The sequence below is a fragment of the Jannaschia marina genome (assembly GCF_013404595.1).
GTDB classification, from domain to species: Bacteria; Pseudomonadota; Alphaproteobacteria; order Rhodobacterales; family Rhodobacteraceae; genus Jannaschia; species Jannaschia marina.
Genome location: NZ_JABVAX010000015.1, coordinates 1 through 53920, shown reverse-complemented (window position 1 = coordinate 53920; position 53920 = coordinate 1). Strand labels below are relative to the sequence as shown.

68 protein-coding genes and 1 pseudogene (1 of these 69 cut by a window edge) are annotated in these 53920 nt (G+C 58.0%); 32 read left to right on the top strand and 37 right to left on the bottom strand.

From position 1 onward, the window contains the following. From HSX43_RS17055 to HSX43_RS16975, 17 genes are all read right to left on the bottom strand, one after another. Positions 1 to 243, bottom strand: partial view of an RcgR family putative quorum lactone hydrolase gene (locus tag HSX43_RS17055; protein WP_179381345.1) — the 5' portion only. It extends 762 nt beyond the left edge of the window; only the first 243 of its 1005 coding nucleotides appear in the window; it begins with the start codon at positions 241 to 243; its stop codon lies beyond the left edge, outside the window. Beyond that, on the bottom strand, positions 233 to 1804 hold the full coding sequence (locus HSX43_RS17050; protein WP_179381344.1) for an RcgA family putative transporter: 1572 nt from the start codon (positions 1802 to 1804) through the stop codon (positions 233 to 235). Before HSX43_RS17050 ends, HSX43_RS17055 begins: the two co-directional genes overlap by 11 nt. A gap of 355 nt (positions 1805 to 2159) precedes the next feature. Continuing rightward, complete coding sequence (locus tag HSX43_RS17045) at positions 2160 to 3263, bottom strand: type IV secretion system protein (protein ID WP_179381343.1); 1104 nt, start codon at positions 3261 to 3263, stop codon at positions 2160 to 2162. A gap of 9 nt (positions 3264 to 3272) precedes the next feature. Continuing rightward, complete coding sequence (locus HSX43_RS17040; protein ID WP_179381342.1) at positions 3273 to 3674, bottom strand: hypothetical protein; 402 nt, start codon at positions 3672 to 3674, stop codon at positions 3273 to 3275. Beyond that, entirely contained in the window at positions 3671 to 3883 is a 213-nt protein-coding gene (locus HSX43_RS17035) for a hypothetical protein (RefSeq protein WP_179381341.1), read from the bottom strand. The genes HSX43_RS17040 and HSX43_RS17035 overlap by 4 nt, the downstream gene beginning before the upstream one ends. Next, entirely contained in the window at positions 3864 to 4862 is a 999-nt protein-coding gene (locus HSX43_RS17030) for an ATPase, T2SS/T4P/T4SS family (RefSeq protein WP_179381340.1), read from the bottom strand. The genes HSX43_RS17035 and HSX43_RS17030 overlap by 20 nt, the downstream gene beginning before the upstream one ends. Then, positions 4862 to 6271, bottom strand: a complete 1410-nt coding sequence (locus HSX43_RS17025) for a TrbI/VirB10 family protein (protein WP_179381339.1) — start codon at positions 6269 to 6271, stop codon at positions 4862 to 4864. The genes HSX43_RS17030 and HSX43_RS17025 overlap by 1 nt, the downstream gene beginning before the upstream one ends. After that, positions 6268 to 6966, bottom strand: coding sequence for a TrbG/VirB9 family P-type conjugative transfer protein (locus tag HSX43_RS17020; protein WP_179381338.1), 699 nt, complete (start codon positions 6964 to 6966; stop codon positions 6268 to 6270). The genes HSX43_RS17025 and HSX43_RS17020 overlap by 4 nt, the downstream gene beginning before the upstream one ends. A 2-nt stretch (positions 6967 to 6968) precedes the next feature. Continuing rightward, positions 6969 to 7622: a virB8 family protein gene (locus tag HSX43_RS17015; RefSeq protein ID WP_179381337.1), complete on the bottom strand. Its 654-nt coding sequence runs from the start codon at positions 7620 to 7622 to the stop codon at positions 6969 to 6971. A gap of 14 nt (positions 7623 to 7636) precedes the next feature. After that, complete coding sequence (locus tag HSX43_RS17010) at positions 7637 to 8476, bottom strand: type IV secretion system protein (protein WP_407929389.1); 840 nt, start codon at positions 8474 to 8476, stop codon at positions 7637 to 7639. Next, positions 8476 to 9621 carry a lytic transglycosylase domain-containing protein gene (locus tag HSX43_RS17005; protein WP_179381336.1) on the bottom strand — a complete coding sequence of 382 codons (1146 nt, stop codon included), beginning with the start codon at positions 9619 to 9621 and terminating at the stop codon, positions 8476 to 8478. The genes HSX43_RS17010 and HSX43_RS17005 overlap by 1 nt, the downstream gene beginning before the upstream one ends. Beyond that, the gene (locus HSX43_RS17000; protein WP_179381335.1) at positions 9614 to 9799 is read right to left on the bottom strand and encodes a hypothetical protein; all 186 of its coding nucleotides are present in this window, start codon (positions 9797 to 9799) and stop codon (positions 9614 to 9616) included. Before HSX43_RS17000 ends, HSX43_RS17005 begins: the two co-directional genes overlap by 8 nt. Beyond that, positions 9796 to 12159: a VirB4 family type IV secretion/conjugal transfer ATPase gene (locus tag HSX43_RS16995; protein ID WP_179381334.1), complete on the bottom strand. Its 2364-nt coding sequence runs from the start codon at positions 12157 to 12159 to the stop codon at positions 9796 to 9798. Before HSX43_RS16995 ends, HSX43_RS17000 begins: the two co-directional genes overlap by 4 nt. Next, entirely contained in the window at positions 12149 to 12427 is a 279-nt protein-coding gene (locus HSX43_RS16990; RefSeq protein ID WP_179381333.1) for a type IV secretion system protein VirB3, read from the bottom strand. Before HSX43_RS16990 ends, HSX43_RS16995 begins: the two co-directional genes overlap by 11 nt. Positions 12428 to 12456: 29 nt before the next feature. Next, on the bottom strand, positions 12457 to 12753 hold the full coding sequence (locus HSX43_RS16985) for a TrbC/VirB2 family protein (RefSeq protein ID WP_179381332.1): 297 nt from the start codon (positions 12751 to 12753) through the stop codon (positions 12457 to 12459). Continuing rightward, a complete protein-coding gene (locus HSX43_RS16980; protein ID WP_179381331.1) occupies positions 12750 to 13379 on the bottom strand; it encodes a lytic transglycosylase domain-containing protein in 630 nt (209 codons plus the stop codon). Before HSX43_RS16980 ends, HSX43_RS16985 begins: the two co-directional genes overlap by 4 nt. Before the next feature lie 46 nt (positions 13380 to 13425). Then, positions 13426 to 13779, bottom strand: coding sequence for a hypothetical protein (locus tag HSX43_RS16975; protein ID WP_179381330.1), 354 nt, complete (start codon positions 13777 to 13779; stop codon positions 13426 to 13428). A 207-nt stretch (positions 13780 to 13986) separates the two neighbouring features. On the opposite strand from HSX43_RS16975, the gene HSX43_RS16970 reads away from it, so the two are divergent. Further along, on the top strand, positions 13987 to 14271 hold the full coding sequence (locus HSX43_RS16970) for a hypothetical protein (protein WP_235962712.1): 285 nt from the start codon (positions 13987 to 13989) through the stop codon (positions 14269 to 14271). A gap of 287 nt (positions 14272 to 14558) precedes the next feature. Here HSX43_RS16970 and HSX43_RS16965 read toward each other — a convergent pair whose 3' ends face one another. After that, entirely contained in the window at positions 14559 to 15281 is a 723-nt protein-coding gene (locus HSX43_RS16965) for a Glu/Leu/Phe/Val family dehydrogenase (protein ID WP_179381329.1), read from the bottom strand. Here HSX43_RS16965 and HSX43_RS20050 point away from each other — a divergent pair. Next, the gene (locus HSX43_RS20050) at positions 15220 to 15456 is read left to right on the top strand and encodes a (2Fe-2S)-binding protein (protein ID WP_179381328.1); all 237 of its coding nucleotides are present in this window, start codon (positions 15220 to 15222) and stop codon (positions 15454 to 15456) included. The genes HSX43_RS16965 and HSX43_RS20050 overlap by 62 nt on opposite strands. 697 nt (positions 15457 to 16153) lie before the next feature. Here the strand turns inward: HSX43_RS20050 and HSX43_RS16955 are convergent. From HSX43_RS16955 to HSX43_RS16925, 7 genes and pseudogenes are all read right to left on the bottom strand, one after another. After that, on the bottom strand, positions 16154 to 16876 hold the full coding sequence (locus HSX43_RS16955; RefSeq protein ID WP_179381327.1) for an SDR family NAD(P)-dependent oxidoreductase: 723 nt from the start codon (positions 16874 to 16876) through the stop codon (positions 16154 to 16156). A gap of 12 nt (positions 16877 to 16888) precedes the next feature. Then, positions 16889 to 18652: pseudogene (locus HSX43_RS20045) on the bottom strand (ABC transporter ATP-binding protein). Then, positions 18649 to 19542 carry an ABC transporter permease gene (locus HSX43_RS16945; RefSeq protein ID WP_179381326.1) on the bottom strand — a complete coding sequence of 298 codons (894 nt, stop codon included), beginning with the start codon at positions 19540 to 19542 and terminating at the stop codon, positions 18649 to 18651. Before HSX43_RS16945 ends, HSX43_RS20045 begins: the two are co-directional and overlap by 4 nt. Continuing rightward, positions 19539 to 20522: an ABC transporter permease gene (locus tag HSX43_RS16940; RefSeq protein ID WP_179381325.1), complete on the bottom strand. Its 984-nt coding sequence runs from the start codon at positions 20520 to 20522 to the stop codon at positions 19539 to 19541. The genes HSX43_RS16945 and HSX43_RS16940 overlap by 4 nt, the downstream gene beginning before the upstream one ends. Before the next feature lie 74 nt (positions 20523 to 20596). After that, the gene (locus HSX43_RS16935) at positions 20597 to 22216 is read right to left on the bottom strand and encodes an ABC transporter substrate-binding protein (RefSeq protein WP_179381324.1); all 1620 of its coding nucleotides are present in this window, start codon (positions 22214 to 22216) and stop codon (positions 20597 to 20599) included. Positions 22217 to 22255: 39 nt separating this feature from the next. Beyond that, on the bottom strand, positions 22256 to 23098 hold the full coding sequence (locus HSX43_RS16930) for a PfkB family carbohydrate kinase (protein WP_179381323.1): 843 nt from the start codon (positions 23096 to 23098) through the stop codon (positions 22256 to 22258). 2 nt (positions 23099 to 23100) lie between these two features. Continuing rightward, positions 23101 to 24129 (bottom strand): SIS domain-containing protein, encoded by a 1029-nt coding sequence (locus tag HSX43_RS16925; RefSeq protein ID WP_179381322.1) that lies wholly within the window; start codon positions 24127 to 24129, stop codon positions 23101 to 23103. A 215-nt stretch (positions 24130 to 24344) separates the two neighbouring features. Here HSX43_RS16925 and HSX43_RS16920 point away from each other — a divergent pair, with 215 nt between their 5' ends. The 4 genes from HSX43_RS16920 (at position 24345) to HSX43_RS16905 (ending at position 28311) form a co-directional block, all read left to right on the top strand. Continuing rightward, positions 24345 to 25073: a GntR family transcriptional regulator gene (locus HSX43_RS16920; protein WP_179381321.1), complete on the top strand. Its 729-nt coding sequence runs from the start codon at positions 24345 to 24347 to the stop codon at positions 25071 to 25073. Between the two features lie 488 nt (positions 25074 to 25561). After that, complete coding sequence (locus HSX43_RS16915) at positions 25562 to 26641, top strand: LysM peptidoglycan-binding domain-containing protein (RefSeq protein ID WP_179381320.1); 1080 nt, start codon at positions 25562 to 25564, stop codon at positions 26639 to 26641. Positions 26642 to 26717: 76 nt separating this feature from the next. Beyond that, the gene (locus tag HSX43_RS16910) at positions 26718 to 27377 is read left to right on the top strand and encodes a hypothetical protein (protein ID WP_179381319.1); all 660 of its coding nucleotides are present in this window, start codon (positions 26718 to 26720) and stop codon (positions 27375 to 27377) included. A 310-nt stretch (positions 27378 to 27687) separates the two neighbouring features. Further along, positions 27688 to 28311: a LysE family translocator gene (locus HSX43_RS16905; protein WP_179381318.1), complete on the top strand. Its 624-nt coding sequence runs from the start codon at positions 27688 to 27690 to the stop codon at positions 28309 to 28311. Positions 28312 to 28341: 30 nt separating this feature from the next. Here the strand turns inward: HSX43_RS16905 and HSX43_RS16900 are convergent, their stop codons facing one another. Together HSX43_RS16900 and HSX43_RS16895 are read right to left on the bottom strand one after the other, a co-directional pair. Beyond that, positions 28342 to 28929 (bottom strand): LysE family translocator, encoded by a 588-nt coding sequence (locus tag HSX43_RS16900; RefSeq protein WP_235962713.1) that lies wholly within the window; start codon positions 28927 to 28929, stop codon positions 28342 to 28344. Between the two features lie 259 nt (positions 28930 to 29188). Next, complete coding sequence (locus tag HSX43_RS16895; protein WP_179381316.1) at positions 29189 to 29497, bottom strand: hypothetical protein; 309 nt, start codon at positions 29495 to 29497, stop codon at positions 29189 to 29191. Between the two features lie 174 nt (positions 29498 to 29671). Between HSX43_RS16895 and HSX43_RS16890 the strand changes: the two genes are divergently transcribed. The 7 genes from HSX43_RS16890 (at position 29672) to repC (ending at position 36659) form a co-directional block, all read left to right on the top strand. Next, positions 29672 to 30202: a GrpB family protein gene (locus HSX43_RS16890; RefSeq protein WP_179381315.1), complete on the top strand. Its 531-nt coding sequence runs from the start codon at positions 29672 to 29674 to the stop codon at positions 30200 to 30202. Positions 30203 to 30362: 160 nt separating this feature from the next. Further along, complete coding sequence (locus HSX43_RS16885) at positions 30363 to 30926, top strand: recombinase family protein (protein WP_179381314.1); 564 nt, start codon at positions 30363 to 30365, stop codon at positions 30924 to 30926. Beyond that, positions 30926 to 31837, top strand: a complete 912-nt coding sequence (locus tag HSX43_RS16880; RefSeq protein WP_179381313.1) for an ABC-three component system protein — start codon at positions 30926 to 30928, stop codon at positions 31835 to 31837. The genes HSX43_RS16885 and HSX43_RS16880 overlap by 1 nt, the downstream gene beginning before the upstream one ends. Then, the gene (locus tag HSX43_RS16875) at positions 31834 to 32079 is read left to right on the top strand and encodes an ABC-three component system middle component 6 (protein WP_179381312.1); all 246 of its coding nucleotides are present in this window, start codon (positions 31834 to 31836) and stop codon (positions 32077 to 32079) included. The genes HSX43_RS16880 and HSX43_RS16875 overlap by 4 nt, the downstream gene beginning before the upstream one ends. Then, positions 32076 to 33833 carry an ABC-three component system protein gene (locus HSX43_RS16870; RefSeq protein ID WP_179381311.1) on the top strand — a complete coding sequence of 586 codons (1758 nt, stop codon included), beginning with the start codon at positions 32076 to 32078 and terminating at the stop codon, positions 33831 to 33833. The genes HSX43_RS16875 and HSX43_RS16870 overlap by 4 nt, the downstream gene beginning before the upstream one ends. 531 nt (positions 33834 to 34364) lie before the next feature. Beyond that, positions 34365 to 35138 carry a hypothetical protein gene (locus HSX43_RS16865; RefSeq protein ID WP_179381310.1) on the top strand — a complete coding sequence of 258 codons (774 nt, stop codon included), beginning with the start codon at positions 34365 to 34367 and terminating at the stop codon, positions 35136 to 35138. Between the two features lie 327 nt (positions 35139 to 35465). Then, positions 35466 to 36659 carry a replication initiation protein RepC gene (gene repC, locus HSX43_RS16860; protein WP_179381309.1) on the top strand — a complete coding sequence of 398 codons (1194 nt, stop codon included), beginning with the start codon at positions 35466 to 35468 and terminating at the stop codon, positions 36657 to 36659. Between the two features lie 69 nt (positions 36660 to 36728). Here the strand turns inward: repC and HSX43_RS16855 are convergent, their stop codons facing one another. The 6 genes from HSX43_RS16855 to HSX43_RS16830 all read right to left on the bottom strand — a co-directional run bounded on the left by HSX43_RS16855 (position 36729) and on the right by HSX43_RS16830 (position 38496). Next, positions 36729 to 37001 carry a hypothetical protein gene (locus HSX43_RS16855; protein ID WP_179381308.1) on the bottom strand — a complete coding sequence of 91 codons (273 nt, stop codon included), beginning with the start codon at positions 36999 to 37001 and terminating at the stop codon, positions 36729 to 36731. A 115-nt stretch (positions 37002 to 37116) separates the two neighbouring features. Beyond that, a complete protein-coding gene (locus tag HSX43_RS16850) occupies positions 37117 to 37380 on the bottom strand; it encodes a hypothetical protein (RefSeq protein WP_179381307.1) in 264 nt (87 codons plus the stop codon). Then, positions 37370 to 37666, bottom strand: a complete 297-nt coding sequence (locus HSX43_RS16845) for a hypothetical protein (protein ID WP_179381306.1) — start codon at positions 37664 to 37666, stop codon at positions 37370 to 37372. The genes HSX43_RS16850 and HSX43_RS16845 overlap by 11 nt, the downstream gene beginning before the upstream one ends. Beyond that, entirely contained in the window at positions 37663 to 37956 is a 294-nt protein-coding gene (locus HSX43_RS16840; protein WP_179381305.1) for a hypothetical protein, read from the bottom strand. The genes HSX43_RS16845 and HSX43_RS16840 overlap by 4 nt, the downstream gene beginning before the upstream one ends. A 2-nt stretch (positions 37957 to 37958) precedes the next feature. Beyond that, positions 37959 to 38234: a hypothetical protein gene (locus HSX43_RS16835; RefSeq protein WP_179381304.1), complete on the bottom strand. Its 276-nt coding sequence runs from the start codon at positions 38232 to 38234 to the stop codon at positions 37959 to 37961. Positions 38235 to 38238: 4 nt separating this feature from the next. Then, complete coding sequence (locus HSX43_RS16830) at positions 38239 to 38496, bottom strand: hypothetical protein (RefSeq protein ID WP_179381303.1); 258 nt, start codon at positions 38494 to 38496, stop codon at positions 38239 to 38241. A gap of 625 nt (positions 38497 to 39121) precedes the next feature. Between HSX43_RS16830 and HSX43_RS16825 the strand changes: the two genes are divergently transcribed. The 11 genes from HSX43_RS16825 (at position 39122) to HSX43_RS16775 (ending at position 45383) form a co-directional block, all read left to right on the top strand. Then, positions 39122 to 39460 (top strand): DUF1419 domain-containing protein, encoded by a 339-nt coding sequence (locus tag HSX43_RS16825; protein ID WP_179381302.1) that lies wholly within the window; start codon positions 39122 to 39124, stop codon positions 39458 to 39460. Positions 39461 to 39637: 177 nt separating this feature from the next. Then, complete coding sequence (locus tag HSX43_RS16820; protein WP_179381301.1) at positions 39638 to 41488, top strand: ParB/RepB/Spo0J family partition protein; 1851 nt, start codon at positions 39638 to 39640, stop codon at positions 41486 to 41488. Between the two features lie 48 nt (positions 41489 to 41536). Beyond that, a complete protein-coding gene (locus HSX43_RS16815; RefSeq protein WP_179381300.1) occupies positions 41537 to 41824 on the top strand; it encodes a hypothetical protein in 288 nt (95 codons plus the stop codon). A 14-nt stretch (positions 41825 to 41838) separates the two neighbouring features. Next, complete coding sequence (locus tag HSX43_RS16810) at positions 41839 to 42204, top strand: hypothetical protein (protein WP_179381299.1); 366 nt, start codon at positions 41839 to 41841, stop codon at positions 42202 to 42204. A 1-nt stretch (position 42205) separates the two neighbouring features. Next, on the top strand, positions 42206 to 42838 hold the full coding sequence (locus HSX43_RS16805; protein ID WP_179381298.1) for a hypothetical protein: 633 nt from the start codon (positions 42206 to 42208) through the stop codon (positions 42836 to 42838). Next, positions 42831 to 43094, top strand: a complete 264-nt coding sequence (locus HSX43_RS16800) for a zinc finger domain-containing protein (protein ID WP_179381297.1) — start codon at positions 42831 to 42833, stop codon at positions 43092 to 43094. The genes HSX43_RS16805 and HSX43_RS16800 overlap by 8 nt, the downstream gene beginning before the upstream one ends. Positions 43095 to 43591: 497 nt before the next feature. After that, positions 43592 to 43837: a type II toxin-antitoxin system Phd/YefM family antitoxin gene (locus tag HSX43_RS16795; protein ID WP_179381296.1), complete on the top strand. Its 246-nt coding sequence runs from the start codon at positions 43592 to 43594 to the stop codon at positions 43835 to 43837. Continuing rightward, positions 43834 to 44250, top strand: a complete 417-nt coding sequence (locus HSX43_RS16790) for a hypothetical protein (RefSeq protein ID WP_179381295.1) — start codon at positions 43834 to 43836, stop codon at positions 44248 to 44250. Before HSX43_RS16795 ends, HSX43_RS16790 begins: the two co-directional genes overlap by 4 nt. Before the next feature lie 42 nt (positions 44251 to 44292). Next, on the top strand, positions 44293 to 44550 hold the full coding sequence (locus HSX43_RS16785) for a hypothetical protein (protein ID WP_179381294.1): 258 nt from the start codon (positions 44293 to 44295) through the stop codon (positions 44548 to 44550). Continuing rightward, a complete protein-coding gene (locus HSX43_RS16780; RefSeq protein ID WP_179381293.1) occupies positions 44547 to 44798 on the top strand; it encodes a hypothetical protein in 252 nt (83 codons plus the stop codon). Before HSX43_RS16785 ends, HSX43_RS16780 begins: the two co-directional genes overlap by 4 nt. Positions 44799 to 45167: 369 nt before the next feature. Then, positions 45168 to 45383, top strand: a complete 216-nt coding sequence (locus HSX43_RS16775; protein WP_179381292.1) for a hypothetical protein — start codon at positions 45168 to 45170, stop codon at positions 45381 to 45383. Positions 45384 to 45419: 36 nt separating this feature from the next. On the opposite strand, the gene HSX43_RS16770 is transcribed toward HSX43_RS16775, so the two are convergent. Then, a complete protein-coding gene (locus tag HSX43_RS16770) occupies positions 45420 to 45785 on the bottom strand; it encodes a thermonuclease family protein (protein ID WP_179381291.1) in 366 nt (121 codons plus the stop codon). A gap of 565 nt (positions 45786 to 46350) precedes the next feature. On the opposite strand from HSX43_RS16770, the gene HSX43_RS16765 reads away from it, so the two are divergent. The 7 genes from HSX43_RS16765 to HSX43_RS16735 all read left to right on the top strand — a co-directional run bounded on the left by HSX43_RS16765 (position 46351) and on the right by HSX43_RS16735 (position 50562). Next, positions 46351 to 46698, top strand: a complete 348-nt coding sequence (locus HSX43_RS16765) for a single-stranded DNA-binding protein (RefSeq protein ID WP_179381290.1) — start codon at positions 46351 to 46353, stop codon at positions 46696 to 46698. 131 nt (positions 46699 to 46829) lie between these two features. Then, a complete protein-coding gene (locus HSX43_RS16760) occupies positions 46830 to 47204 on the top strand; it encodes a TSCPD domain-containing protein (RefSeq protein WP_179381289.1) in 375 nt (124 codons plus the stop codon). Between the two features lie 627 nt (positions 47205 to 47831). Continuing rightward, on the top strand, positions 47832 to 48044 hold the full coding sequence (locus tag HSX43_RS16755) for a hypothetical protein (RefSeq protein WP_179381288.1): 213 nt from the start codon (positions 47832 to 47834) through the stop codon (positions 48042 to 48044). Continuing rightward, the gene (locus HSX43_RS16750; RefSeq protein WP_179381287.1) at positions 48041 to 48247 is read left to right on the top strand and encodes a hypothetical protein; all 207 of its coding nucleotides are present in this window, start codon (positions 48041 to 48043) and stop codon (positions 48245 to 48247) included. Before HSX43_RS16755 ends, HSX43_RS16750 begins: the two co-directional genes overlap by 4 nt. After that, positions 48244 to 48711: a hypothetical protein gene (locus HSX43_RS16745; RefSeq protein ID WP_179381286.1), complete on the top strand. Its 468-nt coding sequence runs from the start codon at positions 48244 to 48246 to the stop codon at positions 48709 to 48711. The genes HSX43_RS16750 and HSX43_RS16745 overlap by 4 nt, the downstream gene beginning before the upstream one ends. Further along, positions 48708 to 50162 carry a DUF4942 domain-containing protein gene (locus HSX43_RS16740; protein WP_179381285.1) on the top strand — a complete coding sequence of 485 codons (1455 nt, stop codon included), beginning with the start codon at positions 48708 to 48710 and terminating at the stop codon, positions 50160 to 50162. The genes HSX43_RS16745 and HSX43_RS16740 overlap by 4 nt, the downstream gene beginning before the upstream one ends. Before the next feature lie 238 nt (positions 50163 to 50400). Continuing rightward, complete coding sequence (locus tag HSX43_RS16735; RefSeq protein WP_179381284.1) at positions 50401 to 50562, top strand: hypothetical protein; 162 nt, start codon at positions 50401 to 50403, stop codon at positions 50560 to 50562. Between the two features lie 121 nt (positions 50563 to 50683). Here HSX43_RS16735 and HSX43_RS16730 read toward each other — a convergent pair whose 3' ends face one another. The 3 genes from HSX43_RS16730 to HSX43_RS16720 form a co-directional block, all read right to left on the bottom strand. Then, positions 50684 to 51955, bottom strand: a complete 1272-nt coding sequence (locus tag HSX43_RS16730) for a Y-family DNA polymerase (protein WP_179381283.1) — start codon at positions 51953 to 51955, stop codon at positions 50684 to 50686. After that, on the bottom strand, positions 51952 to 52386 hold the full coding sequence (locus HSX43_RS16725; protein ID WP_179381282.1) for a LexA family protein: 435 nt from the start codon (positions 52384 to 52386) through the stop codon (positions 51952 to 51954). The genes HSX43_RS16730 and HSX43_RS16725 overlap by 4 nt, the downstream gene beginning before the upstream one ends. Before the next feature lie 108 nt (positions 52387 to 52494). Next, positions 52495 to 53148: an SOS response-associated peptidase gene (locus HSX43_RS16720; protein WP_179381281.1), complete on the bottom strand. Its 654-nt coding sequence runs from the start codon at positions 53146 to 53148 to the stop codon at positions 52495 to 52497. 134 nt (positions 53149 to 53282) lie between these two features. Between HSX43_RS16720 and HSX43_RS16715 the strand changes: the two genes are divergently transcribed. Then, positions 53283 to 53618 carry a hypothetical protein gene (locus HSX43_RS16715; RefSeq protein WP_179381280.1) on the top strand — a complete coding sequence of 112 codons (336 nt, stop codon included), beginning with the start codon at positions 53283 to 53285 and terminating at the stop codon, positions 53616 to 53618. The last annotated feature ends 302 nt before the right edge of the window (positions 53619 to 53920 follow it).

Below are 53920 nucleotides of genomic sequence, written 5' to 3'. Positions count from 1 at the left end.
CGAGGGGAAGGTGATCCACTGATCGTTACGATCAACCTCTGTTACTGTGTCTATCTCCTGGTCGAAGAAACCCGGATTTTTCGCGGCCAAAGTGGCGTGCTGGATGAACCCTTCTATCGTCGTGACATCATCTGCACCTTCAAACGCAAGAGTTGCATCGAGACGAAGACCAGTCGCTCGCTTGATCGCATCACTTCGTGCGGCCTTCTTCTCATCCCATCGGTCCAGCAAGCTATGTAGCACTTTGTTGCCCACGAGTTCGACGGTTTAGGCTGAAACGCAGCTCCGGGTCGAAGAAGCAGTATAGGCCGAGCAGGACAGCCAGGAGCAGCATGATCGAGAATCCTGCGAAGGCTCCAATCAGAAGATAGCTTGCCAAGAGATAGAGTATGACACTCGCCATCCGTGCGCCTCTGACGGTGAACCGCTCGCCAATCGCCAATCGTGCGAACCCATAGAGGAATGGAACGCAGGTGGCGATCGCGACGATCAGGCTGGTGTAGTGGGTTGGCATCCTGAAATCCGCACGACTTTCCGCATTGCCTTGGACCGCGACCGCCGAAAGGGCATCATCCGCGAGCCATTGCACCACATTGGGAGAGGTCGATGTGAGATAGAAGCTCTGTAGCTTCATGCAGATTGCAACGAAGATACCAGCGATCGTGCAGCGACAGATTGCCCGCATGACCCGGCGACTGATCGGGGCGGCAGCGGCCTGCGCCTCTGACCCTGATTTCCAATCGGGATTTTGCTCAATCTCCCAAAAATCGTGGGCCACGGTGAACAGCAGGATCAATCCGACAAAGAACAGATAGAAGCAGAGACACATATACAAGTAGGCGAAGCCGGTGAACGCGATGGACTGGGGAATCGAGACTTCTTCCGGGCGCACAAGGGCCAGCGTCCCCCAGTCGATTGCATAATCATCGACGCCGTTCAGTAGCGTCATGAGTCTGACACCGATCCACTGAAACAGGCCGGCAAAAGCGACGCAGAGAATGAAAACTGCCCAATAGGTGTAGGACGCAGCCATTACCTTGCGATCCCAACCATCTTCCTTTTCGGTCAGTTCGCCAGCATCGAGCAGCGATCTGCGGCCCTCGTTTTTCCAGTATGACATCAGCTCCACTGCGAAGGCGAAGAACAGCGGCATGAAGATCATGAACAGGAACGTCCAGTTCGGTGCCCACAAGAACCCGACCTGTTTCGAGACACCGCTTGGTCTCGTGTATTCTATACTGTGGATGCCCAGGAAGAAGGCGAGGAAACCAAGTGCTACCGCGCCAGCGAAAACCGATGCAGGTAAATCGAGGGGAGAGCGTCTTCCAAAAAGGGCTTCCGACCGGCGGGCCAGGCAGAAGGTTGGTTTGGGCTTTGTTGGCGGGGCAGGGGTCGTGTGGGCAAGCTGATCGGCCGCGCGGTGCCCCTCCACCCGGTGTTCTGTCTTACGGCGGCGGTTCTGCGTCAGGCGTTCCCGAGCCGCTGTCAGTTCCCTTTGCCAGTCGCTTGTCGCATCGGGATCATCACATCCGAAAATCCGGGCCAGCCATCGGATGTTTTCAGCTCGTATGCCTCTCTCGTTGTCCTGGAGCCAGTGCTGAACGGTTCGCAACTCTATGCCTGATCGGTTCGCGTCGATCTGCGAGATGGCCTCCGCAAGCAACTCGGCCGTCCAGGGGCCTTCAGGAAACCCATTGCTATCGACAGGTCTGCCTGCTCCGACTGCGACGAGTCGCTTCAGGAGGGTTTTCAGGTCTTCGCCACGATCTTCCGGGGGGACAAAAAACTTACCATTCTTAATCAAACGCTTATCGGCTTTCTGTTCGTGCCTGTTCGTTCACTTTCATATCAGGTCGTGATCGACATGACTATATTGGTGCAACCAGAACGTGAGATTCGGAACATCCGGGGGACACGATCATGGGAAAGCAATTCGCAGGCGAGGTTTTCGCGCAACGAGAGCCTGCTTCAACTACGCGAAGACGGAGACAGGCACGTCCCGTCAAGCGGATCATTGACAAAAAGACGCGGCAGGTCGTGGGCTGGCTGTATCAGTGGGATAGCGGCCATCTGGCCCCGATGTGGAAAGCCGGGCGCTGCGAGAACGTCGTTTACGAGTAATAGACAAGGGGCGTGGTCCTAACCGCGCCCCTTGATGGCTATTTCTTGCCGGCGTCTGCAATCCGTTGGGACCGAGCTTTAGTTTCGATCATCTGCTGCCCCGTGCCTGTCCGGGGTGGTGGCGCAGGTTGCGAACTGTTGGCGGCTGGTGAAGGCTGACCGTAAGATGTTCTTTCAGGCATCGGCTGTCGAGTTACCATTGAGCGAAGGCGCAGACCCGCATATTCGCTTCCTGTCGCAGAACCCATGAGATAACGATTCTGGGCTTGCTGACTTCCCCCAAATGCACGACCGAAGGCATAGCTGCCACCCAAGCCGCTAGTCAGAGCTGGCATGACAATGTTGCCCGATATTGCGCGCACGATAAACGGGGTGGCAATGATGAAACCCTTTGCCATCAGAACCATCATGAAGAATGGAAGGAGGGCTCCAATATTCGTGGCGTCCGCAGGATCACCCAGTCGGGTTAGAAGCGAACGCGCGATGCCGACGATCGTGGCAAAGACGCCTGCTACGACAACCGGGTAAAGAGCAAAGGAAATCACCGCTGATAGCCAACGTGCGAAGTAGTCTTTCGTCACCTCGAACAAGGTCAGAAATATCATGATAGGAGCAAGTCCAAGAAGCAACGCGATCATGAGCCGCGAAGCCACGATGATGAAGGCTGCAAGACCGCCCAAGAGGGATAGCAGAACGACACCGAGCAAGTCCATCAGGGCGCCAGCCATCCAGTTAAGTTCCGAGCCAGCAGCATTTAGGTAATCACCCAAGCTGGCAATTAGGCTATCGAATTGTTCGGCAAATGTGCCAGAAGGTCCTGGTGTTCCTCCTCCGACAGATGCAACCAATGCGGCTGATATACTATCAATGCCACTTAGGATGGCGGATGAAAGGGAATTGAATTGCGTCCAGTTTGTCGCAAAAATCCCGACGAGAATGATTTTGACTGCTAGCCAGAACGCCTGTCGCCCATCCATTGACCGATATTGGTAGGCCATGTTGATAAAGACGAAGATCACCAAGACGGTGCAGGCGAGCTGGATCATTGTCCCGACCGTGGTGGCGACTGACCCGAATTGTGTCTGGGCGGCATCGTCCAGAAACGTCTCTGCCGTATCAACGATATATGTAACAATGCTCATGGCTTTGCCTCACCGCCAGTTGCCCTGTTGAACACAAATGGTTCGATGCGGCTCTCGGTGCAGTCGCTTGGCTGCGTCATAAGGGCGTTGTGCGTCCATGACAGCCCATTCATCTTCAAGCCTCGCGTAGTTCTCGAGATAATATTCCACCACCGGCTCCCAAGAGGGAAAGCGGTTATCGCATGAGCAGGTGCCAGTCTGAACCACAAGCTCATAGCGATAGGCCGAATACATCGCTTGAAGCAAAAGGGTGCGATAAGCCTCTTGGACAGGCATATTCTGGATTATCTGCGGCTCATTTGGTCGACCCGGACAAATCTCGTCAGTCTGGCCCGATGAAACCATCTGGGCGACTGAAACCGTAGGCAAACTTATGGTTGCCGACAGCACTGCATACAGGACTATCTTCATGCCGCATCCTCATGGTTCTTCTTCAGATCAATCAATTCGCGCGACAGAAATACGGTGTAGCCATTGAAGCCTTTTTTATCTTGTGCCGGATGAACCGCGACGATTGCGAACCCCGCCATGCCCCACTCCGCAAGACTAGCTTTCATTTCGTTGTGCGTTTTCTCGTTGTGAGCGTGGAAAAAAAGCACTTCATGTTCGAATGTCTTCATCGCCATCCTCCATTGTCTGGCCGGGCAGGTAAAATTCGGTGATGCCCCTATCGCCGTCCGCGCGTGCAGCTTGGACGATCACGTCGATGGAGCTTTCGATGTATTGTATCATGTCCTGGTAGGTCATGGGGATGTCGGTTTTGAGGGCGGCGATTGCCAGCCGTTGAACCGCCAGTTGAGGCGTCTCGGCGTGAAGCGTCGTCATCGACCCACCGTGGCCGGTGTTGATGGCTTCGAGAAACGTCATGGCCTCGCTGCCGCGAACCTCGCCCAGGACAATACGATCCGGTCGCATCCGAAGCGTCGAGGTGAGCAGCGTATCGGCCGACTGCATTTTCACATCGCGGTTCGAGATCAGCGTCACTGTGTTCGGTTGCGGAGGCACCAGCTCGGCCGCTTCCTCGATGGTGATGATCCGTTCTTCCGGCGGGACCAACGCGAGAATCTTACGAGCGGCGACCGTCTTGCCTGTCGAAGTTCCGCCGGAGACGATCATGTTCAACTTGTGATCGACACAAAACTGTGTGCAGGCGTCGATGTCGCCGGACTTTGCGACCTCGCGCAGCTCACGGTTCCGCTGAAGTCGTTTCTGTTCGAGACTGTGTTCTGCCCCATAGAGAAACTTCAGCTTTATGTCGCTAAGCGGCAGGGTGGAAAAAAAACGCAGACTGATCGACACGCCGTCGATGACGGCGGGTGGCATAATGACCTGGGCGCGGATCGGACGGTCCTTGTAGGTGATGCTCACCGATACGATAGGTTTGTCCTTGCTGATCGTCGTGCTGGCGGCAGAGGCGATTTGATTGCCAAGGTCACGTATCTCGGTCTGGGTCAGGGTGGCGTTCAGGGGGCTCATAAAGTGATCCCCCTGAAACTCGCCCCAGATTTGCCCATCGGGGTTGATACATATCTCGATCACGTCTGGTCGTTGCGCGTCGGGCAGCTTGTCGAGCGAGCTTTCAAGATACGCACCCGACATCAGAAAATTTCCAGATCGCGATCGACCATGACCGTGATCCGAGCGCCTTGTTCGACGTAGATCACGGGGCCAATGGAGAGATAATCGTCAATGACACTGCCGGTGCTGTCGCTCAGATCGTCGCCAACATCCTCCAGCACCTCCGCACTGGTGTCATCTTCAACCTGGGCCGCAGCTGCGCCGGGCAGGGCATTGATAAGCGAGATCAGAGCAGCCGATCCGAAGCGTTCATCGAAGCGCGTGTCCACAAAGCCCGTTGTGCCGGACCGGCCAAGTTCATCGCCCCCGAAGGAGCTGATAACGACCGTCTGGTCGTTCGGCAGGATGATCCGGTCCCATGCAATCGTGATCCTGCTCTGCGCGATGTCGGCGCCAGCACGATACCGCCCGATCAGTTTCGATCCGCGCGGAATCAGAATGCGTGAGCCGTCATACGAATGGACATCCTCCGAAATCACGGCCCGCACCTGGCCTGGAAGCTCGCTCGACACCGCCGTTTCCATGACAGCTTGGATCATCGTTCCCTGGATCACGGTATTGCCGGGGTTCGCGATCACTTCAGCCTGCGTCACCTGCGTCGGCAACGCGCCGTTCAGCACGAAATCGGTCACTTCGCCAAAGGTGCGCTCGACAAGTTCACCGTCCTGGCCACCAGCACCGCCAAAGGCGATGGTCGGAGACTGGATGCGCGCTTGCTGGAAGGCTTCTTCTTCGAGACGGCGACGTTCCAGTTCGGCCAGGCGGCGAGCTTCTTCTTCAGCCGCAAGGCGCTGGCGTTCCAGTTCCAGCAAATCTTCTTCCGTTGGACCCGGCATGGCCTGCATTTCAAGGATGCGATTTTCGAGGTCGCGAATGCGCTGTTGCAGGGCCGGATCAGGCCCTTGATCCAGCATTGCCAGTTCGAGGTCCGCCTGAAGCTGACGCAGCTCGCGATCCCGCTCTTCCAGAGCCTCCGCGAATTGCTCTTGGGCGTTTTGGGAGGCTTCCTGCAACGCCGCGATCTGGGCCGTCAGGGCCTCGATAGCTTCGGCAGCCGCCGTGTCATCCTCGACCACCGGAGCTTCCGCGTTTCGCAGTTCCTCGATCTCGGCGCGTAGGGCGGCGAGCTGTTCCAGGAGTTCCGCGTTCGGCTGGACTGGAACCTCCACAACTTCCGGTTCCGGCGGGGCAGGGGGGACGAAGGGTTCAATCTCGCCAAACCCATCACCTTCTGCCTGAAATTCTTCCGGCTGTGCTGTGGGCAACAGCGGTTCAGGCTCTTCTTGCAGCGTCAACCAAACGACACCACCAAGGGTCGCAATCGCGGCGACGCCGCCGATTGCCGCGACAGCCGAGGGGCGTTTTTTCCCACCGCCGCTTCCACCTTCGAGTTCATCAAGGCGCTTTCTAAGTTCGTCCACTTCGCTCATGAGCTTGCCCCCGGCACGATTTCTTGAATACAGACGATTTCCTCGCCAAGACGCAGAACCCATTGGTCATTGACCCCGGAGACCCGCAAAACGCCGTCTTCGATCTGGGTGCTGTTGACGGTTCGTTCTCCACCGTTGCGATACCGGAAGATCGCCGGCACCGGCGCGTTCCGGGCGAACCGGAAGTAGGTGAATGTGCCATCATCCCAGACCGCCGTGGGCGTGAAATCCGTGCGATTGCTGGCCGCGTAGTTATAGTTGGGCGCAGCCGCAGCGACGGCATTCTGAGGTGCCCGCTGCTCTTCAGGATACCGGAATTGGACCACGTAGAAGGTGGGTGACGAGCTTTCCGTCACATTGAAGTAGTAACTGCGCCGGTTTGTATAGACCGTGATGTTCGTATGGACGCCGCGGGCAAGGGGCTTGATCGCAAACGCCTGACCACCGGGAACGCCGTCGAGCTGGAAGCCTTCCGTGTCCCCCGCGATGATCGACCGGATCGTCTCGCCTTGACCAAACTCGATGCTAGTCACATGCGTCAGGCTGACGTGCAGGCGATAGACCTGGCCTTCCTGATAGGTTGCGACGCGAACGCGACTGTCGTTCGGCCCCCGGTTGGGTGTGGTTTCGGCCAAGGCAGGAGCCGCAGCAAGAGCCAGGGCCAGCGACAGAATGGTGCTGTTGAGTAGCTTCATTTTCAATTCTCCAATCTGTCAGAACGAATGCTGTATTCCGTGACGGTGAAGCCGAAAGGGTTCGTCCACACGTCATCAATGCTCCGACGCTCTTCGGGCCTAAACTCGAACAGAAGCGTCGCGGTGAAGAGGCCAGCCTGGACGCCTTGTGGGCCGGTCAGGCGCTTGCGCAGCCGCACGGTCGCCCGGTTCGTTCCGATCCGGTTGATCGAGAGAATTTCGACATCGAGGCGTGCGTTTCCGCCATAGACCGTGGGAGGATAATTCGCGTTGGCACTGTTCCACAGGTTGCGCATTGAGGCTTCAGCCGCGCCATCAGAGCGTTCGAGGATGCTGCGCACCCGAAGATCGTTGTCCACCTGGTTGTAGGTTTCGCGATCCGTCACATAGCGGAAAACCGCAGCTTCAATGATCGCCTGATTTTCCGTCACCGTGACCGCCCCGACAGAGGCGTTCGGCAGGGCCATGCCCGTCTCGGGGTTGTAGGGGACGACGACAGGCGGAGGGTCCGTGTCGAGGACCGCGACCGCTGCCGCAGAGAGGCATCCGACAATCCCGAAGACCAGACCGCTGATCCCGAGCTTCTGCCAAAGCTGTTCGCGGCGACGTGCGCCGTAGATCAGCTCTTCCTCAACAATTTCTGTTTCGTTCGACACGTCCCTGTCCTTCCTTAGTCGGCACGGAGTTCAGGGAGGGTGAAGTCCATGAACCGCTGTTCTTCTGCGATGGTTGCCGCGTCGATCACGCCGCCCTGGCCGTCGCCAACGGTCTGCACCGCCTCAAGCTGCCACATCGCGACAAGCGCGATCGCCAGCTCCGCAGTGACGCGGGTGTTCAGATCCACGCTGTCTTTCAGCTCTTCCATGTCACCAATCATGCCGACGAGGCGGTCAACGCGTTCGAGCGACTGACCGGCTTCCTCGTAGGAGGTCTGTGCAGCGGCCGAGACGACCGCGCCCGTGGTGGCCTGCGTCGCCGTGCGTTCGGCACCGGCGTTTCCGCTTGTCGCCATTTCGCGCAGAGTGTCTTCATCGAACCCGGCCTGTTCGAGAACCCGTGTCATCTGGGTTTCGATGCCCGCAGCGTTGTTTCCTGCGAGAGCCGAAAAATCCCCTTCGCGGATCGCGTCGATTGTCGCCAGGATGTCGCCAAATTCCTGATCGAGCAGCCCGTTCAACTCTTCCTCGAATTGGGTCGTGATGATCTCCGGCAGCTCCATCAGCCCGGTCAGCGCCTCATAGGTCGCCTGCAATTCCGCGAGCTGTTCCTGAAGCGTGGCGAATTGCTCACGGAGTTGGACAAGCTGTTCGTTTTGCAGCACTTCGTCTTCAATCATCTGACGAAGTTGCTGGATTTCCTGCGCGATGTTGCGCGCATCGACTGTGGGAACGCCCTGAGCGTAGGCCGCGCCGCCCCCCAGAAGGCTGGGCGCGGTCAACGCCGTCATTGCGAGACCCGCGATGATCGTTGTGGTGCGCAGAGTTCTGCGCAGGTGTGAGAGAAAAGTCATCAGTCCAGATCCTCCAAGGTGAAGTCGAAAAATTCGTTTTCCGCCATGCGGGCGGCTGCGATCGCCATCTGTTCGGCGCTCATCGGTTGGGTTCGGGCGGCTTGCAGCCGGGTCCGCGCTGCGATCAACCGCACCAGCTCGGCCCGCGCGTAGGTGTTGAGCGCCATCGACTCCTGCAAATCTTCGGTCTCGCCTATCCTTTGGACGATGTTCCGAATGCGCTGTGCTGCGACAGTGATCGAGGCCATCGAGTGATTGCCGTAGGTTGCGGCATTGGCTCCGGTCAGCGAGAGGTTCGAGTTTGCCAGAAGGGAAACGTCAATCGTGCCCAGAGCGTCGATCCCTCCCACAACAGAGAGGTAGTAATTGTATTTTTCTGGGATGACCTGGACGTAGTGCTGCGTTTCCTGAAACGGCGGCACGCCCCCGTATCTCTGCACGTTGCCGGGGCCAGCGTTGTAGGCAGCCAGGGCGTGAATGATGTTCCCGTCGAACATGCGAAGCATCTGTGCGAGATACCGGGCACCACCTTCCACCTGGATATACGGGCTGTCGTAATATTCCGGGTAGATGCCAAGATCGCCAGCCGTTCCCGGCATGATCTGCGTCAACCCGAAGGCCCCGACCGGCGACCGTGCCCCAATCGTGAACCGGCTTTCCTGCCAGATCAGGGCTTGCAGCAAGCACCGCCACTGGACCACGGACAAACCGGCTTCGGACACGCCAGAATAGCCATGCGTTTCAATCGCGACGCGAATGATGAGCTGTTCGATGTTTCCAGACGCATCCCCGAACATTTGCGGTGCGCCAGGGTTCGGATCGGTCGGGCTGTAAAGCACATCCGCAGATTGCTCCGGCGAACCGCCGTCTTCGAGCGCCGTGACCATCGCCGGGATGCCCTGGCCCCCCAGGCTTGTCTGCGCATCGAGAATCTGTTGCAGGACGGCGAGCTGTTCACGCTCGATTTCCGCGATTTCTTCCTGCACGCCCAGAGTATCGGCCTGAACCTCTAGGTCGTTTTCGCGGTGCTGGTTGGCAAGCTCGTTGCGGATTGCCAGACCGTTATCCACGGTCGGAACGCCCTGGGCCGAGGCTGAAGCCGCACACAGGGCAATAGCCGCCGTATGAAGCAAAAGCCTATTCATTGAACGCAACCTCCTGAAGCTGATCGACGGGGATCGCTCCGTCCAGAGCGACGAAGTTGCAGGGATCTTCGGCGGGTGCGACGGCCATGAAGTTGAAGCAGTTCGCCTCCGATGGCCGGTAATTCGTGCAAGCGCCGAGTGTCAGGGCGACGAGGGTGAGCAGTGCAGCAGTTTTCATGTGATCCTCCAAAAGTCCGGTCTCTGGCGGTAGTCAGCACCAACCAGTTGTTCGCCCGTTTCCATCCCGCCCAGCACCGTGAGCAGCGGGCCGAGGGCGCTCAGGTCCGCGTCAATGACGACAGACCCTCCATCATCCCGGACCAGGCCGAGACGCGAATTGCTTCCCGTGGTCAGGAGCAGATCGAGTTCTTTCGCGTGCAGGTTCAGCATCGAATAGTCCGAGGCCGAAGCCCGGATGTTCGGCAGCAGAATTTGGGTCGGAACCGCTTCGATGATCGTCTTGCCGGTTCTGGTCTGTTCGAGCTGACTGGCATACTGCGTCATCATCACGACGACCGCGTTTTGTTTCCGTGCCGTGACCAGCCAGTTGGACAGGCGTTCCGCGAAGTAGGGGTTGTCGAGCGCCTTCCATGCTTCATCAATGATGATGATCGTCGGCTTCCGGTCCTCGATTTTGCGCTCCACCCGCCGGAAGAGGTAGGAGAGAACGGCCATTCGCTCTTTTTCGCTTTCACTGTCGAGAATGCCGGTCAGATCGAAGCCCACCACATCCCCTTCGAGAGAGAACGTGTCTTCTGCGTTCTGGCCGAAGATCCAGCCGTAGCGCCCGGTCGCGGTCCATTCCTGCACTCGTTCATGAAGATCACCGCCATCATCGGTCGATGCGAACAGCGACGCCAAATCGGACCAGTTGCGCAGATCGTCACGGACCGCATTGGCATTTTGCCGGACGACTTCCTGGATACGGTTCGTTTGGGACGGAGAAAGCGGTTTGTCCTGCCTGTGGATCAGCGCGGCCATCCAGTCCGCCAACCACGCCTGACCGCGTTCATCTATCTCGGTGCGCAGCGGGTTGAGCCCTGTCGGCTCGCCGGCCTTTACTGCCGAATAGCTTCCGCCGTTCGCGCGAACGGCCATTTCCATACCTGCGCGGTAGTCGAAGACGAAGATGCGCACACCCATGCGTCGCGCCTGGGTCATGAGGAATGCCGACAGGACCGATTTACCCGAACCCGGACGGCCGAGGATCAACGTGTGTCCCCCGGTCGGTTCCTTTTCGGGAGACCCTTCTTCGTGATAGTTGAACCAATAGCCCGAGCGTTCAGGCGTTGGGAACATCGTGATCGGCGTTCCCCACGGCACCTGATGACCTTGTTTCCCGAGAGGCGCGCGGTGCAGAGCGGCGAAGTCTGCGAAGTTCCGGTTGGTGATCGCCGCTTTCCGGCTCCGCTTGGCGGAATTTCCAGGGTGCTGCGCGAAGAAGTGGGTCTTTGCAGCAAACCCTTCGTTGATGATGTTCACGCCCTCGCTGGCCGCGATGTTCCTGACCTCGCCGGAAATTGCGTCTAGTTGCTCCGGCGTGTCCGCAAAGACCGTCACCGTCATATGATGGTCCCCGAAGGTCAGCCGCTTCGCTTCAAGGTCATCGAGTGCCTCGACCAGTTCGGCTTCGAGGGAGATTGCCCCATCATCCGCGGCCTTCATCATCCGGCGCTGACGCTTGATCCGGGAGGCCATCATGTTGCTGTTGATCGGGGTGAACGAATGCGTGACCACCATATCGACAGGCAGGTTGAGGCTGTCGAACATGGTGCAGCTCGTCTTCGCCGGATACTGCTTCACCGCAAACGTGGTGCCATATCTCGTCCCGACCGCACCGTCCGAAAGCACGAATGTCGTGCCTTGGAATGTCACGCGGGTATTGGCGACATCCTGCGAGAGGTATCCGTATTTCGACCCCTGAAAGAGGGGGAGTTCCTGGCCGGTGTTGAGCGCGCCAAGGAAGCCCAGCAATTCGCCTGACATTGCCGAGAGCAGTCGCGGCTTCATGTCCGCAAAGGTCGATTTCAACTGTCCGACCAGCTCACTTAAGATGCGAAGCCGTTTTTCCGTCTGCTGGCGCAGCAGACCGATGGTCTTCTTCGATGAAAAGGGCAGCTTTTGGGTCAGGGTAGGGCGGTGGATCACCGTCACCGTGAGGGTTTTGTCGCGAAGGTTCGCCTCATCGAGCGACGCGCGCCACTTCGCATCGACCCGCGCGGCAAAATCATCGCCGTCCACGGCGCGAAGGTTCGCGTCGATCCCCTTGGAGACCTTATGGACGTAGAAACTGAATTTTTCACCGCTCTGAGCGATGATCGACGCTAGAAGGGCGCGCGTTCTGTCGAGATATTCGTCGTCGGTCGTGTTGCTGTTCACGCCCGTAAGACGGATGCACTGGAACAGCTCGTTGCCGCGCGTCCTGACCGTATGGTCATTGGCAAGCGTCACATATGGCAGCATGTGCGCAAGCTCGCGCTCGCGCTTCGCCCAGTCCGGGAGCAGTGTCATGGGATCATGACCTTCATCACGGGGCATAGCTGTCGCCTCCATGCACTTTCCTATTCGGGGTAGGGGGGGTTTCCTGAAGCGTGGTGGCGACCACATCAATGAATGCGGGATCCCAATCCGCCGCCTTCCAGAGCAGCGGATAGAGACATCCTGCCACCACCGCGATCAGCCAGTGCTGAAACCAGACGAACAGCAGAACCGAGCCGAACAGCCAGACCATCGCATACATGATGGGAAGGCCGAGCAGTTTGGGAGGTCGGATCAAGCCGATGAAAAGGCGCGATTGTTCTGCCATTCGTCTGTTCCTTCTTTCAGGGCGGGGCCTTACGGACCGCCACCCCAGATCGCCGCTACGATGGTCGGAGCCGCCGCGATGCCGGCGATTGCGACCACGACCCAGAGGGCCTGCCGGAAGTCGAGGATGCCGAAGAGCCAGGACAGGAAGACGCCGATCAGCGCCAGTGTCCCGATCACGATGCCGAGCGGCCCCGTAATCGCGTCCACGATGCCTTGCAGAAGGTTCTGCACCGGCGAAAGATCGATACTCTGCGCAAGCGCCGGAGACGCCGCGAAGAGCAACATCACGGATAGGGCCGTGACGATATTTGCGTTTGGCTTCATGAGTTTTCTCCCTCTAGCCGGTTGAAGACCGCCAGCACGCGGCTGACGTGGTTTTGCGTTTCCCGATAGGGTGGGATGCCGCCGTAGCGTGTGACCGCATCTGGACCGGCGTTGTATGCCGCCAGTGCGAGCCGCACGTCCCCGAACTGGTTCATCATCTGCAAGAGATAACGAGCCGAGCCGTCGAGGTTCTGTCGCCAGTCCAGCGGATCGACGCCGAGGTCCGCCGCTGTTGCTGGCATGAGCTGTCCGAGACCGTAGGCCCCAACCGAGCTTCGCGCCGTGGGGTTGTAGGCACTCTCAATCTCGATGTTTGATCGAAAGACGAGACGCCATTCCGTCACCGTCAGGCCCGCGCGCCGAAGCCCCGGATGGGTCGCGTAGCGCAGCGCGGTCTGGTCAATGGCGTTGAGAATTTCCGGTCGCGGCGCTCTGCGAATAGGTGCGATCGAGGCGACGCGGAAATCGCCCTCCGCACCTTCCGCCGCACTTTCATCATCGTCACCGAGGATCCGCAGACCATCCTCTGCCGACCCTTGGCCGATCCCGTCATTGTAGTTGCGGGCGAAGTTGGATTGTGGCGTCGAGGCTGTCAGGGAGCCGTCATCGTTCATCACGAAGACCATGCCCTGCGCCGATGCTGCCCCGCCCCAAAGGGCGAGCAGAAATGTGCTAGTCGTCGCCGTCCTCGTCAGAGGCAGGGACACCGATTGCATCGTCAGGCAGCCGCATGATCTGGCGACCGCCTTTTTCCAGAGGGACAGTCGGGTGGGTGAACCCGGCTGCATGGAGGAAGGAGATGAGACCGTTTGCGGTCTTGTGTGTCCGTATCCGAATTTCTTCTTCGGATTGGCCTGGGAGCCGAGTGGAAGCAACGAGTCTTTCAAAGGTCCCGTCCGAATCGACGACGCGGACAATCCACTCGCCATACCAGACCGCTGACTTCTTAAAGGCTTCCTTGGTGCAGACGACCTCAGCGAGATAGCCCGACCTGAGAAGCTCTTTGAAATACTTCGTCGTGACCACATTCGGCGCTTCTTTTTCTATGTGTGACCCCATGTTCGCGCTCTCTCGTTGGACGACGAACGATGGCACCCTCCTCGGGCACCACCGTTTTAGAATGTTATAAGATGTCTGGCAAGTTATAAGTTTCTTACTTGCCAAGACTGCTTTCCGCAGTCACTGTTACGTAGATAGAGGGCATTTTCCAAGAGAATATGGGGATATACACGCATGACGCGCACACGCCTGCTAAGAGCATTTCCTATAATCTTCTGCGTCCTATGCCCTTTGGGCGCTTCTGCCGCGACATGCCTCGCGCCAGCTCGTCCCTTTGTCCCCAGTGATCCTGCCGACGCGCGCGAGTATCGCGATCTGATCGTTCAGGACTTCGAGACCTACCTGTCCGAGATCAGCGCATATTTCCGCTGTCTGGACGAAGAGCGGGCACGGGCCTTTCAGGAGTCGAATGAAGTTGCTCAGGAATATGGACGTTTCATCCAGGCAACCACCGACTAGAAAAGCGCGCCCTAACGCCGCATTCTCTCTTGAAACATCCCCCTCGCTACAATCCTGCCGTGCAGTAGGGCAGGTTACTTCACGTCACTCATTGCAGCTTTGCCGCACCGCAGCAACCCGAATATAAAAGGTCAGTGTCGGTTATCGTTATTCTTGAGATCAAAAAATCAACAAATTCAATGCCGCAGGAAAGAGAGTCTCTGAGACTCGCAAATTGGAAATTTTCGCAAGCGCAGCATACTTTGCAACCGTGGGTTAAGTCGTCGTTGGAGATGGCTACGGTTCCGTCAGATCCCTAGCGCCTGATACATTCCGGCAATTTTTCGCACCGCGATCGAGTATGCAGCCGTGCGTAAATCCTTCGCCCCTTTCTTCGTGTTCCAGAGTTGAGACATTTCTGCGTAGGCTGATCGCATCTTTTCGTCGAGGCCGGAGCGCACCAGGTCTATCTCCCGAGCGCCGTCGATAAAGCTCTTGGCCGCATCGGTCGGAAAGCTGTTGCCGGTCATCTTTTCGATCGAGCCTGCCAGCGCGCGGTGAGCGTTTTCTTCGCGCCTGCGCTCCATAAGTCCAAACGGAATATGCGTGATATTTTTGACCCACTCGAAGTAGCTTACGGTCACACCACCGGCATTTGCGAACAGATCCGGCAAAATCACGACGCCGTTTTCCTGAAGGATTCGATCGGCCTCGAACGTTACCGGGCCATTGGCCGCTTCCACGATTAAGCGGGCGTTGATCCGCTCGGCATTTTTCGCATGGATGGCGCCCTCCAAGGCCGCAGGGATCAGAAGATCGCAGCTATCTTCGAGCGCCGTGGGGCCATCTGCTTCGTAGTCGCCACCGGAGAACCCCTCTAGTGCACCAGTTTCAACGAGATGCTGTTTCAGAGCTTCAATATTCAGACCTTCTGGGTTTCGGACTGCACCATCGCGCTCGATTACAGTGATGATACGAGCCTCTGCCGTAACCGATGCGATCGAGACGCACGGCACCGACCCGAAGGCCATCAAGCGCGCGCTTCGCATCGGCATGGGCCCCTGTCAGGGTCGGCTGTGCAGCCATTCCCTCGCTGACTTCGCGGCCCACAGCACGAGCCGCTCGACAGATCAAGTCGGGCTGCCCCGCGCGCGCAATCCGATCCTTCCGGTAAGCTTCGCAACCCTCGCGAAGCTCGACTCGTGAGCAGGGCAATGGCTATGCAATATTGAGATTTATCAGCTTGGCCGTAAGGCGATTTCAATTCGACGGCGAAGTATGCTGGATTTTCAAGCCCATTGGACAATAATCGCTTTGTGGAATGACGTAGATTGAGTAGCGTTCAACGGTCCCATTGTTCTCCCCTCAGGTTGCAGCCTTCAGGAACTCCCACCCGAGAATTCCTGTAAGAGGCAGAAGAAAAACCCAAGATAGGTGCTTTCTCATCAATACAAACAGAGCCGAAAGTCCAAGCAGTCCGCTTGCGACGGTAAGAACTATCAGTATTGTCTGGCCCACCGACTGAGTATCAAAAGCCATGCGCGCCAGAACGGCGGCCTTGGCCCACCAGAACGTTAGAGGTGATTGGATTGAGTTCTTTCGACTTCATCTTTCTGAAGGTGTCGTCGGAGAAGCTGACCTCAGTGCAGTGGACGCGGAAAGCCCCTTCCTCGGTCAGATCGTAAGCCGACCAGCATCGCAGGTTATCGCCCGACGTTGCAGAGGGCGTGGGCCATAATCGGTCCGATGTTTGGTATCGGGGCGTGACTAACGAAGCTAGTCTAGGATGGCTCCGCACCGTGATCTAATGCACCGCATTCTGCTTGTGCTCATCGCTTACAAGTCTAGGAGCACCTCAAACTTACCTAAACTGCTCGCCAGTCGTTCAACTGAAATTTATGCCTCAAAATATGTCTTCGAACTCGCAGTTCACGAGTAATTCTGCGATAGCAGCGCTGTTGGGCAGTTCCAGATTTATGCGGATAATATGGGCTAGCGTTTCGGGGGAGATCATCTCGTCGAGCTCAATGGTCTTCGTCTTCGCATTCTTACTCATTTCAGTGCTGACCCAACCGGGGCATACAGCTGTCGCGCGCACACCCTTGTCCCAGGTCAAAGTTCTGGTGCTGTGAGTGACCGCCATGAGCGCATACTTCGTCATGGCGTAGCCGACGAAGGCGTTCCGTACCCGCTTACCAGCCATGGAAACGAGGTTTGTGATCCGGCCCCGACCTGTCTCTTCAAGATAAGGAAGGCACAGCCTCGTAAGGCGCAACGGAGCCTTTGCATTTACGGTCCACAAGCGATTGAGTGCTTCGTCATTGTCGTCATAGATGCTGACAGGCTCTGCCCATCCGGCGCAGTTAATCAGTATATCAATGCCACCAAATCTCGTCGCGGTTGTTATGATCCACTTTTCCGCAGTTTCAGGCTCGAATGCATCGAAGCGGGCGTACATACGGTTTTCGGTCTCAGGACCGTGGAGCTTTTCAAGTGACTTTGGATCAAGTGCGCCAAGGCTCAGACGATAGCCATGATTCATGAGTTCTTGCGCGACCGCCGCGCCAATACCACCATCTGCACCGGAAATGACCGCGACACGCCCAAATTCTTCATCGGTACTCATTCTGGCTACATCCTATTCCTTAGCGACAAGATGGCCGTCCCCGACTTCAACTAGGTTTACAAGTTGCGGTGCTTCCCCTTTCGGCCATCTAGGGCTTGGTATTTCACCGGTCAGTAAGGGTCTCTCCCTTCGCTGTCGTGGGTCCGCGATGGGGGCAGCATCCAGTAACTTTCGGGTGTAGGAATGTGTCGGGTTTTCGAACACGGCCGCGCGTGGCCCGATTTCAACGACCTGGCCCAGATACATGACCGCAACACGGTGCGCCATGCGTTCAACAACCGCCAAATCATGCGTGATGAAGAGATAGCTGAGCTTCATTTCGTCCTGGAGGTCCATCATCAAGTTGATGACCTGCGCTTGGACAGACACATCGAGGGCCGACACGGATTCATCGGCGATGACCAGTTTAGGGGCCAGTGTCAGCGCTCTGGCGATGCACACTCTTTGACGTTGGCCACCAGAGAACTGGTGCGGAAACCGCTCCATATCGTCCTCTTGCAAACCAACTTTGCTGAAGAGGCTTGCAACGCGATCCTGTAGTTCCGCACCTCGCTTGGCTTGGCCGTGGATCAGAAGGGGTTCCGAGACCGAATCCCCGACCGTTCGCCGGGGATCAAGGCTGGCGTAAGGATCCTGAAAAATCATCTGCATCTCGCGCCGATAAGGTCGCATCGCAGTCGTGTTGAGCGACGTGATGTCCTCCCCATTGAGCTTAACGCGCCCGGAGGTTGGATCGAGCAAGCGACAGACGAGATTGGCGAGCGTGGATTTTCCGCACCCGCTTTCCCCGACGATGGCCAGCGTTTCCGAGTGATTCACCTGTATCGAGACGTTTTCGACCGCGTGAACGGACGAACCGTCAGCGAGCGGAAAGGTCTTCGTCAGCCCTTCGGTTTCCAGAAGATATTTACTCATTCACATTCCTTCCCGGTCCACAAGATCGAACCGTTCAGGTTCCGTCTTACCTTTCATTGAGCCAAGCCTCGGTACAGAGGCGAGCAGGGCCCGCGTGTAGGCCGCGCCGGGTTTCTCGAAGATGTCATACACCGACCCACTTTCGACAAACTTCGAGTTTCGCATGACCACCATGTCGTCTGCGACCTCAGCCACCACGCCCATATCGTGCGTAATGAGCATGACCGCAGCGCCAGTCTCTTGTTGGAGCGACTTCATCAGACCCAGCATTTGCGCCTGAATCGTCACGTCCAGCGCGGTCGTCGGCTCATCGGCGATCAGAAGGCGAGGGTCGCAGGAGAGCGCCATGGCGATCATGACACGCTGGCGCATGCCACCAGAGAGTTGGTGCGGATAGTCCTGCATCACCTTGTCGGGCCGCGGTATACGGACCTTTTCGAACATTTCCAGTGCACGCTTTGCCGCATCGCGCCGGGTGGTTTTTCGGTGTTGGCGGATCGTCTCGATGACCTGATCCCCAGTCGTGTAGACCGGGTTCAGGCTAGTCAGCGGTTCCTGAAACACCATGGAGATGTCGTTCCCCCGGATGCTCCGCATTGCGCGTTCGGATTGCTTGAGCAGGTCAATCGTTGACCCGTCATCACGGCGCAGTAGAACCTCACCTTCTGCAACCTTCGCGCGGGTGCCAAGCTCGACCAGACGCATGATCGAAAGGGCGGTGACGGATTTCCCAGATCCACTCTCTCCAACGACGGCCAGTGTTTTGCCGGGATACAGATCGAAGCTCAGCCCGTCGATAGCTTTAAACTCGCCAAATTTCACGGTGAGATTGCGGACGGAAAGAAGTGGCTGGTCCATCAGCGCCCCCGTAGCTTTGGATTGATCGCGTCTTGCAAGCCATCGCCTATGAGGCTGAGGCTGAGGACCGTGAGGAAGACCATGAAGCCAGGGATCGAGACCGCCCACCAATTCGTCAGAAAATACTGGCGGTTCAGGCCTACATAGTAACCCCAGCTGAGGTTGTTTGGATCGCCGAGACCAAGGAATGCTAGGCCCGCCTCGAAAAGGATCGCGGCTCCCATGGTCAGCGTGCTTTGCACGATCAAAATCGGAAAAGTGTTCGGCAGGATCGTGCGCAGAATGATGCGGGCGTTTGATGCCCCGATGGCTTTCGCCGCTTTCACATATTCCAACCCTTTCTGCTTCATGAATTCGGAACGGGTCTGACGCGCAATCGGCGGCCATGACACAATGCCGATGGCGATTACAATTGTCGCGGTAGACGCCCCGAAGAGTGCCACAACGACAAGCGCAAACAATAGACCAGGGAGAACCTGAAAAAATTCCGTCACCTTCATCAGCACCCGGTCAACCATGCCACCATAGTATCCTGCGAATGCTCCGATCGTGGCCCCCACAAATATGATCAGCAGCGCCGCGAACCCGGCCACTTCAAGCGTGGTGGATCCACCGTGCATGACAATGAGCGCCACATCGCGTCCGAGGTAATCGGTCCCAAGAATAGGACCTCCTTCTGTCAAGGGAGGGGTATGCCGCGAGGCGACATAGGCCAATTTGTCGGTCGTGATGAAGAGCGGCAAAATGTAGCTGATGATCAAAATTACCCCGAGCAGGATGGCTCCAAGAACTGCCGCCTTGTTTGCCATGAACATGCGCAGGCCCTGATACCGCTCGATTGGTGGTCGCTCGCGGGTATCAGCAAGAGTTGTTGTGTCGCGCAAAGTTGTCATGCCCGTCCTCCCGTGCGAATACGGGGATCGACCAGACGGTAAACGATATCCGTCAAGAGGTTTGCCAGGATCACCGTCACAGACACCATTGTGAGAATGGCAAGCAAGACATTGGTATCCCGGTTGAGGACTGCTTCGAACGCGAGCCGTCCCAGACCGGGCCATGCAAAGACAGTTTCCACGAGGATCGCGCCGGAGAGGAGGATACCGAACTCAAGTCCGAGAACAGTGATAATCGGGATGATGCCGTTGCGCAGTCCATGTTTGAAGAGAACCTTGCTTTCATGGAGGCCCTTGGCGCGGGCGGTGCGAATGTAGTCTGACTGTAGGACTTCCATCATAGAGGCCCGTGCAAGCCGCGCGTAGGTCGCAAGGAAGATTACGCCGAGCGAAACCGTGGGCAGGATCAGATGCTCTGCTGTGTCGACCGCACGCTCAAAAAAACCTGCACGGCTGGACATGCGGAGGTCGTTCATTCCGGCGACAGGGAGCCAGTCGAGCCATACACCGAAAACGAGAATGAGCAGGATGCCGGTCCAAAAGACGGGCATCGCGAACCCGATCAACGCAAAGACCGTGAGGCCGGAACTCAGGAAGCTGTCTGGGCGACGGGCGGCGGCAGTCCCAATCGCGATGCCAATAGTGACAGCGAAGGTCAGCGCGGAAAACGCCAGAAGCAGTGTCGGAAAGATGCGCGGAGCAATCATCTCCACAACGGGTCTGTTGCCGATGGGTGAGTATCCAAAATCGCCTTGCAGGACGTTTCCAAGATACATGAAGAGTTGTCCGAAGAAGGATTTGTCCAGACCGAGCCGTTCGCGGACGGCTTCGATTTGAGCTTCACTGGCGTCTCCGAGAGACCCTGCCGAGAGGGCATCGATTACACTTCCTGGCGCGATGTAGACCAGCACGAAGTTGAACACGAGCACGGCCAGAATGAGCAGGAGAGATTCGCCAATCTTTGTCGCGATCGCGAGCATTTCTGTTGCCTTTCAAGAAAGAGACGCGGGGCGGCGTGGGAGAGCCACCGCCCCGCGTCACGGGAGGTCCGGTGTTAGTTCTGAATCCAGGTCTCGGCCCAGCTATCCATCCAGCCCCAGACGCCGTTCGGCGGGTTCTGCACGCTCAGTTGCATCGGAGTATACCAGACCTCGTTGGTCAGGGGGATCACCGGCACATCTGCGTTGAGCATGTCCTGAACCTGGAAGTAGAGGTCGCGCCGTGCATCGAGATCGACGGTCTGTGCGGCTTCTGCGAAGACCGCATCCACTTCCTCATTGCAGTACCAGCTCATGTTGGAGAACGCGACGCCGACACGGCGATTGTCACAGACATAGCTGCGGCTCACACCGATAACCGGATCACCCCAATTCCAGAGACCGACAAGTGACAGTTGATAAGGGCTGTCTTCTGCCGTGACTTCGTTCAGAAGCGTCACTTCATCGGGTTTGACGTCGATGTTGAGCGTGATGCCCGCTTCGGCGAACTGACGCTGAAGAACTTCGGCACCGGTTTGCAACTGACCGGGGAAGGTTGAGATTGTCAGCTCAAGGCCATCGGGGTAGCCCGCTTCGGCGAGAAGGGCGCGAGACGCTTCGACATCGCGATCATAGCATTCCGCATCCGCATTGTAGAATGGGCTCTGGCTCTGGATACCCGTACATTGCCGACGATGCTGACCCGCATAGACGACATCGTTGTATTCTTCGAAATCGTAAGCCAGCCAAAGCGCCTGACGCACACGCGGATCGGAGAGAACTTCATCGCGCACGTTGATCTGCAACCACGGAATGGAACCGATGGCTTCAAAACCCTGGTCGATCACGTTGAAGCGGTCGTCGCCTTGGAAGCGCACCACGTCATCACCCGACCAGATAGAAATCATGTCGTACTGACCAGATTCCAGACCGAGCGCCAGCGTGGACTGATCCTGCACGATGTCGAGAACGATCTCGTCCAGGTAGGGCAGGCCGTCGATGAAGAAGTCTTCAAACCGCTCAAGGCGAACGATGTCCTGACCATTCCATTCAGTGACACGGAACGGACCCGAGCCGACGATGTCCTGCGTCAAACGCGGATGGGTCGGCATTTCCTGCCCGTCGTTGAAGATGTGCTCGGGAATGATCGGCAGAAGACCCGGCGTAAGTGCCATCAGAAGTGCTGGATGCGGTGCGTCCAGATTGATGGTGCAGCTGGTGGAGTCACCGCCATCCACGCTGGAGACAGGTGCGAACATCGACTTGAACGGGTGGTTTGCCTGCGAGGTCGCAATACTGAAGGCAACGTCTGTGCAGGTGATCTGTTCACCGTCATGGAACACGGCATTTTCATTCAGCTCGACGTTGAACTGAAGACCGTCTTCGGAAAAGCCCCACTCATTGGCGAGATAGGGGATCGGCTCATAATCATCGTTCAGGCGAATAAGCCCTGCATGGATCTGAGTCCCGACGATGTTCCGCAAGCCGGACGCAACCGCACCATTCGGATGTGTCAACGGAATGTGAAACCCGGCGACGAGTGTGCCGCCACGCTGATCTTCTGACGGAACGTTGTCAGCATCGGTCAAATAGGCAGCGTGCCCATCCGCCATCGCGGCACCGGCCACAAGGCCGAGCGCGAGCACGCTGGCGGTTCTGGTGAACCCGGCCTTCATGCCTGAGTTAAAGGTTTTCATTGGTGTGATCCTCCCTTGGATACATTTTCGGGTGGTGCTTTACGCAGATGGCCGTTCAAGACCCGGCTGGCCGGGGCAAACCGGCGAGCCATGTCCAAACGCCGCTTCCTCGGTGCAAACACGCGCTGCGAAAGTCGCGGCGTCATGCATTGCTTGCGGCACGTCAGCACCTTTCAGGCGCCGCACGAGAAAAGCTGTCAGAAAGGCGTCTCCAGCGCCCAATGTGTCCGTTGCATCGACCTCCACGATGCTCTGGCGATACCAAGCGTTTTCATGCAGGCAGATCGCTCCTTCCGATCCGCGCGTGATGAGAACGGTTTTGGGGCCGTAAGACGCGACAAGCCGCGCCCAACCAATAGCGCGTTCTTTTGGCTGATCGGCTGTCGATAGGGCTACAACATCCACGAAAGGCGCGGCCATCGCGATCGTTTGCTCGCTGTATTTGTCCGAGAAATCGTAGCTCAGCAGCTTCGTGCGCGATGTGATGTCCCGCAGTCTTTTATCCAGACGCGAGTTGACCCCTGTGTGGACCAGATCGAACTCTGACATGAAGTCCAGATCGTCATCTGTCAGAGCGTAATCCTCATCAGTGTAGAGATGACTACCATCAAACCAGCGATCCCCATCTGAGTGACGAACGCGCGACCAGGATGTCGGAGTTTGGGTCAATCGCGTGCGTGACGTATCGACACCTTCGTCTTCGAGAGCGTCGATGACGATGCGGCCAAGCGCATCGTCACCCACACACCCAAGATAGGCCGCGTCCACTCCCAGGCGTTTCGCATAGACAGCGAAGTTCACAGAATTGCCGCCTGGGTATTGCAGGCCATGATCGACGTAGATGTCGACGGTATTGTCACCAAGGCCAAGGACGCGGGTCATGATCAGTAGTCCACTTTCCACATGTAGCGTCGCGTTTCGAGCGGGTGGTCGTGATGCTCGGCCAGCAGTTCGCCGATGCGGTCGAGCGCCACGCCGATGATGTAGGGTGCAACGATCGCACGGACCTCGGGCGCGATGCCGGGCATCTCGTAGTCTTTGGAATCGTAGATGAAGAGGCGTTTGCCATACTTCTCGGAGAAGCGAACGACACGCTCCATCAGTGGGCGGCTTGGGTCTTCGCCAAGCAGGAGGAAGAACGGGACATCCTTGTCCATCACTTCGAACGGTCCATGGAAGAACTCGGCCCCTTCCAGCGGTGTGCTGTTGAGCCACTGCATTTCCATCAGCGTGCAGACACCAAAGACATAAGCGGTGCAGAACATCGGGCCGGAGGCGACGTGATAGATCGTCTTATCGTCTTTGAGCGCGAGCGCATGTTCAGTCGCTCGATCCTCGTTGCTGATCTTCGATTCAGCCGCTGCTTCAGGCAGAGCTTCGAGGGAGGACAAAAGTTTTTCTTCAAGTTCCCAACCGTCGCGCTCACCAAGAAGTCCGCCCATAAAGCCCATCATTGCAATCGCCATGGAGGTATGAGGCAGACCAACAATATCGCGTTCGGCTTCGGTCGTCAGGATCGCATGATCAACGGCCTGTGCCAGTGGCTTGTCTTCAGTCGTTGTGAAACCGACTGTGATTGCCGGGGTGTCTTTGAAGTAGACCGCGCCTTCGACGGTTTCCTTCGTGGTCCCGGATTTCGAGCCCATGACGACCAGAGTGCGATCATCGAGACGAGGCGTTTCCTGCGTCATGAACTCGGCAGGGAAGTAGCGGCGAACTTCGAGTGAGGGGCTGTAGTGCTGGATCCAGTATTCGAGCGCCAGCATCGAGCGGTTTGGAGCACCACAGGCGACAAAATAAATCCGGTCGATGTCTTTTGCCAGCTTCCGTCCAAGTGCTGCTGCATCTCGCACTGAGTCAGCCGCTCCCTGAAGTGCTGCTACTGTTTCTTTTCGGGAAGTCTCGCCTGTCATTTCATGTCCTCATGATTCTTTGGTGCGTTAGACCAAATGCTAACTGGACTATTGGGGGGCTGTCAACGGGAGCCATGATCTTTGTGCTAGCAGCTCGAATGCAGATCGATTGGTACAGTTGCCGGATCAACTTATGCCAAGTATTTCTTGTCTTAAGTTGCATCTGAAAATAGACCAGTTCTCGAAACAGGTGTCGAATGGGTAGGGGGCAACGATTGCAGCAGACTGAAAAACAACCGCTGGTCTATGAGAAAGTGCAGGCTTCACTGCGCCAACTGGTCGAACAACGCAACTACATCGCTGGTGACCGAATCCCGTCTGAGCGAGATTTGTGCGAACGCTTCGATGTGCATCGAGCAACACTTCGCAAGGCGATCGACAATCTCATCGCAGAGGGGCTTCTTGAGAGACGGGGCACCAGCGGAACCTATATCCCGTCACCGACGGTCCTTAGACCAATTTCCGCGCACTCATTTTCGCAACCGATTACCGAGATCGTCGGGGCATCAGGAGGAAAAGCCGGCAGTAAGCTGATGTTTTTCGAGCAGGGGCAGGCAAGCGTGCGCATCGCGGACCGGCTTGATGTAGAAGTCGGTGACCCGCTCTTCATTATCAAACGTCTTCGGACAGTGAATGAGCAGCCCTTTTGTATTGAGACAACTTGGATACCAACAGCCTTGGTTCCGGGGCTTACGGCAACCGATCTGGTCCGTGATCTTTCTCTCTATGGTCTTCTCAGAGACCGCTATGACATTGCCATTGGCACAGCCAAAGCAACGATCAGTTCCGGAACAATCTCCACTCAGGACCTCGAAACGCTGGATATGAAGCAGGGTGAGGTAGCCTTGATCATTGATTCCGTCACTTCTGACAAAGATGGTAATCCCATCGAATATCTTAGCTCACTCAACCACCCGCGCCGGGTGATGTTGGTGGTTGAGTGAAAGGGTTCGACTGGTAGATTGCCTTGCGCGAAAATGTTTGAGCGCGAACTAGCGAGCGACAAATTCGACAATTTTACTCCAGGTAATAGATGTTTGGCCATCGGCTGCCATCCCGAGTTGAGCCCTTCATCGGCGACTGAACTGATGGTTTTGTGAAAAACGTTGAACCTGAAATGTTCAAGTTGTTGGCGGCTGAACGCGTACCATATGGATGATGGTTTTTTGAGACGGCGATCGCCGAAAAACGAAATGCGTCAGTCGCCTCTTTCTCACGTCTGGAGCGGCGCCCTCCAACGGTGCAAGACCCAACAAAGTCAGGCCAATAGTCTGTTTGTTCGCTGCTGCTCCAACTCGTTGGCCATGGTCTTACTCTGTTAATGCCTTTTTTTCGTCATAAAACAATGGTACCAGATTCGCATTGGTATAGTAGTCCATGCTGCTCGCGTTGGGTTTCCAGAGGCGATGTTGCTAACGAAAAGGAACAAGAGATGAAGTACACGCTATCTACAGTATTTATTTGCAGTAGCTTCCTCATGCCGTCTGAAGTGAGTGCGCAGGCTATTTCGTGCGGACAAGATTACACGGTTCGCTCGGGCGATTTTCTGAGCGGGATCGCTCAAAGGGCATATGGAAGTCCTGAAAGTTTTAGCCTCATCTACAACGCCAATGCCGAAACAATCGGAAGGGACCCTGCCTTGATCCGTGTTGGTCAAAAGTTAATTATCCCTTGTTTGAGCGAGGAGATCGGTGAGTCCACCGCGAGTGCTGAAAATATCCGTCGCGAACAAACAACAGAAGCGCTTCCTGGCCCCTCGCAAAACCGTCCGATCCGCGTGCTCACCGGCACAGGATGGGCCCCATTCGCGGATGAAGACCAGGCGCAGGGGGGCATGTTGACCGAGATTACAAATCTTGCCCTCGCCGAAGCGAATGGTAATCCGGATTACCAAATTGACTTCATCAATGACGGTGGGGCCCATCTGACCCCATTGCTTACAGATCACGCGTATGACTTTAGCATTGGATGGAGCCGGCCGAATTGCGAGTTGCTTGATCAACTGAACGATGACTCTCAGTTTCGGTGTAACAACTTTAACTGGACCGAACCGCTTTATCGCCAGATTATTGCCTACTACACGATCGGCGGTATCACTGAATATACCGAGCATTCGCAGCTAGTTGGTAAGTCACTCTGCCGTGCCGAAGGATTCTCGACTGCGATGATCGAAGAAGTTGGACTAAGAGAGCCAGAAATTTCGATTGTGCGTCGCCCGGATTCTTTAGGATGTCTCGAAGCTGTCATCGAAGGCGAAGTTGACGTGGCTGTCGTCGCGACGGATGCTGCCGAACCAATGCTGAGCAATCTTGAAGACCCATCTTCCATTATGTTTCACGAGCAATTGTCCTACGTTTCCCCGATCCGAGCACTCATTGCTAAAACACATCCGCAGAGTGAAGAACTGGTTGCGACCTTCAACAGCGGCCTGACCCAGATCAAGGATTCGGGCGTTTGGTTCACAACGGTACGCCGTCACTTGGAAGAATTTAACGCCTCCTACTCCGAATGAAATCTGACCCACATCAACAGCGCAAACACGCTGCCAGATGCGGGGCTGAAACGGCCTGAAGTTAAGCAAGATAACAATGAGCAAGCTTGCGAGCACATGGTTAAAGGCGACAGCACGAACGACTGGGAAAGTTCACATGATTTTTTTGAAGAAGTATAGGATCAACTCAGCACTACCTCTCGCCACGTTCCTGTCGTTCTGCGCTGTCACTGTCTTTGCACAAGCAGAGAACACGGTGACGATTAAGTTTGGCGACGACAGCAATGACGACGTGACGGGTGAATTGGTCTCTGCCTCGGATACGGATATTCGCCTCAATACAATAATGGGGACAATTACAATTCCGATTGAAGGATTGACCTGTATAGGCATCGCCTGCCCAGACTCGATCAAACTGGTCTGGGACGAAGAGCCCGTCACCCTGACATCAACTGACGGGTCAGTCGCATTGACCGGTGTGCTTATCGAAATTGTTGATCGCCAATACGTGCTGGCGACTGATCTTGGCGAATTCCGGATTGATATTGATAAAGCAAATTGCGCTGGGATCGAATGTCCCGAATTTCCAACCGATGAAGTTAGGTTAGGCGGAGCTGTCGTGCTTACTCAGGGTGAGTTGACGGTGAAGGGTATATTAACTGGCTACGATGAAGAGGGATACACGGTTGATGTTTCGAACCTGGGCGAGCTGCGAGTGTCGCGAGAATTCGCTTGCTCTGGGGACGGTTGCCCTTGAGAACCAGTATTCGCTAGATGGACCAGACTGCTGTTTTGCCACGAAGGGTTTGTTATTCGTAACTGTCGGAGTCCTTTAATGATGAGATTGCCCCTGCAATGAGAACAATCACTTAGCATTTTTCATTAATGAGACTGGGGCAGGGGCCATAGCAGACCTTCGCGGCGCGGCGTATGAACTGGTAACATGCGGGACGAAGCGGGCTTTCGCTGCGGCTGCGTCAACGTCGGCTTTCGCGAAGTGTAGATGGGCAGGATGGAATTTATCCGGTAACAAGCTTCCTATCCAACTCAAAGAAGGGGTTACTGATATGCTCGGCGAAGTTAACCTAGTTGTCATACTCTTGGCAGCATTGGCGGCGAGTATGAGCCCCGGCCCAGCAACTCTTGCAATTGCAGGGACTTCAATGTCGCGTGGACGCAGAGATGGGCTTCTACTAGCTGTCGGTATCGTATGCGGATCATTAACATGGTCCATTGCTGCCGCCTTCGGACTTGGAGCAATCATGCTGGCTCATGGATGGGCTTTTGAAGTCATCCGATTTGCCGGAGCGGCATATTTGTTGTATCTCGCTTGGAAAGCGGCCCGATCTGCATTGTCGTCTAAGGACATTAAGACAAATGCGATCAGAGGAACTTCACGCTCGCTTGTCGCCAGAGGCGCAGCGCTCCATATCACCAACCCTAAATCGGTCCTCTTCTTTGGGGCGTTATACTCGATTGGCGTTCCAACTGACGCATCGCCTGCTCAACTGGCGACTGTTGTAGGTGTTGTAGGACTTCAAAGCACTGTCGTGTTTCTGGGTTACGCGCTGCTTTTTTCCGCGCCGTACATGACGCGCGCGTATGTCCGTTTACGTCGTTGGTTCGAAGGCTTTTTTGCCGTTGGCTTCACCATGGCAGGACTGAAAGTGGCGACGGCTCGGCTTCAGTAATCAGGACTAGGCGTTTTTTCTCTACCGCGACTAGCTCGATGGTAAGGACTTGTAGCCCTTGTAAACGAGAAGCGCACCCACGCCTGCTAATCCGAACCCGCTGACCCTCTCAATGCTCAGACGGCCTGAGATCGTCTTGTTGAATGCATGCATTGCCAATAATGCGTATCCAAAGATGAAGGCGGCGTCCAAACCGACAAACATTGCCCCGTAGATCAGCGACTGAACGATCACACTATGCTCTGAGGAAATGAACCCCGGAAACAGTGCAACAAAGAAGACGATAGCTTTTGGGTTCGTCACACAGGCAAAGAAGCCGGCAAAGAAAGTCGCCCGAGGAACCTGAGTGCTTTGACCTTCATTTGGTTGATGTTCGGCGGTGGTTCGAAGCGAATTCCACGCCAAATAAAGAATAAACAGACCACCGGCGATCTGGAGGTACGGCAGCACAACTTCTGACATGCCAATAAGTGTTTGCAGGCTAGCCACCGCGATTAGAATGTGAACAATCGAACCAAGTGCATCACCAGCCACCGTGACAGCGGCTGCTCTAGGCCCAAAACGCACAGCCTGAGATGAGGCAAGTGCGACTGAAGGACCTGGTGTGACTACAATCAATAGAGTTGCGGCCAAAAAGCTGAGGAATAGTAATCCGTCCAAAACGTTTTGCTTTCTTCAATCAAGAGCCTCACCTTGGCTCCCCCTTGCCAATTTGTCGAGCCTTAGTACATGCGATCTGTAGGAAGCAGACGGTTGTTCACTGCGCAGCACTCGGCAAAAAAGGGCTCAGAAGCGGCCTTGCGGCGGTGCGGCAGAGCCCGATGCTCGCCAAATGAAAGGTCTGCGGGACAAACCTGCCTTTCGACTGAGCACATCGCTACGCAACTGGATTATGGTGGCCCCAAGCAGGTGATCGCGGGCCGCTATAAGGCTGTAGATCAACGCAGAATTGATAGATCATCTTGCCGTCCACCTCAATGACGACATGCTTGGTTGCGAACACAAGATAGCGGATCGGTTCTTCTTTGGAGCCAACTTTTCCAACGCCATCAAGACGCTCCCAGCCATGATCGTCAAAGCGTTCGCCAACGTGAAGCGGCATGAAGGGCCGTTCAGACTTGAACACCGCGACAGGTTTATGTTCACCGGAAATGTCGCAAAGAACGAGTTCGTAAATATCAGGCATCAGGTCGATTTCTTTCTTCAAAATCTAGCAATACCCTAAACCTATGGTGGACGTGTGACGAGCAGAAAGGGCTCAGAGTGGACTTGCGGCTCTGCGACGAGCGCACCTAAGCCACGGATGACAGCTACGCGGACGAAGTTGCCGTTGCCAATGATGGGCAACTGAACCAAATAGATGTTCATGGTTGCTTTTGTCGTTCCTCACGATCCACTCTGGAAGATGGCTTTTGAAGACGAGGCCAAAGCAATAAAGCAGGCATTCGGAAACACGTCGGTTCACCTTCATCACATTGGCAGTACCGCGATTCCGGGTATCCTAGCCAAACCCATAATAGACATTCTTGGCATGGTTTCCACGCTTGCCGAAGCTGATGCCAAAACTCCCCCTGTCGAAAATTTGGGGTATGAGGCAATGGGTGCGTACGGCATTGAAGGTAGGCGATATTTCAGGAAGATCGACAGTAGCGGCACTCGGACACATCACCTCCATATGTTCGAAGAAGGTTCACAGCACGCCGAGCGCCATCTCGCGTTCAGGGACTACCTGATAGCGCACCCCAAGGTAGCGAAGGAATACTCGGCGGTGAAGGAACGCCTCACAAGAGGCGATGCTCCCACTTGGGAAGCGTATATGGACGGAAAGGACCCGTTCGTCAGCCGCGTCGAACCACAGGCTGTCGATTGGTTTCGAAAACTCGCTCGGTAGGTATGGGCTCTTTTTCCTCTTTCGCTGCGCCAATCATGAATGACTGTTTCGACATCTCTGCCGCGAAAAAGACCCTTTTTGCAGCACTTTTCCACCTCCTGCCAAGTCATTGATTTCTTTTGCGGTGGACTGCCGCAAAAACCTGATGCACAAAGCAAGCATGAAAATCGGCTACGCACGCGTGTCTACAGACGAACAGAACCTTGATCTCCAGATCGAGGCGCTGGCCGAGGCCGGTTGCGACCGCATCGTCACGGATCAGGCGCAGAGCGGAGCAACGATGGCCGAGACCCGGACGGGTTTCTCCGAAGCAATGGAACTGTTGGGCGAGGGCGATACTCTGGTCGTCTGGAAGTTGGACAGGGTAGGGCGCTCCATTGCGGATCTGATCCACCTTCTGAAGCTCTTCGGAGACCGTGGCATCGAGTTCCGCAGTTTGACAGACGGGATCGACACAACTACCGCAGGTGGAAGGCTGGTGTTTCACATCATGGGCGCGCTTGCCGAGTTCGAACGCGACCTTATCCGAGAGCGGACCACAGCGGGGCTTCAAGCCGCAAAGAAGCGCGGCAAACGACTGGGACGGCCGCCAGCCCTTACGCCAACACAGATCGCACACGCCAAACGGGCCATCGAAACGAGACATGAAACCGTCTCGGGCATGGCGGAAATACTGGGTGTCAACAGAAGCACGATCCAGCGCGCCTTGGCGGCGACTACATGATGGATGAGCTTCAGCGTTACATTTTCCAGATCAAGTTTGAGAATGCCTTCCTGAAGAACGAAGGGCAGGCTTTCGAAGACATGTTCGCTGCTATTATGGGCCATGCCTTTCCGGACGATTTCCAGCCTGTGCGCGCATATGGGAACAAGGGCGACCGGAAGAGTGATGGCTACCGAGCGAGCGACAAAACCATCTTCCAGTGCTATGGGCCCCGCACCACAAAGCTCGATGCCATGCAGGCGAAGGTCGATGCCGACTTCTACGGTGCGCTCGGTCACTGGGGTGCACGGATGGAGAGATGGATTTTTGTCCATAATGATACGGATGGGCTTCCAGCCGATGTCGTGCAGCAATTTGTCGATTTAGGAGCTGCAAACCCCACCGTGAAACTCGGGTCGATGGGCTATGCCGAGTTGTTCGATGTCGTAATGTCCTTATCGCCTACGCAGCTTGCGGACCTTTTCGGTGCGGCTCCGACGCAGGCGACGCTCTCGCAGTTGGAGTTCATGGAGCTTCAGCCTGTCATCCTTGCGATCCCACGCATGGAGGCCGACGACAATCCGCCACTCACGGCTCCCTCAGCGACGAAGTTGCAGGCGAACGACCTCTCTGACGCCGCCGCCGGCCTGCTTCGTGTAGGACGTCGCCAAGAACGACTGGTCGAGCGCTTCTTTGAGCAGTATCCTGTTCCAAATTTTGGCGAAGAGATCGCACAAGGTTTCAGAGACCGCTATCAGGCGCTCCGGGACGACACTGCGAGTCCCGATGCCATCTTCAAAGAGCTGCAACAGTTCGCTGGCGGTATGTCCGGTAGTCCCGAGCACCAGGCCGCGGTTCTTGCTGTCATGTCGTATTTCTTCGAGCGCTGCGACGTTTTCGAGGATCATGTGGTGGAGGGGGCTGCAACATGATTCTTCCGACCAAACATATTCGGCCTGACCGCGCTTTGCTTACGGTTGGAGCAGAAGTCCTCGCCTGTCTCAATCGTCCGATGACGGTTTCGAAGGTATGGGACGAAGTGCGCGAACAGCGTGGCGAGGCTGTCGGCACCGCGCCAATCAACTATGATTGGTTCGTTCTGGCTCTCAATCTGCTTTTCATGGTGAATGCCGTCACGTTCGAGAACGGCCTTCTACGGAAGGCGGCGACATGATCCATACTATCACCAGCGACCTTGATAGCTTCAAGTCTCTCACATTTGGGCATGGTCTCAATATTGTCCTCGCTGAAAAGGGGGCCGAAGCGACCGATCGTCAGACCCGCAACGGTGCTGGAAAGTCGAGCTTTGTCGAGCTGTTGCACTTCATATTCGGCAGTAACGCCGACAAGAAGAGCATTTTCCGCTCTGATGCCCTGACCCCCCATACGTTCGAGATCCAAGCGGACATTGGCGGGCATGTCGTGACTGCTTCTCGCTCAGGCTCAAAGCCGTCCAGGATACGGATACAGGGCGAGACAAACCATTGGCCGATCAAGCCCGATTTTGAAAAAAAGACCGGTGACCTGATTCTATCCCAGGCAAATTGGAAGTTAGTTCTTGGAGCGCTTTTTTTTGATCTGCCGACGAACGAAGATGCCCGCGGCCGATTTGGCCCGACATTTCGATCAATGTTTCCATACTTTGCCCGCCGCCAGGGCAGTGGAGCATTTTCGCATCCGACGAAAAACTCCGAAGATCAGTCCAGCTGGAACCAACAAGTTGGCTTATCTTACCTTCTTGGCCTTGATGCGAGTATTTCGCAACAATTTCAAGAGACCCGCGATCAAGAAAAAGCCATGAAAGAACTGCGCAAGGCGGCAAAGCAAGGCAGCCTAGGCGATTTTTATGGAAGCTCCGCGCAGTTTCGGACTCGTCTCGCGGTAGCGCAGGGAAAGGCTGACCGGCTACGCCAGCAGATCGCAACCTTCAACGTGGTGCCAGAATATACTGCCCTTGAAAAAGAGGCGTCGGAAATCACCCGCGCGATCTCCACGATGAACAATGATAATCTCATCGACCGGGACTTGATACTGCAACTGACCAAAGCGCTTGAGAGTGAAGAACCACCGGCAATCGCTAATGTCGAAAAGGTCTTCAACGAAGCCGGTGTTGTCCTGCCTGGGACTGTGGCCAAGCGTTTCGACGAAGTCTCTGCATTTCACGAAGCGATCGTCAGGAACCGGAAGGCGCACCTGACGGGCGAGATTTCATCCGCCGAGAAGCGGATTGAAGAGCGAAACGAAGAACGCGCAGAGCTGGATCGCCGCCGACAGGAGATCATGGGCATCCTCAAGTCTGGCGGTGCACTGGATCACTATAGCAAATTGCAAGAAGAACTGGGGCGATCTGAGGCTGACGTGGAGGCCCTGCGCCAGCAGCTTGAAATCGCTGAGCGGATCGAAAGCACGCAGGTCCAACTCGACATCGAGCGCGCCCGCCTACAGCAAGCGCTGCAATCCGACCTACACGAGAGAAGCAGAATCGTTGAGGAAGCGATCCTTGTGTTCGAAAATCTTTCAAACGCGCTTTATGAGCAAGCCGGTAACCTCGAAATCGGTGCTACCGACAACGGACCCACGTTCGACGTGACGATTGATGCACAGCGCAGCAAAGGCATCAACAACATGCAGATTTTCTGCTTCGATCTGATGCTGTCCGAACTGGCGACGAAAAGAGGGCTGGGTCCCGGTTTTCTGATCCATGATAGCCACCTCTTTGATGGTGTAGATGAGCGACAGGTAGCAAAAGCACTTCAGCTTGGGGCGCAACATGCCGAGCGTGTCGGGTTCCAATATATCGTCACGATGAACTCTGATGCCTTGCCGCAAGACGGTTTTCAGGATGACTTCGACGTGTGGAAGCATGTAAACCCCACGCGACTTTACGATGAGGAAGAGACGGGTGGCCTCTTCGGTGTTCGGTTTTGACGATGTGATTTAATGTATAGCGGTCGAGAAGATGCGCCAGGATACTTCTACATTATCCGCAATCCAGGCGATGACTGTGAAGTTTGGATGTGGACCGGACACACGTGGTATGAGCCAGGTGCAGCCGAAGAGCGCCGGCCGCCTCATTGGTGCGCACGAGTGCCGCAGGCTCCACAGCCGTCTAATTGACTATGTTCGTGTGTCATCGCGCAACCGAAGCGCGAAATCGTGTCCAAATGCTGCGTTGCAGAGTCCCATTAATTCAGTCTCACTAATTACGTAATCCGACAGCTTTGCGGCTACACCCAGAATGGTCGCATAATACTTGTTATGTAAAAAAAACGGCATCAGGTGACGCATAACACCGCCTTGCGCCGTTACGGAAACCCCAATGTCAGTTGGCCGAAAGGCGCATGTGACCCCAAACGGCTCCATCTGAACAAAGAGATTGAGTCTTTCCACCTGTCTGGCTTATACCGTTATAAAGTGCCAAACAAGTCATAACTTTCTAGCAGCATGGGGGACCGGCAAATGCTCCGATTTTTCCGCACCACAGCACTCGCGACAGTTGCAGCCGCAGCAACCCAGGTCGCAGCGCCCCAGCAGGCGCAAGCTCAATCCTATCAGATCGACTGTGCTATTCTACTGTGTCTTTCGGGTGGCTGGCCCGCATCGGTGCCGTGCGCCCGCGCTCGCGCCGAGTTTATCCGGCGCATCACACCCTGGCCCGTTGAGCCGCCCCTGCAAATCTGGCGCTGCCCGATGGGTGTCGCCTACACAGACGAGCCGTCCAACCTGACGGCCGAGCGCATCTACGAGATCCTTCTCGACCTCGATGACATGCCGCAGCAGTCCTTCCCAAGCGCACCCCTCGACACTCACTCACGGAACGCGCTTCTGCCGCAGCCCGCCGTTGTTCGCCACAGCGGCGGGTCTGCACAGCCCCTCCCGGACGGATTCGCGCTTCAGCTCGCCCAGAGTGCGGAAACCGGAGCCGACATCGACATCAGCGATCCGGCCTTCGACTTCGTGCGATCCATCCGCGTTTACAACGTCACCTATGCCCGGCAACACGAGAGCGGTCGCGACGGGGACTGCAACCGATCCTTCCGAATGCGCGTCGGCACCTACGGGCCCCAAGGCGAGTTCGCATGGCGGAGCAGCAGCGATTATCGCTCGCTGCCAGACGCGCATGTGGGCCTGGAACGCTACCCGAGCAACTGCCCCAGCATTTTCCACCGCTCCGTCTTCGTTGACTGGCGGGACTACGAGGGCAACTACGGCTACGAGCAGGTCAACTACTAAGTCTGGTATTTGACCTTTTGGCGAACGCGAGAATTGCGGCAGGCATCTACACATAGTATGCCTGTCGTCAAAACTTATAAGAATAAGAGAATCAGAGGCAGACAGGAAAGGAGCAGTAACCCACCCCCAAAAAGCGAAACCCCCCGCGAGGGCGAACCTGGCGAGGGGGGGCTTAGAACCAAGGGACGGCAATCCCTGACGATCCACAGAAGATTTGATCCGGTTCTACCACCCCCCTGACAATCGACGCAAGCAAAAAACGCATCCGTGTGAACAGCGATTTCATGCCCGGTCACGCTCCGCGCTCACCACAGCGAGGAAACCAAAATGCACGACCAGACATTCCCCGCCCTGCCACAGGGCATCAAACGATTTTCCATCGAACAACTCCTGATCGACCTTGCGCCGGCCCTGGGCTTACGCGGCAACGCGCTGCACGCCCTTCTTCACATGATGAAGGCCACGCGGCCGAGCGACTGGACATCCCCAGACCGCGAGCCGGTTTTCTTCGGTTCGCAGGAAGCAACAGCATCGGCCCTGGGCATCACCCGACGCGCCCTCTACAACATCGAGGTCAAACTAGAGGCTCTTGGCCTTGTCGATCGTCGCGTGAAGGGCAACGGGCAACGATCTTCGCACGGGCGGTGCGGGATCGTCTTCTCGAAGCTGATCGCGCTGTTTCCTGATCTTGCACGGCTGGCAGAGCAGATCATCGAGGACGGCAAGCTACGAAAGCACCTCAAGGGCCAGCGTAGCTCATCCCTGCGCTACATGAAGGCCCGCCTGCGTGACACCGACCCCGAGGATCCCGCCATCCGTCACATCATCGAGGCTTTCGAGGCATGGCCGCGTGCCGATACCCTTGCCGGGATGGACCTCGAAACCCTCTCTGCCCACGTCGAAGACGCCAAGGCGCTGTGCATGGCTCTGGACGATATTGTCTCTCTACACCAAGATTCTTCCGGTGAACCGGCACTAAACTTCCGGTGCCATATACAAGAGAACAACTCAAAAGACCTATCTGTATCTTGTAACGCCAACGTGGATAAATCGAGCGCGAGCAAGCCCGCGCACTCTGAACTTACTGTGCCGGAGCCTGCCGGCTCCGGCCATTGCAGAGAAAAAAAGTGTGAAGCCGAGAGCGAGGCGCACAAGGCCAAAATTCTCAAATCCTTCACCCCGGAGCGGCTTTTCAAGCTGGCGAGCCCCGACATGCAGACGGTTATCGCCCTGGAATCGGACGGCGCTGCCCATCCCAGAACCGTGCATTTCTTCAACGCCGCCTACAAGATGCTGGCCCCCCTCGGCATCAACCATTCAGCATGGACCGCCGCGCTCGACATCATGGGGCCGGACAGCACCTGGCTCGCGGTCTTCCTGATCGACGCCAATCGCGATCACCCTACCGCTCCAGTCGCAAATCCTGGGGGCGCGCTTCGCGCGATGACGAAACGCCATCGGCAGGGCAAACTCAACCTTGCGGGAAGCCTGATCGGTCTTTCGCGGCGCAAGGATCTTTGAGAGATGATGGGTCTGTTTTTTCCGCCGCAGGGAAGCCGGTTTGCCGGCAATGGCTGTGCGAGGGGCAGATCACACGCCCAGATGATCGAGGTATTTCTGGCCTGTCTCCATGAGCACAATCGAGAAGGCTGGCTTTCCGATGGCGTCCCGAACACGCACCCAGCCCAGGCGTTGGGCATAATGGGCAGCAGTATCGAATTGTTCCGCCGACATGCCGTCCAGAAGATCGTGGGCCAGCAGCTCTTCACGATCCTTCGACACGCCTTTCACATCGGGTCCCAGCATATCGCGAAGCGCCATGATGATGCGGATGGCACTTTGCTCGACGGTTTCGTTTTCCATGTCAGTTCCTCTGTTTTGGGGGCGTCCGTCGAACCCGCCGGACCAGCTCTAGTCGCCAAGGCGACCGGAGCCTGTAGTCTCCGCCCTTCGGGTGACGATCCTCGCCCAGAACGGCCTAGCGGCCGTCCCTTGTCCGATCCGCAAGATGCCGCAATCTGGACCAGACTTCTTCGCGGGTCAGAACCTTGCCATAACGGCGCATTTGATCTTCCCGGCACCGCCGCCTGATTTCCGCCCGTGTCACTCTCTCCACGCCATCGCGCTCGATGATCTCTCTCAACCGTTCGACTACAGACTTCGGTTTCGCAGGTTTTGCGGGCGACAAAGCAGCAGTTGTAAAGCGCCAGGTCAGGCGTAGCCTCTCTTTTTCACCGTTCACGATGCGCCTCCGCTTCATCCCGCACCAGCTCGTCCACCAGATCAGCGGTCAATCGGCTCGGATCGAAGATCGACTGGACTCGCACGCTGGCAGAGCAAACGGTTTCGCGCCCCCAGACAGGTTCAGGCCAACCCATGCTGGAAAGCCGCTGCGCCAGTTCAGCCGCTCGCGACCACCACCCAGAAGCAAGAGAAACGTCGAGCTGGCTGCAATAACCTTGAATTTTCAGATGCTCGACAATCTCGCGCAAAACCCTTTCCGAAGGCTCAACGCGCAGTTCGGTCATGTTGCCAATCGGCGCCATTCACCGATCCCTGCCCACAGCCCGTCAAGCACAGCACGAAGCCCGAAGTAGCGCACCGGGTCTTCGATCACCAATGCCTTCGCGGCGCTCATCATCGCGTCTGACCCGCCCCAGGCATTTAGCTTCTCGCCAGCCGCCCGGACATCGGCAGCTACGGGTGCCGCTGGATCGAGCCGACCGGGCGCAAACCACCGCATATTTTCAGGAGACTGTGCCCGTTCCAGGGCCGTGCGAAGAGCCAACATGGCCCGAAAACCTTCCAACACGTTCATCTTCAGCTCTTCTTTGGCAGTTTTCCGAACGCGAACAGGAGATACGCGAAATACCCGGCGATGACACTCATGCCGATCCCGATCCAAAGGGCCTTTCCCGTCACGGGGTCGAAAAAGGACATCAGGAACGATCCCGCAATCAACGTCCAGCACATGACCGCGAAGCTGATCGAAATCAGCAGCAGCCAGCGTTTCAGATCGACCGGCTGACGCCAAACCAGCTTCGTGGCCGGCGGCCATACCACTGTTTCAAGCGCCCATTTCAAATCAGTCAGCATCTCGCTACTCCCCTGCCTGTGATAACGATGCACAACTGAACATGCCCAGCATGTTCCCGTCTGCACCCCATGCGACCTTCATATTGTCCATCAGAGCCGCTTCTTCTTCGCCCTCGAAAGGCACGACCTCGACCCGCTCGTCCGATTCAGCAAAAATCGCCAGGGCTTCCTTTTCGCACTCCGCCATCGACGCAAACTCGGCCGTCACAGGCGGAACATCGTCACCCTGGCTGAGCGATACCAAGATCAGAAGAACCTTCATGCGCGCTCCTTTCGTGCAAAGGAGCCAGAACCTCACGGCTCCGGCCCCCCGATAAAAGCTCTGCTTTCACCTTCCACGACCATCGGCATCCCTGCCTGTGTCGCACGGGAAAATTATTATAACTTGTCCAACAACTCAACACTTTTCGAGATGATCGCCATTCATCTTCCCGGAAATATCCTCGGGGGAGGCGCGGGACGCGCCGGGGGCAGACAGCCCCCTTTCAACTCTTTGAACGGATCTTCGCCCAAAGTGCCGAACATGAAGCGGTGATCGCCGCCAGGGGCGGCGATCGCATGAACGGGGGGATTCGGACAAGCCGAACGCCCCCGTAATCCTGGGCCACGCAAGCTGGCCGTCCGGGAACCGCCGGTTCCCCCACGCAAGCCATTCCGGCCCGCGTCGAAAGGGGTGTCCCCATCTTCGGTCACGTCCTTCGTCCGCGCTGCGAAGACGGGTGATCCCCCTCCCCTTTCTCCTAGTCCTCCAGGCTGGCGCGGGCCCCCCTCCTGCCCTCGCCGGGAGGCAGGGTTTGAAGGGAGGGCCGCGTTCCGCGGTCCTCACTCCAACCCCCGCCCGATTTTGGGAAACACCAGAACGGGCATCACCACAGAGGAAAGCGCCCATGAGCGATTTTGTAATGATTGGCGACGGAACAGTGGCAGGCCACGACCAGACCTTCGCGCTTATCAACCGAGGCTATGACCCCGAAAACCGGAAGGCGGGACAGTGGTTCGAGACCACCCCCGAAATGTTCGATTACTTTCTGAATATCCTGCCACCCCGTCATTTTCTGGGCTTCGCCTTCGTCATGTCGGAGGCCGCGACAGAGAGCCTGTCGGATGCGTGGATCATGCACGGGAAACGGGCCTTCTGCCTCGCCGTGCGGAACGGCTCCCAGATGGATTTTCAAGAGACAGTGCGGGGCTTCCTGCAACACGTCTCCGAGAGGGCAGCGGCATGAGCCGCGACCTGATCGAGCAGCGCAAGCGTGAGGCCGTCGCGCTTGTGAAAAAAGGCGGTCTATCCGCCCAGATCGGCCTGCGCTTCCTGCGCCAACACGTCTCCCAATGAGACCTCGCCCGCGTCCCTTCCGAGGGGCGCGGCACCCTGAAACTCACCACAGATAGGAAACAGAACAATGACCAAGCAAACCGCAATCACAGCAACCGTCGAAAGCATCCCCTTCGCAGACCTCTACCTGTCGGACATCAACCCGCGCAGTGTCGTGAGCGAGGCCGGTATCGAGGCGCTGGCAAAAAACATCGCCAAGGTGGGGCTTGTGCAGAACCTCGCGGGCCTGCGTGACGCCAAAGGCAAGAAGATCGGCGTCGTGGCGGGTGGCCGCAGGCTTCGGGCGCTGGCGCTGCTGCAAGACGATCCGCGCTTTCAGACGATCACCGTGCAAGTCACCGAGGACGAGGAAACCGCCCGCCTCTGGGCCACCAGCGAGAACAGCCAGCGGGCCGCGCTGCACCCCGCCGATGAAATCCGCGACTATGGGGCAATGGCCGGGCGCAAGATCGCCGTGGCCGACATCGCTCTGGCCTATGGCGTGACCGAAAAGCATGTCTATCGTCGCCTCGCATTGGCGAACCTGCCCGACGCGGTTCTGGATGCACTCAAGACAGATGAAATCAGCCTTGGGCAGGCCGCAGCCTTCACCGTGGCCGACGATGAAAGCATCATCTTCGAGACGCTGGAAAAGCACCGTGCGGACGTGACGAAGGGCTGGGGCGGTCTGACCGAATACCAGATCAAGACCATGCTGAAACCCAACAGCGTGAAAGGCAGCGACCGCCGTGCAATCTTCGTGGGCGTCGATGCCTACAAGGAAGCCGGTGGCCGGATCGGTGGCGACCTCTTTGCCGACGAGACTTTGTTTGACGATCTCGACATTCTGGACGCGGTATTCGCGGAGAGGATCGAGGCCGCAGCGTCCCAGATCGCCAGCGAGAAGGGCTGGAAATGGGCCGAGGCCACCACCGACGCCTACCTGTCGTGGGACTTTATGGAGCGGAACAAATTCGGGCGTCTCTATCCCGTCGAAGGCATCCTGACCGAGGAGGAAGCCGAGCGGTATGACGAACTGGCCGACCTTGCCAATGGCGACGTGCTGGACGAGGACGGGCAGGCCGAACTTGAGGCGCTGGAAGCCAAACTTGAAGGTGATTTTACCGACGAGCAGAAGGCCCATGCGGGCGCTATCGTCACGGTGAACCAAGAGGGCAAGATCAGCGTCACAGCCGGTCTGGTGCGCAAGGAAGATCGCAAGGCGGCGGAGGATGCGGGGGTTCTGGAACCGTCGCGCCACAAGCCCACGGTTGATGCGCCCAAGTCGCCCATTTCCGAGAAGCTGCGCAGTGATTTGCGCCGCGTAGAGACCGGCGCTCGACAGAACGCCCTTCTGGACGATCCGAAGCTGGCCCTGCACCTTCTGGCGTTCCAGTTGAGCGGCAAGATGGGCTATGCCCATGCCTTCGGCATTCGCACCGATGATGTGCCGAACATGCCGGAGACGGAAACCGGCTACACGCTCGACAAGCGCCTGACCACGCCGGAAAAGGACAGCGGCGGCAGCATGTGGGATCGGGACCATGCGAAAGACTTCGCGACCTTTCGCCGCCGTGGCGACAAGAAGATCATGGAGGTGCTGCACCGCTATCTGGTCAGCCTTCTGACCCTGCCGAATGGCGACCTCGGGCCGATGATCGACAAGATGGTGAACCGCGACACGCGGAGCGTCTGGACCCCCACCGCAGAGAACTTTTTCAGCCGCGTGGGAGGCCCCTACCTCAATGAGTTGTGGCGCGACTTGCTGGACCTCGCGGAGGACCACCCGACCGCGACGACCTTCGCCAAGCTGAAAAAGGGCGAGAAGGCCGAGAAGCTGGACGACCTGTTCAACGATGCCGAGACCCGCACCGCCCTTGGCCTGACAGAGGCACAGGAAGCGCGGATCGCCGCATGGTTGCCGGAAGGCATGGAGTGACCGGCTGGCAGGGTGCGAAAGCGCCCTGCCCCCGACAGGAGAACCGCTATGACCGTTTCCATCCTTGATCGCCCGATCACACGCGGAAAACTATGGGGAGCGCCCTACACATGGGGGCAGGCCATCCAGAACCATGCCGAAGCATCGCACAACGGATGCTGCCGCTTCATCGTCACCGAGGCAGGCATTTGGCTAGAAGGCGACGACCGGACCCGAAGCTATCGCACGAAACTGCCAAAAGGCGCGGAAGACCACGCGCGGGCCTGTATCGCTGCCGAGCAGCTTGTCCAAAGCCCCCGCTACCCGCGCCTGTGGATCGGGCCGACCTACGCGTGACAGGGAGAAAGCCAATGGCATTCGAGAACAACACGAACCTGGGCCGGGTAGAGAAGATGATCGAAACCCTGCGTCTGATCGAGAAATCGGCCACGTCCAATCGGGCCGCGCCCGCCCAGATCACGGCGCTTCTGGCACCGCTGATGGAGGCATTGACCCCCTACATGGCTGGCGCGGTTGCACCGGACATCGAGGGCAATGCGGCCCCGGTCCCTCACGGGACTGCAATGGCCGGTTTGAAGGCGGGCGAACGTGCCGCGCTGCACCTTGCCGACCGCGCGTCGCTCCGCATCCTAACCGCTGCCCTGTTGGGACGGCTTGAGGCTCACGAAGCCCGTCTGGCCGCGCACGAGCCGGACGACAGCGAGGAAGGGCGGTGACATGCGGTTCAAGAAAACACCCAGTTTCGCGTTCACCGATACGCCTCGAAAGCGGGCGGCGCTCCGGCGCAAGCAGCAGCGCGAGCGCGAGGCCCTTCCTCTCTTTGCCGAGCAGATCGCGGAAGCCCAACCGACCGAAGACGAGGAAATGGCGCGGAGGGCTGACTTGTCCAATGCACAGGAGGTCCGCTGGCGCTCCGACCGGGCCGCCGAGTGGCGCAAGGCCCGCCGTATGATCGACACCCTGCCCGCCGCTGAACGTCGCGCCGTGCGACGTGCATGGGATTGCGCTCCCTACCCCGCCGACCCTTCGCGGCTCTTGGGGGTGCTGCACAGCTACAGCCTTGGCAAGATCGACCTGAAACGCCCGCCTTTTCCATTGTCCAAGACCGATGGGAGTGGTGCGCGAATCGCGAACCTTTTCGCCACACCTGACCTGTTCGTCACGATCCTGAAGGCGCGTGACATCGCAGAAGACCCCGACAGCTATCCGCTGGCCGAGCGCCATGCTGCCTATCACCATCTGCAAGCCGCCGCGTCGAAGAACAAGGATCGCAAGAGGGCCATGCAGGATCGCGTTCTCGCGTCCGATCTGTTCCTGCGCCTCGGAGAAATGGAGGAAACCCATGCCTGACTTCACGGCCCACAAACATCCGGTCCTGGCCGTCCGGTGTCCCGATTGCGGCAAGGCGGTTGGCCTCTGGTGCATCCGACCGAGCGGCCACAAAGCCGCCGAGCTGCACAAGAGCCGCCGAGAGGAAGCCGACCGTGTGTTCATCGAGCAGCACGGCATCGAGGCCGCGATCCTGCACATCGAGGGCGAATGGGTGATTGACCCGAAAGGGCGGGCAGGCATCCGTCCGAAGCCCGAACAACTGGCACTATTCTAGGGGCTGTCAGCAATGCCTATCTACTATCGGACCCCCCGAACCCGGCTTACCTGGTCCACCGTCAGCGATTGGTGCGACTGCGCCCGTCAACTCGACCGACGCCGATTGTCCAGTAAACGCAGCCGTGATCTGGAAACCCACGCTTGCATCCTTCCGCGCTCTGTAATCGTCGCAGAGACGAACCTTGAGGCCATCGAAGATGCCATCTGGTTGCTGCGCCACGGGCCGATAGGGATGCGACGACCGCAGCGCGGCCACCGTGCCGATCACGGGACGACACCCGTTCTAGTGGATTTGCAGAACCGAAGAGCGGTCCTGAAGCGCGCACTCGACGTGATACCGACCGGCGATAACTGGCGGGCGGTGTATGGGTCTGATACACCCTGACCAACGGATTTTCCTTGTGGTGAGGAAAACACTCTGGCCCCGCTTCGGCGGGGCCTCTTTTCTTGCATGTTCCGTCTGTTTTGTCTATTTTAGACAGAAAGGAGATCACCATGCGTTCTTTTCCATCGACGGACCTGAAACAGACCCTTGGCGATGTGCTGGACGCCGCCACTCATGAGCCGATCGCGATCACGAAACACAGCAAGCCCCGCTATGTTCTCATGAGCATCCGCGAATATGAACAGCGGTTCCAGCGAGACGAGCGGCGAGCCTACGCCATCGAGGATGCCCCCGACGAACATCTTGCCATGCTTGAAGCCTCCCTTGCGGAGCGCACTAAGGACGATGCGCAATGACCATGCCGAAAGCAGGCGACGTATGGTCCTATGAATACCTCTGGAAGCGGGAACATGAGGCGGGGGCGGAGCATGGGCGAAAGCCGCGCCCGACCGCCGTTGTGACCACCGTGGTCGGGGCTGACGGCAGGACGCACCTGTTCATCCTGCCGATAACCAGCCGCGCACCGGGCGGAGACCGTCTTTCGCTCGAAGTGCCGCAGATCGAGCGCCGTCGCGCGGGTCTCGCCTCCGATCTTCGGCTCTGGATCATCTTTGACGAATACAATCACGAGATTGCGGAATCGTCGTTCTATCTCGATCCGAACGGGTGGCGCGGTGCGTTCAGCAGTGCGTTCACGACCAACACACTGCGTCTGTTCACCCAAGCCATGAGAGAGCGCAAAGTGAAGCGGGTTCCCCGCACCGACTAGCCGCGTGACCGACGTGGCCCCCACCAACATCGAGAGGCACCGATGATCTACTATAGCGAAGAAGACCAGGCCCGTAGGGCCGTCGAGAGAGAAGCCCATACCATAGGCGCGATGATCGCCGCGCTGATTTTCATCATCGGCTATGCGTCCTTTCTCACCATCTTCGATCAGCCCGTCGCCGGCTGGATCGTCCCGTTGTCCATCGCCGGCGTCGGGGCCTGCCTCTACCAGCTCATTGAGCTGCGCCGGTCGCTGATCCGCCAGCTTCGCGCCATCGCCCGAAAGGATGCCGCCAAATGACGACCCAGTTTTCCACGCTTCTGGCCGAGGGCATGATCGCTATCCGGGGCTTGCTCGAAGGCCGTATGGGGCCACCTGACGCCGAAGCGGCCCGCGCCGTTGCAGAGGCGATGCACAACCTTCAACCTAATCCCATGATGCTGCATCGTGCTACCGAGGATCTTGTGGCCTTGCGTCGCGACTTTCCCCAGACGGTGCCCTATCTGCGCCAGACGTTCGCTTGGCTCGATGAGCGCGAGCTGGCCTGATCGCGCCAGCTTCAAGATTGACCGGGCGGGCCAGGACTGCGCCCTGCCCCGCCCGATCCGGCGCTGTTCGCGCAGAAGCCGCGCCCCCCGGCGCGGCCGCGTCACCCACTCATTGCTCTTGATGCGACCCGTGCAGAAGGTGTCCGGCTGTTAACCTGGCCCGCGCGTTTCGCGCCGCCCAGGGCCGGACTTTTCCACCATACACGGTCTTTGCATCCTACCACGCCGGTCAAGGACTTCGCGCCCTGAAGGGCGCTCGCACGCGGCCTTCGGCCGTCCCTGACTCGACGTGTCCAAATGCGCCGACCGTCTGAGGTTGGAAGTTTGATTTTCAGGCGGTTCTCACCTATCTTTGAAAGGAACCTCACCATGAGCGACATGGATATGACCAACGACGCCATCGCAGCCGAGCTGACCAAGCTCAACGGACGCTTCGACAGGATCGACGCGAAGATCGAGCACATCGAAGAGAACATGGTTCGCAAGTCGGACGTGTTTCAGGCCGTTATGACGGTTCAGGGCCTCTTCGCCGCCGCCATCGTCGGCACGGTCGTCGTCCTCAACGCTGTCGGCGCTTTCGGCTGACGATCAGCGGCCCTTCGGGGCCGCTTTTTCCCGTTTTCAGCACCACCCTTCGCGGCGTCCGCCGTCATATTGTCGGGCGAACCCTTCTGACATCAAGATCGTGCCGACATCGACACCCCCGACGAACAGGCGCGCGAAACCGCGCCCATATCTGTCCTGTCCGGGCAGAACGGAGAGTTCGACTGTCCGGCCGGATGCCACCAGCTCGCGCACCCGTCTCGTGGCCTCTTGCCCCAAGGCCAGCTCATAGTCGCACTGCGCGTGGTATGTCTCGGGCGTATCGAAGCCGACCAGCCGGTAGCGTTGGCCGGACATATCTACCGTGTCCCCGTCGATCACATAGATTGCGCTGGCCTGGATGGTTTCCGCCTGCGCGGCGTCGCCGGTCCCCAGTAGCGCCAATGTCGCAACAATGCCGACATAGCCTGGGCGTCGCGTTCCTTCCGCCCATTCTGTCCTACCGTCTGACCAGCAAGGCATTGTTCGAGCTGCACAACGCGCAGCAATGGCGTTCCAGATCCTCAGCGGACTGCCCGCGATTTTCCCACCTTGTCGGCTATCGCAACCTGACCGATGCGGGCTGCACTCCTGGCCCTTTGCCGATCTGTTTTCAGATACATACGTCCCTCTGGCTTCACCACTCACCCCAATCGTCCTTCCACCTTAAGCGTCTCTTCGGACCCTATGTCGCCGTCATCCTTGATCTTATCCCGACCTTCTGAAAACCAAGCACTCCGGTTCTCAAATGTCCCCTTGGCCCGTGTTTCTCAAACGGAACCTCGCTCGCCTTGTTCTTAGCGACCGGGGCGGCCTTCGGCCTTCCCTTCAATCAAAAAAACGGTTTCCAATTTGTTATAACTTGTTACACAATTTATACAAAATCGGACCCTCCGCTTTTTGGTTTGATCGCATCACAAGGCGGCGTGCCCGTTTTCCATCGAAACACTCTCACCAAGGAGACATCACAATGAGAACCTTCGCAGAATTTCAGATCATCGGTCGGGTCGGCAAGCTCAAGGAAGTCGGCTCCACCCTCCGGGTCAGCATCGCCGCCGAATACGGTCGCAAGGACGATCGGGGCGAGTTCCAGTCGAAACCCTACTGGAACGAGGTGACGATCTTCAACGAGAACGTCATCAAGTGGGCCACGGACAACGTGCAGCCCGGCGACATCGTTCACGCGCGCGGCACCGTCCGCCAGGCACAGTGGGAAAAGTCGGATGGCAGCACCGAATACGGGATCACGATGGCCGCCGAGAGCTTCGACGATTTCAGCCATGACGAACGCCGTCGCGCCGCCGCGAACGGCTCCTGACGACAGGGCGGGCCGACAGGCCCGCCTCACCCTACGGGCTTGTAAGTCGGCTGGACATTCCGGTCGCGGATAACGGGGATAAGGACTGGACTGTTCCGGTCGGCCCCCCCGACCCAACATCGAGGCCCCCAATGACTAAGTTCCGCGATATTCCCGAGCCGCGCCACGTCCTTCCTGGCCGGCGATTGACCGAGACCCGCAAAGTCATCACGCCGGAGGGGCATACGGTTCATTTGTCGGTCGGATACGACCCCCATGAAGACGGCCGAGCACGCGAGGTTTTCTACTCAGCGGGCTTCAAATCCGGCTCCGCACTCGAATTTCAGATCCAGGACGCCTGTGTGCTGATCTCCCTGCTTTTGCAGCACGGGCATCGGCCTGAAGACATCATTAAGTCGCTGGCACGGTCAGAACAGCCAGACGGAACGATGGCCTATGCCAGCATCATCGGCCTGATCGCGGCCGAGCTGGACAAACCGGCGCCCGTGTCGGCGGAACGGACCTAGAGGATCCCATTGATCCGCATTTCCCGTTCCGATCGGGTTCGGTGGGGCCTGAAGTGGCATGGACAACTCAACGGTTCATACAGGCCCCTGCCCCGCCCCAGGGGCGCGGCACCGCGCTCTAGGCTTCAGCCGGTAAACCGGCTTCCGCCCGGAATGCCCCGGCCCTGGTCGAGCTGATCCGATAGTCGCGGCCCGTCTCTTCCAGAGCCGCGCCACTTCCTTCGTCTCATGCCCGCCCTGGGCAGCGGCGTTCCGCCCATATGGGTCACGATCGCTGGGGCACGGATCTTCGATCCTGATTTACCCTGATCCCTCGGGGTTCGGACAAGCCGAACGCCGCTTCGGGACGAACAGGGGACCGCCGGTCCCCCACCGCAACCCCGAAATTCTGCACCCAAAGGGGTTTCCCCACCTTCGGTCTCGTCCTTCGTCCGCGCTGCGAAGGCGGGTGATCCCCCTCCCCTTTGGGCTGGATTTCAGCATTGCGGCGGTTCCCCCCCTGCCCTCGCCGGGAGGCAGGCTTTCAGGAGAGGGACGCGCTACGCGCTTCCTCGCCAGAAACCCCGCCCGATTTTGGGACACACCAGAACGGGCATCACCACGAGGACCGCCGGAATGGCTACAGCTATGTTTTCCCTGAAACTGGAACACCCCGATCTGTCCGTAGAGGACACCGTTTTTTCCAATAGCGAAGTGACGCTGCGCCTCTTGGGCCGCGATCACCATCGCGCCGCCAAGATCAAACCCGACCTGTCGCTGATCGACCCCGAAGGCGTGACCATCGCCACGATGGACGCATGGGCCGACGACTGGACCGATACCGAAGGAACGGGCGCATGACTGCCCCGCGATCCACCCCGAAGCCCGATCCGGCTATCACTATTCATTGCACCACTTGCGGCAGCGAAGATGTGCGCCGCGATGCAAGCGTGGCGTGGAACGCCGAGTTGCAGACATGGGAAATCGTGACCGTCTTCGACAATGCCGACTGCGAGGAATGCGGCGGCGAAGCCAGCCTGACAGAAAGGGAGATCGTGGCATGACCTTGCACACGCTCTATTGCAGCAGCTATTTTCCGAACACCGGGATTGCGCAGATCGAGGGAAAGCGGCGCGCGCAGATCGTCGCGAAGCTGATGTGTGAACGGTTCCCCGACTTCACGTTCGGCTATGCACCGTCCCCGATCCTGACCGCGCCGAACACCAATCACTTTCTGGAAATCGGTGTCCGCACCATCGAGGTCACACGCCTGACCCAGAAGGAAATCGAGGACGAGGCAGAGGCCAATCCCGACGGTCTGGAAAAGTGGCTCATGTTCATCTTCGACAATGGCGAAGGCCCAGACGGAGGGCCGCAGTGTTCAGCCTATCTCGAACACGATTTTCCCGTTGTGAAACGATGCAAGGCCGATCCGACGCTGGCCGAAATCATCCCGATCTACAGCGAGCAACCGAGCATGGGCGACCTTGAAGCCAGACTAGACGCATGGGCGGAGGCACGGACATGACTATTCAGACCGACATCATGGAAGACGGGGCGGCATCCACCGCCCCCCTTCCCGCCCTCACGTCTCGCATTGACGACATCGTGGCAGCACGGGACGCTTCCCTTGCCAAGGTGCAGGAAGCCGCCGCCACGCTTGAGCGGGCCTATGCTCTGTCCAAGGACGCCGCTGCATTCGCGAAGCAGGCACAATGCGGGCGCAAATACTGGGGCCTGGATCGCACCGGCAGCAAGCACTATTCGGTGCTTTTTCCCGATGGATTCGATCCCGCGCGATCGGTCGAGACGTTCCGCCGCCAGCTTGACGCATCGGTCTGGACCTATCTCTACGAAGAGACCGGCATCCGCGACATGATGGACGCAACCGCCGCCCGCGACTTCGACCGCAGCCTGCGCGAGGATGTGCCGGAAGTGACCGTGGCGAACCTGCACGCGACGTTTGAAACGCTCCTGGGCAGCGCAGATATGATCTTCGCCCGAGGTTTGGCCGTGGCCTTTGCGCGGCTCGATAGCCGCTTCAAGAGCCATGACGCCTTCAAGCTGGGATCGCGCATGATTATCGACCGCGCCTTCTGCGAGTATTCCGGCAGCTTCAACCGTTCATGGGCGGAAGAAACGATCATTGACGTGGAGCGCGTGTTCGCCAAGCTGGACGACCAGATGCCCGCAGGTCGTGGCCTCATTCAGGAGATCGACGCTTGCCGCCCAGGTTACGGCCCCCAGCAATCCGTCACAGAAAGCACCTATTTCCGCATTCGCGGTTTCAAGAACGGCAACGCGCACCTTTGGTTCACCCGCGACGATCTGGTCGAGAAGGCCAACCGCATCCTTGCCGACTACTACGGCGAGGTCATTCCCGACGCCGCCGAGAAGGGCGAGGACGACGCCGCCTTTCGCAAGTGCACCAACCTGCCCGCGCGTGACCTGCAATTCTATCACACGCCCAAGGCCGCAGCCGAGGCGCTGGTCGCCAGTCTCTATGTCCGCGAGGACATGCGCGTTCTGGAACCTTGCGGCGGCGAGGGGCATCTTGTGCGGCCCCTACTGGCAAAGGGATGCAAAGTCACCACCATCGAGATTCATGGCGACCGCATCGCAAAGTTGCGCGGGCTCGAAGGCCCCGATTGCGCTGTGATCCACGGCAATTTTCTAAATCAGCCCGCCGATCCGCGCTTTCATGCCGTGGTCATGAACCCGCCCTTCTACGGCACGCACTGGATGGACCATGTTCGCCACGCGTTCGATTTTCTGGCGCCCAATGGTCAGCTCGTCGCCATCCTGCCAGCGTCCGCACAAGTGGCAGAGACGAAGGCGCACATCCAGTTCCGGCGATGGGCCGAGAAGGTGAACGGTGGCGGGCGATGGGGCATGTTCTCGGACCTGCCCGCAGAGAGCTTTGCCGAGGCCGGCACCAACATCAACACGGTCATCTTCACGATCCGTCGCCGCCACTGACATCGAGGGCAGCCGCCCGGCGCTGACTTCCCCGGAACCGACAGAGAGACCGCGCATCCGCTCCGGCAGGTGCGCGGTTTTCAGCATTTCAGGTGCAGCTCCGTGAACAACCGAGCGCATCCTACACGGCGCGGGAACCAGTCAACACCAAGCCCTTCGGGGCGCGTCCCGCGCGTGTGGACAGGCCCCCTATTACCGCCGTGTCTGGAACACTCGTTTATTCACCAAGGAGCAGACCATGAAATACATTCGCAAACGATCCACCCGCCTTCGCCGCCGCGCGGCCCGCCGTCTTCGCACGATCCGCCGCCAGCTTCGCAAGATCGACTTGAGCCTCAGCGTCGAGGTCAACATCATCTTCCTGAAGGTGAAACTCACCATCAAGCGCCGCGAGACCTAGCGGCTGCACGGCAAAGCCCCTTCGGGGGCTTTTGCCTTTTCCATGCCATTCATCTTCCCGAAAATATCCTCGGGGGAGGCGCGGCACGCGCCGGGGGCAGACAGCCCCCTGCCCGGTTCAATCAACGGACCACTGGCAGGTCTTCGATGCGTGTCGTGTAACGCGGGCTGCGATGATCCGCCCGAAGCTGCCACGACCGCTTCATTCCTTCACTCCCTAGCACCATCGTCTTTTTCCCGAACCTGTCGTTCACCTGGTCGAGCGCGGCCATGAGAGCCGCGCTTTTCGGCCTTTCCACGTCGAAGAGCGTGCGCGGCCGATCTTCAAAGCGCACCAAATCGTCGAGCATGACACCGGCCTTGGTGAAGCTATACGTCCCGGCTTGCGCCTTCGGCCATGCGGCCTTGGCGCATCGCCGGGCCGCTTCGACCAGATCGAAGGTGTCTGCCGACATGGGGGTAAGCCGCGTGGTGCGCGAGCCGCTGTATTGCGGTCGGTCTAGCCGGTGCCGGTTTGTGTGGAAGAATACCGTCAGTGTCCCGGCCACCAGCCCATGCCGTCGCAACTTTTCCGCCGCGCGGGTCGCGTGGGCCGTCAGCGCCTGGAACAGCGTATCGAAATCGGTCATGGGCGTTCCGGCAGAGCGCGTCACCGCCATCCCCTTGCGCTGCGGCTCTACGTCTTCGAGCGCCAGGCACGGCTCCCCTTGCAGTTCCAACACCGTCCGTTCGAGAACGACCGTTCCGAGCGCGCGGGCCTGCCGTGCTGGCATCGCGCGCAGCTCCGCCGCCGTGCGGATGCCCAGCTTTGCGAGCTTCGCATCCGTGCGTGACCCGATCCCCCAGATGTCCCCGACTGGCACCTTCGGCAGCAGCCAATCGGACAGCCTCTCGTCCATCATGTCCAGCACCCCGGCGAAGATCGGGTTCTTCTTCGCGATCTCGTTGGCGCATTTTGCCAGCGTCTTCGTCGGCGCGATCCCCACGCGCACCGGAACGCCGATCCGACGCAAGACTTCCGCCCGAAGACGCCGTGCATGAGTCTCGCGATCCGCGAAGCCGCCGAAGTCCAGAAAGCATTCGTCTATGGAGTAGACTTCCACGTTGGGCGTGAAGTCTTCATAAACCTCGACCACCCGCCGCGAAATGTCGCCATAGAGCGTGTAGTTCGAGCTGAAGACCCGGACCCCGTGTGCCTCTACCTTGTCGCGGATCAGATGTAGCGGCTCGCCCATCTTGATACCCAATGCCTTCGCTTCGTCGCTTCGCGCCACTGCGCAGCCATCGTTATTCGATAGGACGATCACCGGGACGTTTTTCAGGGAGGGATCGAAGATCCGTTCCGCGCTGACATAGAAGTTCGCGCTGTCGCTGATCGCGATCGGCGTCTTCACGCCAGATCGTAGCGCCGCACCACCCCAGCGATCACGCCCCATATCTCGCTGTCTTCGGTCAGTTCAACGTCCGGGAAGCCGTCGCGCGCGTTGGCTGGTGCGAGATAGTATCGCCCTTCCCTGCGCCGCAAAATTTTCGCCGTCACTGACCCTTCGACCACGGCCAGCACCGCGCGACCAATCCGACGCTTTCCGGCGCGGTCCACCGCGATCAAGTCACCATCGCGAATGCCCACGTCCCACAGGCAGTCGCCTTCCACCCGCCACCAGAAGGTCGATGCAGGATGGCGCACCACCCAGGCAATCGGGTCGATTTCATCTTCCAGATCGTCGGCAGCAGGCGACGGAAACCCCGCACTTGCCCTGGCGGTGACAACCCGGATGGGCGCACCTTCCGGCAACACGGGGTTATGGACGCGATGAAGCGGCATGAGACTCCTTGCATGTTCGCTGTTTGTTCTAAATCTGCGATAAGTCCCGGACCTGTCAAGACCGAACCGCGCGGCAACCAGTCGATCACAGCCCGCCGCGATCCGATTTCAGACCCTCGCCACTCTGGTGGATGACCATTTTTCCGCAGGATAAGGGCGTATCAACGCGAAGGCGTCTTCCGGTTCCGCTGTCAGCCACGCCTCATAGTCGTCCGGTTCGAGGATTACTGGCATCCGGTCGGGATGTGTCTCGCGCACCAGCTCGTTGGGTGTCGTGGTCATGATCGAAGACGTGACCAGCTCGCGCAGTTCGCCGCCGTAGTTCCCCTTGAAGCCACGCCAAATGCCAGCGAAGGCAAAAGGCGGGCGCTCCCCCTCCCCTTCCACTCCGAACCAGACATAGGTAGCCGGGTTTCGGCCCTTCGTCTCGCAGAAGCTCGTCGCCGGGACCAGGCACCGGCGTTCAGCGAAGCTGCTTTTCCAGAACGACGACGTGCGCAGTTTGTCGTCGCGGGCGTTGTTCACCGCCTTCGGCTGGATCGGCTTGCCGGTCTTCTTCGATACCTGCGGCAGCACGAACCCCCAATGCGTGTTCAGAAGCTCGCGTTCACCATCATCACCCAAGGCTGCAATCGGCGCCGCGCCTTTGGGGAAGATCGCGGGCAACGGTTCGGCGTTGCCGAGCTGGTCGCGGCCCGGCTCGACATCGAACAACTGGCGCATCGCGGCAGGCGGCATCGTATTGGCGTAGAGATTGCACATCCTTTCATCTTATTTGAGTTCCCCCAAATCGTCACCCAGGACCAGTTGTCTGGCGATCACGCCTTGATTCCGGTTTCAGGATTCCCAGAGGAATGCCAATCGTATACGCTCTGCATCAAATCACTGGTTTACGCATGAACGAGAACGACGACCTGATACCGAACGTGACCACAGAACAGGGCCTTCGACAGTGCCTTGAACAAGGCGGACTGATCGAGGTCGAATGTCGTGAAGAGGCAAGCCGCCGCGGTCCTGCATGGCACGGCCTTTGGACCATGACGAGCATCCATCCTTCCGGCACCGCAAAGCGCCTTGTCACGGCACGGGCGAAAGTATCGGACGGCGGCGTCAAGGTCCGCGAGTTCAAGACCGCGACCGGCGTGATTTCCTTCCTGGTGGGGTGCGGCCTTCCAGAAGCGCGCTTTCCGCTGAAAGCCGGTCAGAAGACCACCCTACAGCTACAGAGCTGATCGGAAAGGGCGAGCAAGCCCGCCCACTCATCCTCTAGCTCATGGGGGTTCGGACAAGCCGAACGCCTCCATGAGCGATGAGGGAACCGCCGGTTCCCCCACGCAACCCCGAAATGCTGCGCCCAAAGGGGTGTCCCCAACTTCGGTCGCGGCTGCGCCGCGCTGCGAAGCAGGGTGATCCTATGGCGCGACTCATAGTTCTGCCATTGGGCTACTGCTAAGCCATTGATACGTCGTTCTGGCTCAGCCGGAAATGCGTTCAATGTTGCCATTTGCGACTCAAAGGTTTGCCATTCGAAGCT

Coding starts and splice junctions, on each gene's coding strand:
- HSX43_RS17045 (WP_179381343.1), bottom strand. CDS start 3,263: ATGAGCATTGTTACATATATCGTTGATACGGCAGAGACGTTTCTGGAC.
- HSX43_RS17040 (WP_179381342.1), bottom strand. CDS start 3,674: ATGAAGATAGTCCTGTATGCAGTGCTGTCGGCAACCATAAGTTTGCCT.
- HSX43_RS17035 (WP_179381341.1), bottom strand. CDS start 3,883: ATGAAGACATTCGAACATGAAGTGCTTTTTTTCCACGCTCACAACGAG.
- HSX43_RS17030 (WP_179381340.1), bottom strand. CDS start 4,862: ATGTCGGGTGCGTATCTTGAAAGCTCGCTCGACAAGCTGCCCGACGCG.
- HSX43_RS17025 (WP_179381339.1), bottom strand. CDS start 6,271: ATGAGCGAAGTGGACGAACTTAGAAAGCGCCTTGATGAACTCGAAGGT.
- HSX43_RS17020 (WP_179381338.1), bottom strand. CDS start 6,966: ATGAAGCTACTCAACAGCACCATTCTGTCGCTGGCCCTGGCTCTTGCT.
- HSX43_RS17010 (WP_407929389.1), bottom strand. CDS start 8,476: ATGACTTTTCTCTCACACCTGCGCAGAACTCTGCGCACCACAACGATC.
- HSX43_RS17005 (WP_179381336.1), bottom strand. CDS start 9,621: ATGAATAGGCTTTTGCTTCATACGGCGGCTATTGCCCTGTGTGCGGCT.
- HSX43_RS17000 (WP_179381335.1), bottom strand. CDS start 9,799: ATGAAAACTGCTGCACTGCTCACCCTCGTCGCCCTGACACTCGGCGCT.
- HSX43_RS16995 (WP_179381334.1), bottom strand. CDS start 12,159: ATGCCCCGTGATGAAGGTCATGATCCCATGACACTGCTCCCGGACTGG.
- HSX43_RS16990 (WP_179381333.1), bottom strand. CDS start 12,427: ATGGCAGAACAATCGCGCCTTTTCATCGGCTTGATCCGACCTCCCAAA.
- HSX43_RS16985 (WP_179381332.1), bottom strand. CDS start 12,753: ATGAAGCCAAACGCAAATATCGTCACGGCCCTATCCGTGATGTTGCTC.
- HSX43_RS16980 (WP_179381331.1), bottom strand. CDS start 13,379: ATGGTCTTCGTGATGAACGATGACGGCTCCCTGACAGCCTCGACGCCA.
- HSX43_RS16970 (WP_235962712.1), top strand. CDS start 13,987: ATGACGCGCACACGCCTGCTAAGAGCATTTCCTATAATCTTCTGCGTC.
- HSX43_RS20050 (WP_179381328.1), top strand. CDS start 15,220: ATGATACGAGCCTCTGCCGTAACCGATGCGATCGAGACGCACGGCACC.
- HSX43_RS16965 (WP_179381329.1), bottom strand. CDS start 15,281: ATGGCCTTCGGGTCGGTGCCGTGCGTCTCGATCGCATCGGTTACGGCA.
- HSX43_RS16955 (WP_179381327.1), bottom strand. CDS start 16,876: ATGAGTACCGATGAAGAATTTGGGCGTGTCGCGGTCATTTCCGGTGCA.
- HSX43_RS16945 (WP_179381326.1), bottom strand. CDS start 19,542: ATGACAACTTTGCGCGACACAACAACTCTTGCTGATACCCGCGAGCGA.
- HSX43_RS16940 (WP_179381325.1), bottom strand. CDS start 20,522: ATGCTCGCGATCGCGACAAAGATTGGCGAATCTCTCCTGCTCATTCTG.
- HSX43_RS16935 (WP_179381324.1), bottom strand. CDS start 22,216: ATGAAAACCTTTAACTCAGGCATGAAGGCCGGGTTCACCAGAACCGCC.
- HSX43_RS16930 (WP_179381323.1), bottom strand. CDS start 23,098: ATGACCCGCGTCCTTGGCCTTGGTGACAATACCGTCGACATCTACGTC.
- HSX43_RS16925 (WP_179381322.1), bottom strand. CDS start 24,129: ATGACAGGCGAGACTTCCCGAAAAGAAACAGTAGCAGCACTTCAGGGA.
- HSX43_RS16915 (WP_179381320.1), top strand. CDS start 25,562: ATGAAGTACACGCTATCTACAGTATTTATTTGCAGTAGCTTCCTCATG.
- HSX43_RS16910 (WP_179381319.1), top strand. CDS start 26,718: ATGAGCAAGCTTGCGAGCACATGGTTAAAGGCGACAGCACGAACGACT.
- HSX43_RS16905 (WP_179381318.1), top strand. CDS start 27,688: ATGCTCGGCGAAGTTAACCTAGTTGTCATACTCTTGGCAGCATTGGCG.
- HSX43_RS16895 (WP_179381316.1), bottom strand. CDS start 29,497: ATGCCTGATATTTACGAACTCGTTCTTTGCGACATTTCCGGTGAACAT.
- HSX43_RS16890 (WP_179381315.1), top strand. CDS start 29,672: ATGTTCATGGTTGCTTTTGTCGTTCCTCACGATCCACTCTGGAAGATG.
- HSX43_RS16885 (WP_179381314.1), top strand. CDS start 30,363: ATGAAAATCGGCTACGCACGCGTGTCTACAGACGAACAGAACCTTGAT.
- HSX43_RS16880 (WP_179381313.1), top strand. CDS start 30,926: ATGGATGAGCTTCAGCGTTACATTTTCCAGATCAAGTTTGAGAATGCC.
- HSX43_RS16875 (WP_179381312.1), top strand. CDS start 31,834: ATGATTCTTCCGACCAAACATATTCGGCCTGACCGCGCTTTGCTTACG.
- HSX43_RS16870 (WP_179381311.1), top strand. CDS start 32,076: ATGATCCATACTATCACCAGCGACCTTGATAGCTTCAAGTCTCTCACA.
- HSX43_RS16865 (WP_179381310.1), top strand. CDS start 34,365: ATGCTCCGATTTTTCCGCACCACAGCACTCGCGACAGTTGCAGCCGCA.
- repC (WP_179381309.1), top strand. CDS start 35,466: ATGCACGACCAGACATTCCCCGCCCTGCCACAGGGCATCAAACGATTT.
- HSX43_RS16855 (WP_179381308.1), bottom strand. CDS start 37,001: ATGGAAAACGAAACCGTCGAGCAAAGTGCCATCCGCATCATCATGGCG.
- HSX43_RS16845 (WP_179381306.1), bottom strand. CDS start 37,666: ATGACCGAACTGCGCGTTGAGCCTTCGGAAAGGGTTTTGCGCGAGATT.
- HSX43_RS16840 (WP_179381305.1), bottom strand. CDS start 37,956: ATGAACGTGTTGGAAGGTTTTCGGGCCATGTTGGCTCTTCGCACGGCC.
- HSX43_RS16835 (WP_179381304.1), bottom strand. CDS start 38,234: ATGCTGACTGATTTGAAATGGGCGCTTGAAACAGTGGTATGGCCGCCG.
- HSX43_RS16830 (WP_179381303.1), bottom strand. CDS start 38,496: ATGAAGGTTCTTCTGATCTTGGTATCGCTCAGCCAGGGTGACGATGTT.
- HSX43_RS16825 (WP_179381302.1), top strand. CDS start 39,122: ATGAGCGATTTTGTAATGATTGGCGACGGAACAGTGGCAGGCCACGAC.
- HSX43_RS16820 (WP_179381301.1), top strand. CDS start 39,638: ATGACCAAGCAAACCGCAATCACAGCAACCGTCGAAAGCATCCCCTTC.
- HSX43_RS16815 (WP_179381300.1), top strand. CDS start 41,537: ATGACCGTTTCCATCCTTGATCGCCCGATCACACGCGGAAAACTATGG.
- HSX43_RS16810 (WP_179381299.1), top strand. CDS start 41,839: ATGGCATTCGAGAACAACACGAACCTGGGCCGGGTAGAGAAGATGATC.
- HSX43_RS16805 (WP_179381298.1), top strand. CDS start 42,206: ATGCGGTTCAAGAAAACACCCAGTTTCGCGTTCACCGATACGCCTCGA.
- HSX43_RS16800 (WP_179381297.1), top strand. CDS start 42,831: ATGCCTGACTTCACGGCCCACAAACATCCGGTCCTGGCCGTCCGGTGT.
- HSX43_RS16795 (WP_179381296.1), top strand. CDS start 43,592: ATGCGTTCTTTTCCATCGACGGACCTGAAACAGACCCTTGGCGATGTG.
- HSX43_RS16790 (WP_179381295.1), top strand. CDS start 43,834: ATGACCATGCCGAAAGCAGGCGACGTATGGTCCTATGAATACCTCTGG.
- HSX43_RS16785 (WP_179381294.1), top strand. CDS start 44,293: ATGATCTACTATAGCGAAGAAGACCAGGCCCGTAGGGCCGTCGAGAGA.
- HSX43_RS16780 (WP_179381293.1), top strand. CDS start 44,547: ATGACGACCCAGTTTTCCACGCTTCTGGCCGAGGGCATGATCGCTATC.
- HSX43_RS16775 (WP_179381292.1), top strand. CDS start 45,168: ATGAGCGACATGGATATGACCAACGACGCCATCGCAGCCGAGCTGACC.
- HSX43_RS16765 (WP_179381290.1), top strand. CDS start 46,351: ATGAGAACCTTCGCAGAATTTCAGATCATCGGTCGGGTCGGCAAGCTC.
- HSX43_RS16760 (WP_179381289.1), top strand. CDS start 46,830: ATGACTAAGTTCCGCGATATTCCCGAGCCGCGCCACGTCCTTCCTGGC.
- HSX43_RS16755 (WP_179381288.1), top strand. CDS start 47,832: ATGTTTTCCCTGAAACTGGAACACCCCGATCTGTCCGTAGAGGACACC.
- HSX43_RS16750 (WP_179381287.1), top strand. CDS start 48,041: ATGACTGCCCCGCGATCCACCCCGAAGCCCGATCCGGCTATCACTATT.
- HSX43_RS16745 (WP_179381286.1), top strand. CDS start 48,244: ATGACCTTGCACACGCTCTATTGCAGCAGCTATTTTCCGAACACCGGG.
- HSX43_RS16740 (WP_179381285.1), top strand. CDS start 48,708: ATGACTATTCAGACCGACATCATGGAAGACGGGGCGGCATCCACCGCC.
- HSX43_RS16735 (WP_179381284.1), top strand. CDS start 50,401: ATGAAATACATTCGCAAACGATCCACCCGCCTTCGCCGCCGCGCGGCC.
- HSX43_RS16725 (WP_179381282.1), bottom strand. CDS start 52,386: ATGCCGCTTCATCGCGTCCATAACCCCGTGTTGCCGGAAGGTGCGCCC.
- HSX43_RS16720 (WP_179381281.1), bottom strand. CDS start 53,148: ATGTGCAATCTCTACGCCAATACGATGCCGCCTGCCGCGATGCGCCAG.
- HSX43_RS16715 (WP_179381280.1), top strand. CDS start 53,283: ATGAACGAGAACGACGACCTGATACCGAACGTGACCACAGAACAGGGC.